Below are 57,671 nucleotides of genomic sequence, written 5' to 3'. Positions count from 1 at the left end.
CGATTTGTTCGCCGAGTGATCTGCAGACGCGCGTGTTGTGGTGGTCGGCGTGTCGACTGTCGGTGAGGGGGGACGTGACCCCTGCTTTTGTCGCATGCAGTGAATCTCCTTTATGTTTGACACAGCCTTTCCTTGGCTGAGTGATGCACGCACCCGGACAATGAGTGGCATCGTCCGGGCTTGTTGATCATTGGCTGAAAATGTTCAGAGAGTGACGGCCGCTTCGATCAGCAGGTCTTCGGGTTTGATTCGCGCTGCCGGATCGCCAACACGCCCCCAATACTTCCTCTTCGAGTTGTAAAGCACTGTGCCGCTTTCTCCAGACGTCGGAGCGATGTGGGTGACATAAACGACTGCCGCCAGTTCGTTCCGTTGCTGATGTGCAGTGATCTCGGCCAGAAGCGCCTCGACGCTGGCATGACTGCGGGCGTCTATGACGTAAAGCTGAAACACTTCAAACAGCAGGGAAACCTCATAAATGTTGCCGGATGAAGTTGCTACGCTGATGAACTCCACCGGCACGTCGTCTTCGATATCGGGCAATTCAATTGTGACGCTGGCGACTCGCAAGCGGTTGGCGTTCAACTGAATGTCGTTGCGTGACACGGTTTCTTTCAGCGTATGGCTGAAAAGATTCCAGGTAGACGCATTGCTTGTTTTTGCCGTTGCGCCGGGAGTGGAGAGGCGAATGATCGAGTTGCTCGCAAGGTGGATGTCGTAAGTGGCACCTTTTCCTTCGAGCAGATAAATGCCGGTATGAGGCCTGGCGTCGATCACAACGGTGCTGTTATACGCCGGAAGCGGAGTCTTCTCGCCGGGTTGTGGTCGGGTAAACAGATATCTGCCATTGCGCTTTATCAGGCAACTGCGGGTGCGACGTACCCTGCGGCCGGGATTTTTTACATCGTCTTCGTAGTCCAGGTCGGGCACTTGAAGTCGGTATGAAACTTCATCCTGCAGGATCAGGGCGATGTTTTGTGCAAGGTGTGCAGTGGTGACTTTCAGGCTGTTTCTCCCGCCGTAGCCCGTAGCGGCAGCGATTGGCTGGATCACCCCTTTGAATGCCACGACTTTTTCCGGCAGCCGGATTGAAAGATCGATGTCTTTATAAATCAGGTAGGTGTAACCCGAAACGCCTTTGCGCACTTCGACCTCATAGCTGACGACGACGTCGACAATTTCCGAATCCGTGAAATCCAGGTAAACGTTTCTGGAGGTTTCAGGTGTATTGCGCTTGGCCACAAACTCGACATTGCGCTCAGTGCGTGACACGAAATGCCGCTTCAACCCTTCTGCGGCAATGATGACGGTGCCGTCGTTGACGATTTGGGGGGGCAGGGCGGCCTGACCACTGACGGTTATTGCCATCTCGATGCGTTGATTCACCGTGTCGTCCGGTTGCGCTGGCAGCAGCGCCATCAGCTCATAACCGTCCTCCGTCATGAATCGCCACTGGCCGTTCCTCAGGTGGCGTTTGTTCTCGATCCATTGGTAGACATTTTCGATGGTCAGGACATGTTCGGGATCTCTGCCATCTTCGTCGCGCAAGGAGCGCACGATCAACGAGGTGCCGACGATCTCCCATTGCTGAATGACCTCCATTGGCCAACCGAACTCGATCAGGCTCGACTGCTCGCCATCCTCGACAATCGTCGTCCGTGCATTGGTGTTGGCAATGTAGTACCGATCTGTGCCGGCCCCGCCCTCAACCCGGCAGTCAGTTCCGTAGATGGCAATGGTGTCGTCACCGGCGCCGGTGCTGATGCGGTCGTAACCGTTGGCGACAATCCGGTTGGCCTCATCAGTCCCGATGACCCGGCTCGTCCCCTTGTGCAATGTCGAGACGTTTTCAAACGAGGTGAGGTGTGCGACTTCCATCGCATCAGCAGCGAGATCAATTCCTCGCAAAGCCACTCGGCCCGTTTGCAGATTGATGTCGTGGCCAATGTGACGAGTATCAGAACGCGGGCGAATGCCTTCAAAGGCCAGGGTGTCTGAGCCGCCGCCACCATCCAGCACATTGAGATGAGCCGGTGGGGTAGCAAGATTCAAAGCCTGTTCGTTGATCTCCTGATGAAACGCATCGTTCCTGTCACCCCCGGTCAGCGCTTTGTGTCCTTCGCGGTAGGTGAAGAGGTTGGTTTTGGCCTTGACGCCGACGACCCGGTCATTTCCATCCCCGAGGCGCCAGAGCACGCCTTTGTCATCGCCTGCACTGCCGCTGACCTTGCCTTTGAGATCAGCGGGCAAGCCATTACTGGCATCCACGATATCGTCACCGCCGACGATGACCGCCTGACTGTCGAGTTTGAACGGCTTCTCGCCGGTGCTTTCATTCCATTGATAGCGCCACAGTTCAACCGGCTTCAATTCGACGCTGAAAATGCCATTCACTACGTGCTCGATGGCGTTTTTGTAGGCGCCTTCAAGCAGGTCCTTAGCCGACAGTTCCAGCTGCTTCTCGTGATCAATAAAGCCTTTGGAAAGCTTGAAGCGATCCATGACTTGCGTGTCCAGGTCCTGGCGGGTGAAGGCGAACCAGCCAGAGCGCAAGCGTTCGTGGAAAGTCAGTTCAATGTAATCATCAATGTCATCCACCACCCTTGCGGCCTGGTAAATCACCGAGGCGGCGATGAGCAAACCGGCGGCGGCAAGGCCGAGCGGCCCGGCGGTACTGCCGAAGCCTGCCAGTGCAGCAATGCCCAGCACCAGGCTGATACCTGCGCCGGCGACGCTCAGGCCACCACTGACATAGTGATCCTGAGCTTCTTTACCTTGCGCTGCAGCGGCGGCGTTGAACGATTTGACCGCATCGATGATGTCGAACGGAAGGGTGATCACGCTGGCGAACAATCCGGCGCCCCGGCTCATGTATTTGCCTACCGAAGTCAGCGGGAAATACTTGAACGCGGTCGCGCCATTCGTGAGCATCGCCTCACCGGTCTTGGTCAGGCCTCGTTCGATGATCAATGAGCCAAATTCGGCAGCGATCGAACCTCCCTGGAAAATCGCTTCCAGCGCATCGCCTTGTCTGATCGCGTCGATCATTGCCCTGTAGCCGCTGTAGATACCGAATGCCTGCATGCCTACGCCTGCGCCGCTCATCAGATAGCTTTTGTTTTTACTGATCCAGCCAGGGGCGTTTTCGAAAGAGTCGGCACGGTGGATATCCAGTTTCTGCGCGGCCTTGCCCAACTGATTCATGCGATCCATCGCGCTGCCTGGAGCCTGCGGTGTATCGCTGATGAACAGAGGAGGGGCGTCTACCGAACGCATCAAGGCGATCTCGAAGAACAGCATGGCCGGGGTGTCGCTGTCCGGGGTATGCGCCGAACGCAGTCGGTCCTTGACTCTGGTCTCCTCGAAATTGAGCCCGTCGAGAAATGTTTGATCCGGTGTTTGCATGCCTGCGTTCGCAGGGCTGATGGGCTGGCCATGGACCGTCGCGCCCAATGCCTGAAGTTCGACGCGGCTGGTCAGTATTTCGCCGAAACGTAGCCGCCCGAAATGCTTGTCGAGGGATTTGAGCGTGCGTCGATAGGGGGCGTCAGCGTCGTCTGACGGCGTGACGTCGTGGAGCGTGCTCGCCAGCGGTGTATGAGGATTGGCCGAAACGTCGAGAGGCACGACCTGAACGGGGCTGACGTTGGCAATCTGCATAGGTGGGGAGATGATTTTTGACATGTCATTAATCCTTTAATGTAAAGCCCATGGGTCCGGTGTCCTTACCGGCGTATCACTGGCCTTGAGTTGGCGGTTTGTCCGTTTCGGGCCAAGTGATGTCGTAGGCGAATTCGTTGCCGTTGCCGGACAGTCTGAGCACGGGCTTGCCTGCGGCCTCGACCTGGTCGATCAGCAGGTCGTATTCGAATTTGTTGGCGTGCCCGGCATGGGTGGCGGCCTCGATCCGTTCAGCGCGATCTCCGGCCTGGTACCTGATGTCGTCGACTTTCACCCCTTTGGTCAGGGCGGTGTTCAATAGCCAGACGCGGTCGGCATTCAGCCCGCTTCGGGTGACCGAAATCAGCCCTTCGAAATCATCGGAGGGAAACCAGGTCGTGGAGGTATCGCGGGCCGCTGAGTTGAAGCGAATGTTTTCTTCATGGGGGACCACCTCAAGACGGCGGGTGTCGAGCGCATACAGAAACATGACTGTCTGGCGCGTACGTGTGGACTCGTAGTGACGATCGTGATCCCACGGGATCGGGCTTGTGGCTTCGGACCACTCGGAAGACGAGGTACTTGGCGTGTCACTGGCATCGCTGTCTGTGGCCTGGCCGTCAACGTCCCCTCCCGGGTGCTTGTTGGTCTGGCTGTTGAAGCGCAAGTACTCGGGGTCGGGTGCCCGGGCATACACCTGACCTTCATTCAGGCTGAAGGTGGCGCTCATCGGCTTGTGAGTCGTCGCGCCGGGTTCGTGGTGGTAGCGCGGGAGCATCGCCTCGTCATTGGCGAGTTCGAAAGGCGTACGATCATCACCGCGGAACAGGGCCGGCACGTCCGTGCGGTACAGGCAATTGTTCTGGTTGCGCTGATAACCGAGTTTATTCAGCAGTGCTTCGAGCACTTCAGGGGTCATGCTGGCTTTGGGGTTGTACCAGTCATGTTGAGCACCGCGTTTGAGATTGAGTTCTTCGCTCGCATCCCGACTCAGTTGCTCCAGACGCTGCGGGTTATCGAGGTTCTCTGTCAGGTGCTTGTGTTTCTGAGCCCATTGCGGGATGGCCAGTTCGCTGAGCAGGTCATCTCGCAAGCGCGTCAATTGACTCGGCAGCAAGTTGTAGGACTGCAGTAGGGTTTCGCGCTGCTGGAGATTCATGTCGGGATGTAGCCAGCGCAGGGAGTCGCCCAGCAAATCGGTGAGCGGATTGTTCGTGGCCACGGATTCGACCCACTGCGGCGGTTTGCCAAGTGCTTGGGCTTCAGTTCGAAATCGCACGATCTCCTGACCATGAATGCCGTATGTCTGCCAGATCTCGTGATCGGTCCAGTGCTTTAACAGGGCGTGTTGTGCGCCGAATCCGGCGGCGGGTGGATCGACTTGAACCCAGTTGCCGAATTGATCCCTGAAGGCAAATTGTATGTCGGCGCTGTGGCGATCGAGAGACGGTTTGAGTTCGTAATAGCCCTGAGGGTCCGGTGAGCGCGGTGTTGCCGCGTAATGGCTTTGGTTGAGATAGGCGGGGGCGGGGCGCGGTCGCTTGGCAACGGGAGCAAGACCGGAGTGCTCGGCGGTTGGCAGGGCGGGGCGCTTTGTCGATAGCGCGGGCTCTGAGGGGCGTTCTGTCAGGCGCCAGGTCGCCTGGCCTTCGTTTTTGTAAAGCCGCGGGCCGGACGGCACGCGTTCGAACAGCGACTTGCTTCGATAGTGGCCCGCTTCATCAAGGCCGACGTGGGTGGTATGCAGGCCACCTGCATATTCGACGTCGACAAACTGGCGATTGACGATCCAGCGGAAACCGTTGTCGTCAGCCGGTCGCATGCCTACCAGAAATTCATCGGAAAGCCAGTAGCTTTCCACCGAACCGTCATTCGCGAGATGGGCCGGATTTTGCGTCGGCATGGCATGAATGACCACGGAGGGGGGAGTGATGCTCTGCGAAGTTGAATGCGTGCCGGTGGGGCGAGCGGGATCCGATGGGTGCGCAAAACCCGGCAATCGGTAGGCTGGCGGAACGCCCGGAGCAACGTGCTGATGGTGTAGGGAGACCGGATCAGGTTGTTGCGAGGAAGACAGGGGCGGTTTGCGGGGAATCTTCGGACTCATGGAATGCTCGAAATAATATTAAAGAGTTTAAAAGCCTGATGTAAGTGGTGAAATTTTTGTAACAGCAATGCGGCCCGTCGAATTGAAGTTGAAGGGGGGAGTTTGACGGGTTTTAATGTTTGTGAATTTAATCTAGCGCATTTTCGGCGTGGCGAAAGTTATTGTTGTTCTAATTCTTGTTGGAAGTGTAACTTTTGTTATAGCGTCTTTTAAATGTATGAAGTTGTCGGTTGGTCAGGCGGGAAGTTTTACCGGCTGCGAGAAAGTTTGAATGGGAGAAGTGCGCCGCTCATGTCGGAAGTTTCTTAAAAGAGCAGCGCGAAGGAAATAAGCCTTGTGTATTGCCTCGTTCAATAGGCGTAACGCAACAGCGTATGAGGCAGATGCCTGAGGACGAAAAAGCCAAACAGCGCCAACATGGCCGGCAAGATCAACCACCAGATCTTGTACGGCATGGGATTGAGTGCGGTTTTGCGTTGACTCAGCCACAGGGCGGCAGCGCAGACACAGGCGGCGAGCATAGCGCCGGCCAATACGTCGGTTGGCCAGTGAGCCCCCAGATAGACCCGCGACAGTGCGATGGAAAGAGCCGGAATACAGGCGATCAGCAACCAGGTCAGGCGCATGCGTGGCGGCTGGCCACGGCCGGCGAGTACTGCCAAGGTCAGAAACAGCGCGAACGAACCTGAGGCATGGCCACTGGGCATGCTGTAGGTGGTCAATGGATCGGTCAGCACTTCCGGGCGCACCCGGGCAAAGAAATATTTGGTTCCGGTGTTGGCCAGTGCGGTCACCAGGAGCGTGCCGCCGACGAAGATCGCCTGGCGCCATTGCCGGCACAGCAGCAACAGACCGGTCAGCAGGGCGCTGAACAACAGCATGTTGCGGAACTCGCCGACCAGGGTCAGCGTGACCGCAATTTCATCCAGCATTGGTTGGCGATGTTCCTGCACCAGCGTCATTACGCCTTGATCGAGCGCGGTCAGGTACGGGTAGCCGATGAACAGGCCAATCAGAATCAACAGGCTCATGCTGCTGATCCAGATCGTCGCGCGGCGGTGCCGGCGCAGGCTGCTGTTGACGCTGAGGCCGACCATCACGGCGATGCTGCCGGCGACAATCCCGGCTTCCAGCCAGAACCCTTCTGGCAATGGCAGGCGGAAGGCCGCGCCGGTGGCCCAGCCCGGCAGCAAATAGGCCAGACTCCAGCCGGCAGCCGCCAGCAGGCTGACAGCGGCGAAACGCGGGAAGGGCATGTCGCACATGCCGGCGACCATTGGCAGCATTGGCCGCAACGGCCCGATGAAGCGGCCGACCAATAGACTGGCGATGCCGTAGCGCTGGAAATACGACTCGGCACCGGCCATCCATTCCGGATGATGCCGTAGCCCCGGCAGGCGTCGAATGTTCTGGTGGAAATGGCGGCCGAGGAAGTACGAAACGGCATCGCCGAGAATCCCGCCGAGGAAACCCAGCAACAGCGTCTCGCTCAGCGAAAGAGCGCCGCTGCCGGCCAGTACGGCGACGGCAAACAGCAGCACGGTGCCCGGCACGATCAAACCGGCAATCGCCAGGCACTCCACAAAGGCAACAATGAACACCGCCACAGCCAGCCATTGTGGATTCGCCGCCAGCCACCCGGTAACGCTATCGAGCCATGGGCCCATACAGAAAAACTCCAATCGTTGATTAACCCTGTGGGGGTTACAGCAAGAAATAATCCCGGCCTTCGACCTGACCGCGTCGCAGCGGGTTCCGCGTGCACCATTGCGCATGGTTTGCGTCGACAAAGCGGTACATCAGGTGTTCGTCGCGGCCGCGGGGAATGCCCAGGCGGGTGGTTTGAATGATGTGCGAAGGTGCCGGCCCGGTGTCTTCTACCAGAAGGACTTCATGATCGAAACGCTTGGCGTCCCACACTGGCACTTTCAGTCCCAACGCTTTGCACAAGAGGGTTTGCCCGGCGCAGAGTTTTTGCGAAGGACGCGCACGTCCCTGTGCGTCGGGATTGTTCAGCAGCATTTGCGCCAGACTCGCCGGCCCGCTGACTTCATCGACCCACGGATAGGCGGATTTGATCAGTACCGCATTGCCCGGCCCCTGCGCGCTGAAGTTCAGCGAATCACCGCCTCGGGCGTAATACATATAGATGTGGCCGCCATCCAGAAACAAAGCCTTACGTTTTTCTGTGTAGCCCAACGAGGCATGGCTGCCTTTTTCGGCACAGTAATAGGCTTCGGTTTCGATGATTCGCGCGCTCAGCCACAGATCGCCGACCCGGTGCCGGATGACTTTGCCGAGCAGGTCCTGCGCCAGCACTTGCGCATCTCGGTCGAAAAAGGCGTCGGGCAGCCCCAGCGGCAGGCGTTCGGCGCGGTTGCGAACGGTCAGATCGGACATGGCAGGCAATGATTATCCAGGCTCAGGAGGTCGTGATGATAACAACGCGTGGCTTAATTGGGCCTGAACACCGGCGAATCCGCGTTCATTTCGACCATCCGCCCGTCACCGCTGTTAGTCCCGGGACGCGACAGCTATAATCTGCCGCTTTCCTCTTTGCCAAGACCCCAGCAGACCATGACTGAGTCCGTTCTTGACTACATGACCCGATTGGGTCGCGCCGCCCGTGAAGCCTCCCGGGTCATCGGCCGTGCCAGCACCGCGCAGAAAAACCGCGCCTTGCAGGCTGCTGCCAATGCCCTGGATGCCGCGCGTGCCGAGCTTGCCGCCGCCAATGAGCAGGATCTGGCTGCCGGCCGCGCCAATGGTCTGGAACCGGCATTGCTGGAGCGTCTGGAACTGACCCCGGCGCGTATCGACGGCATGATCGTCGGTCTGCGTCAGGTCGCTGCACTGCCGGACCCGGTTGGTGCGATCCGCGACATGAGCTTCCGTCCGTCGGGGATTCAGGTCGGCAAAATGCGTGTGCCGCTGGGCGTGATCGGGATCATCTACGAATCCCGGCCAAACGTGACCATCGATGCCGCGAGCCTGTGCCTGAAGTCCGGCAACGCGACCATCCTGCGCGGCGGCTCCGAGGCGATTCATTCCAACCGGGCGATTGCCGCGTGCATTCAACGCGGTCTGGCCGAGGCCGAATTGCCCGCCGCCGTGGTGCAAGTGGTCGAAACCACTGACCGTGCCGCCGTTGGCGCGATGATCACCATGCCCGAGTACGTCGATGTGATCGTGCCGCGCGGTGGCCGTGGCCTGATCGAACGCATCAGTCGCGATGCCCGTGTGCCGGTGATCAAGCATCTGGACGGCATCTGCCACGTTTACGTCAGTGCCCATGCCGACTTGCCGAAAGCCCAACGCATTGCGTTCAATGCCAAGACTTATCGCTACGGTATTTGCGGTGCGATGGAGACGTTGCTGGTCGATCAAACTGTTGCCAAGGATTTCCTGCCGTCGATGGCCGCCCAGTTCCGCGAAAAAGGCGTCGAACTGCGTGGTTGCGAGCGTACGCGGGCGATCATCGATGCCGTTGCCGCCAGCGAGGACGACTGGAGCACCGAGTATCTGGCGCCGATTTTGTCGATTCGCGTGGTCGACGGTCTGGATCAGGCCATTGAACACATCAACCATTACGGCTCCCATCACACCGACTCGATTGTCAGCGAAAACCTCGCCGACACCCGTCGGTTTGTCGCGGAAGTCGACTCGGCGTCGGTGATGATCAACACCCCGACCTGTTTCGCCGATGGATTTGAATACGGATTGGGTGCCGAGATCGGCATTTCTACTGATAAGCTGCACGCCCGCGGCCCGGTGGGCCTCGAAGGACTGACTTGCGAGAAGTACGTCGTGGTCGGTGATGGCCAGTTGCGCGGCCAGGCGACGGTCTGACTTGACCGACCTCGACCTGACAGCGCCGGCACCCGGCAGCGAGTCCCGCCCTCGGCGCATTGGCGTTCTGGGCGGCACGTTCGATCCGGTGCACATCGGTCATCTGCGCGGTGGGCTGGAAGTCGCCGAAGCGCTGGCGCTCGACGAGTTGCGCCTGATGCCGAACGCGCGCCCGCCCCATCGCGGTACGCCGCAGGTGTCGGCGCAGGATCGGCTGGCGATGGTCGAGTGTGCGGTGGCCGGAATGCCGCCGCTGGTGGTGGACGCCCGCGAATTGCAGCGGGACAAACCGTCCTGGACCATTGATACCCTGGAGTCGATGCGGGCTGAAATGCCCGCCGAGACCCAGGTTTTTCTGCTTTTGGGCTGGGACGCATTTTGCGGCCTGCCCACTTGGCATCGCTGGGAGGAGTTGCTCCAGCATTGCCACATCCTGGTGCTACAGCGCCCGGACGCCGACAGCGAACCGCCGGATGCCTTGCGCAACCTGCTGGCAGCGCGTTCGGTGAGCGACCCGCTGGCCCTGAAAGGGCCGAGCGGACAGATTGCATTCGTCTGGCAGACACCGCTCGCGGTTTCCGCCACCCAGATCCGTCAACTGCTGGCCAGCGGTAAGTCGGTACGTTTCCTGGTGCCCGACGCGGTCCTGGCCTACATCGATGCGCACGGTCTGTACCGTGCGTCGAACTGAGCAAGGCGTGCTTCACTGATACGAATCCACGTATCGCCAAGCCGCCGAATATATGAGCAAAACGAGTTTTATATGACTGACAACGAAAAGAAAGTTAAGCGCAAAGGTACATTCAAGAGCGCTCCGCTGCCTGAGCCGATCAACACCAATGAGCCACTGACTGGCGATCAGCTGGTCAAGCTTGCCGAGGCGGCACTGGAAGACGTCAAGGCGCAAGATATCCAGATCATTGATGTCCGCGACAAGCAGAGCATCACTGACTACATGATCATCGCTACCGGTACGTCCAACCGCCAGATCAACGCGATGCTCGACAAGGTTCGCGAAGAAGTCAAAAAGCAGGGCGCCAAGCCGCTGGGCGAAGAAGGCAAGGGCGACAGCGACTGGGTGCTGTTGGACCTGGACCTGGTGATCGTGCACATGATGACCGCCTCGGCACGTCAGTTCTACGACCTGGAGCGCCTGTGGGCCGGTGCCGAGCAAAGCCGTGCGGCCGACGCCAAGCACCACAGCCCGGAAAACACCCACGAGCACTTCACCAAGCTCAACAAAGACCAGCTGTAAGGGATTGCTGTGCGACTGCGCCTGATCGCCGTCGGTTCACGCATGCCCAAGTGGGTGGAAGAAGGCTGGCATGAATATGCCAAGCGTCTTCCGTCCGAGTTGGCGCTGGAACTGGTGGAAATACCGCTCAATACCCGTGGCAAGAATGCCGACGTGGCCCGTTTCATCCGCCAGGAAGGCGAAGCCATGCTGGCCAAGGTCGGGCCGAACGAGCGGATTGTCACGCTGGAAGTCCATGGCAAACCCTGGAGCACCGAGCAGCTGGCGGTCGAACTTGATCGCTGGCGGCTGGATTCGCGCACGGTCAATTTCATGGTTGGTGGCCCGGAAGGGCTGGCGCCGGAAGTCTGTGCCCGGGCCGATCAGCGTTGGTCGTTGTCGCCGCTGACGTTGCCGCACCCACTGGTGCGGATCCTGATCGGCGAACAGTTGTATCGTGCCTGGACCGTGCTGTCCGGTCACCCTTACCACAAGTAATCCAGCCCTCATGTCTCAGCCGATCCGCATCAAGGACCACGAAAAGGACGCACGCCTGGTGCGTAGCCGCGTCGTGTTCGGGGCCATTGCGATCATGTTGCTGATCGGCGTGCTGATCGCGCGGCTGTATTACTTGCAGGTGATCCAGTACGAGTACCACTCGACGCTCTCGGAAAACAACCGCGTCCACGTGCAGCCGATTCCGCCGACCCGTGGGTTGATTTTCGACCGCAACGGCGTGGTGGTGGCGGACAACCGTCCGAGCTTCAGCCTGAGCATGACCCGCGAGCGCTCCGGCGACTGGCAGCAAGTGCTCGACGTTATCGTCGAAGTGCTGGAGCTGACGCCTGAAGACCGGGTTATCTTCGAAAAACGCATGCGTCAGGGGCGCCGGCCGTTCGAGCCGGTGCCGATCCTGTTCGAGCTGAGCGAAGAGCAGATTGCCCGGATCGCGGTGAATCAGTTCCGCCTGCCGGGCGTGGAAGTGGTTGCACAATTGGTTCGTCACTATCCGCAGGGCGCGCATTTCGCGCATTCGGTGGGATACATGGGGCGGATCAACGAGAAAGAGCTGAAGAGCCTCGATCCGGTCAATTACAGCGGCACCCATCACATCGGCAAAACCGGCATCGAGCGTTTCTACGAGCCGGAATTGCACGGTCAGGTCGGTTACGAAGAAGTCGAGACCAACGCCCGTGGCCGCGTACTGCGAGTGCTCAAGCGCACCGATCCGATTCCCGGCAAGGACATCGTCCTGAGCTTGGACATCAAGTTGCAGGAAGCGGCCGAGGCAGCGTTGGGCGGGCGTCGTGGCGCGGTGGTTGCGCTGGATCCGAAGACCGGTGAGGTGCTGGCGATGGTCAGTCAGCCGAGCTTTGACCCGAACCTGTTCGTCACCGGCATCAGCTTCAAGGCCTACGCCGAGTTGCGTGATTCCATCGACCGGCCATTGTTCAACCGCGTGCTGCGCGGTCTGTATCCGCCGGGTTCGACGATCAAGCCTGCGGTGGCGATTGCCGGTCTTGATTCCGGTGTGGTGACGGCGTCCAGTCGAGTGTTCGACCCGGGCTACTACATGCTGCCCAACTACGATCACAAATACCGTAACTGGAACCGCACGGGCGACGGCTTTGTCGACCTCGACACGGCGATCATGCGGTCCAACGACACCTACTTCTATGACCTGGCGCACAAGCTCGGCATTGATCGGCTCTCGGCCTACATGAACAAGTTCGGCATCGGCCAGAAGGTCTCGCTGGACATGTTCGAAGAATCCCCCGGCCTGATGCCGTCCCGTGAATGGAAGCGGGCGACGCGCAAGCAGGCGTGGTTCCCCGGCGAAACCCTGATCCTCGGAATCGGCCAGGGCTACATGCAATCGACTCCGCTGCAACTCGCCCAGGCGACTGCGCTGGTCGCCAACAAAGGCATCTGGAATCGCCCGCACCTGGCCAAATCCCTCGAAGGGGTGAAGCCGGTGGACGAGAATCCGATGCCGGACATTGTCCTGCGTGATCCGTCGGACTGGACCAAGGTCAATCACGGCATGCAGCAAGTGATGCACGGCGCTCGCGGTACCGCGCGCAAAGCGGCCATCGGCGCGCAATACCGTATCGCCGGCAAATCGGGTACGGCGCAGGTCGTCGCGATCAAGCAGGGCGAGAAGTACGACCGCTCCAAGGTTCAGGAGCGTCACCGCGACCACGCCTTGTTCGTCGGTTTCGCTCCGGCCGATGACCCGCGCATCGTCGTGTCGGTGATGGTCGAGAACGGTGAGTCCGGTTCCGGCGTTGCCGCACCCGTGGTGCGTCAGGTCATGGACGCCTGGCTGCTCGATCAGGACGGACGTTTGAAGGCCGAATACGCCAGCCCAATCAGTGCGGAGGCTACGGCCCGTGATGAATAACTTTGATCGCATGCTCTCCAGTGAGGATGTGATGCGTCGCCGCGCGACGCTGCTGCAAAGACTGCATATCGATGGCCCGTTGCTGATCCTGCTGCTGATCCTCGCCGCCGGCAGCCTGTTCGTGCTGTATTCGGCGAGCGGCAAGAGCTGGGACCTGCTGGCCAAACAGGCGACCTCGTTCGGCATCGGTCTGGTGTCGATGATCGTCATCGCCCAGTTCGAGCCGCGTTTCATGGCGCGCTGGGTGCCGCTTGGTTATGTGATCGGCGTGGTGCTGCTGTTGGTGGTGGACATCATGGGCCACAACGCCATGGGCGCCACACGCTGGATCAACATCCCCGGAGTGATCCGCTTCCAGCCCTCGGAGTTCATGAAAATCCTGATGCCGGCGACCATCGCCTGGTATCTGTCCAAACGCACGTTGCCGCCGCAACTCAAGCACGTCGGCATCAGTTTGATGCTGATCGGCGTGCCGTTCATCCTGATCGTCCGCCAGCCTGATCTCGGTACTTCGCTGCTGATTCTCGCGGGCGGTGCGTTCGTGCTGTTCATGGGCGGGCTGCGCTGGCGCTGGATTCTCAGCGTGCTGGCGGCGGCGATTCCAGTGTCGGTGGCGATGTGGTTTTTCATCATGCACGACTACCAGAAGCAGCGAATCCTGACCTTCCTCGACCCGGAAAGTGATCCGCTCGGCACGGGCTGGAACATCATTCAGTCGAAAGCCGCGATCGGTTCCGGCGGCGTGTTCGGCAAAGGCTGGCTACTCGGCACCCAGTCACACCTGGATTTTCTGCCGGAAAGCCACACCGACTTCATCATTGCCGTACTCGGCGAAGAGTTCGGCCTGGTGGGCATCTGTGCGCTGTTGCTGATCTATCTATTGCTGATCGGCCGAGGACTGGTGATCACCGCTCAGGCCCAGACGCTGTTCGGCAAATTGCTCGCCGGTGCGCTGACCATGACGTTTTTTGTTTACGTTTTCGTCAACATCGGTATGGTCAGTGGCCTGTTGCCGGTCGTAGGGGTGCCGTTGCCGTTCATTAGCTACGGAGGAACTTCGCTGGTGACGCTGCTGTCAGCGTTTGGGGTTTTGATGTCGATCCATACCCATCGCAAGTGGATCGCACAGGTTTGAATAAGGTGAAGAGTTCAATGCAAGTAATGCGTGGCTGGGCGACTCGATGCGCGCCGCTGGTTGGCCTGATGGGCCTGCTGGGCAGTGTGCAGGAAGCGCTGGCTGGCGAATACGAAGGCTCGCCTCAGGTGGCCGAGTTCGTCGGTGAAATGACCCGCGACTATGGTTTCGCCGGTGAGCAATTGATGGCGGTGTTCCGCGAGGCTCAGCGTAAACAGGCGATTCTCGACGCCATTTCCAGACCTGCCGAGCGCGTGAAGCAGTGGAAAGAATACCGCCCGATGTTCATCACCGACGCGCGTATCGCCCGTGGTGTGGATTTCTGGCGTCAGCACGAGGCCACTCTGGCCCGTGCCGAGCAGGAATACGGCGTACCGGCACAAGTCATCGTGTCGATCATCGGCGTTGAAACCTTTTTCGGACGTAATACCGGTAATTACCGGGTGATCGATGCCTTGTCGACGCTCGGTTTCGACTATCCTCCCCGTGCCGAATTTTTCCGCAAGGAACTGCGTGAGTTCCTGCTGCTGGCGCGTGAAGAACAGGTCGATCCATTGACCCTCAAAGGCTCGTACGCCGGGGCCATGGGCCTGCCGCAGTTCATGCCGAGCAGCTTTCGTGCGTATGCGGTGGATTTCGACGGTGACGGGCACATCAATATCTGGAACAACCCGGATGATGCGATTGGCAGCGTAGCGAGCTATTTCAAACGTCATGGCTGGGTTGCCGGTGAGCCGGTAGTCAGCCGTGCCGATGTGCGTGGCGAACAGGTTGATGAAGGCCTGACCACCGGCATCGAGCCGACGAAAACCGTTGGAGAGTTGCGGGTGCTGGGCTGGTCAAGTCATGATGCGCTGCGCGATGATATGCCGGTGACTGCATTTCGCCTCGAAGGCGACAACGGCCCTGAATACTGGATGGGCCTGAAGAATTTCTACGCGATCACGCGTTATAACCGCAGCGTGATGTACGCCATGGCCGTACATCAACTGTCTGAACAGCTGGTACAAGCACGGGGCGTCAAGTAATGCGGGCATTGCCTAACAATAAACCCCTGAAGCTGGTGGCATTCGCTGCGTTGGCGGTATTGGTCGCCAGTTGCACGACCAGCCGTTCCCCGACGCCGAAAACCTCCAATACCGCTGTGCGAGCGCAGCCGGGTCTGGATATCAACCGCGCGCACAAAGATGGCGCGCCGTGGTGGGACGTCGATGTTTCGCGCATTCCTGATGCCACACCAACCCTGCACACCGGTCCGTACAAGGCCAACCCGTACACCGTACTGGGCAAAACCTACTTCCCGTTGCAGGAATCCAAGACCTACGTCGCCTCCGGCACGGCGTCCTGGTATGGCACCAAGTTTCACGGCCAGAACACCGCCAATGGCGAGGTTTACGACCTGTACGGCATGAGTGCCGCGCACAAGACATTGCCACTGCCAAGTTACGTTCGGGTGACCAACCTGGACAACAACCGCACGGTGATCCTGCGCGTCAACGACCGTGGGCCGTTCTATTCCGATCGCATCATCGACTTGTCGTACGCCGCCGCGAAAAAACTCGGTTACGCCGAAACCGGTACTGCGCGCGTCAAGGTTGAAGGCATCGATCCGCAGCAATACTGGGCCGCCAAGGGCCGTCCGGCACCGTTGATGCTCAACGAGCCACAGGTCGCGCAGAACAGCGCTCCGGTGATCACGGCTTCGGCTGGCACCGTCGAGCAATGGACGCCACCGCCGCAGCAACATGCCTCCGACACCGTCCCCGTGCCGATGAGTGCAAAAAAAAACGCTTCTGCAACAGCAACTGGCCAGTATCTGCAGGTGGGCGCGTTCGCCAACCCGGACGCTGCAGAACTCCTGAGGTCGAAGCTCAGCGGGATGGTGAGCGCTCCGGTGTTCATCAGTTCGATCGTGCGCAATCAGCAGACCCTGCACAGGGTGCGACTGGGGCCGATCGGCTCGCCGGGTGAAATTGCCCAGGTGCAGAACAGCGTGCGCCTGGCCAACCTTGGTTCGCCAAGTGTGGTCACCGAGTAATACGTAGAACTTGATTGACGGTTCACTTGCAGTATTGGGGGGTGAACCAGGTTGTTGGCTCGTCGAAGAACAAAAGCCCGGCAAGGGTGACTGGAGTGAGCAACTGAACACGCGATGGCTCGTTAGAAAGTCATCTGATTAAATTTTGTCCGCAAGGACAGTTTCCATTAGCGATTTCGAGAGACGGATGAACATCACCACCTTTGCCAAACGCCTGTGTCTGCTAGTCCCGCTGCTCCTCTCGCCAGCCGCCTTCGCGGCCGAGATGATGCCGTCGCCACCGCAACTGGCCGCCAAAGCCTACGTCCTGATGGATGCCAGCAGCGGCAACGTGCTGGTCGAGAACAATGGCGACCAGCGTCTGCCACCGGCCAGCCTGACCAAGCTGATGACCGCGTACATCGCGACCCTGGAAATCCGTCGTGGCCAGATCGGTGAAAACGATCCGGTGACCGTCAGCGAAAACGCCTGGCGTACCGGCGGTTCGCGGATGTTCATCAAAGTCGGCTCGCAGGTCACTGTCAGCGACCTGCTGCACGGCATCATCATCCAGTCCGGCAACGACGCCAGCGTCGCGCTGTCCGAGCACATCGCCGGCAGCGAAGACGCGTTCGCCGACCTGATGAACAAGACTGTCGCTGATCTGGGCATGACCAATTCCCACTTCATGAACCCGACCGGTCTGCCAAACCCTGAGCACTACTCGTCGGCTCACGACATGGCGATCCTGGCCCGTGCGATCATCCACGAAGACCCGGCTCACTATGCGATCTACTCGCAGAAAGAGTTCTTCTGGAACGGCATCAAGCAGCCTAACCGCAACCTGCTGCTGTGGCGCGACAAGACCGTCGACGGTCTGAAAACCGGTCACACCGACGAAGCCGGCTACTGCATGGTGTCCTCGGCTGTACGTGACGGCCAGCGCCTGATCGCCGTGGTGTTCGGCACCAACAGCGAAGTGGCTCGCGCCGCTGAAACCCAGAAGCTGCTGACTTACGGCTTCCGCTTCTTCGAAACCCAGACCTTCTATCAGAAGGGCACCGAACTGGCTCAGGCCCCGGTGTGGAAAGGCACCACCAATCAAGTCAAGGCCGGCCTGGCTGAAGACCTGACCATGACCCTGCCAAAAGGCCAGCTGAAGAAGCTCGCTGCGAGCATGACCATGAACCCGCAACTGACCGCGCCAATCGCCAAGGGCGACGTGATCGGTAAAGTCGAAGTCAAACTGGAAGACAAGGTCGTGCACAGCGCCGACCTGATCGCTCTGGATGGCGTCGAGGAGGGTGGTATCTTCCGCCGCATGTGGGATAGCATCCGTCTATTCTTCTACGGCTTGTTCAACTGATTTGTGTTGACCTGCATGGCCCCGCCCCGATCCGGTGCGGGGCCATGTGCGTTACCACGGCTTGCGCTCTAGAGGCCGTTACGCCATGACCGATACCGAAGTAAAGGCGCCAAAGATCGAATTTCCCCAGGTTGATTATCCCGTTAAGGTGATCAGCGATACCGGCGTTGGCAACAAAGACAAGATCATCGACATCGTCAAGAAACACGCGACCATCAATGATGAACGCATCGACGAGCGTCAAAGCACCAACGGCAAATACACCACCATTCAGTTGCACATCGTCGCGACCGATCAGGATCAGCTGTACAACATCAACAGCGAACTGCGGGCGACCGGCTTCGTGCACATGGTGTTGTGATGCCGGGCACGCTGGGCTTTCGTGAGCTCGGCCAGATGGCTTACGAGCCGGTCTGGCATGCCATGCAACGTTTTACCAACGAACGCGGCAGCGATGCCGCCGACGAAATCTGGCTCGTCGAACACCCGCCGGTGTTCACTCAGGGCCAGGCCGGCAAGGCCGAACACCTGTTGCTACCGGGCGATATCCCGGTAGTGCAGGTCGATCGCGGCGGGCAGGTGACTTATCATGGTCCCGGCCAGTTGGTGGCCTACCTGCTGCTGGATGTACGCAAGCTGGGTTTCGGCGTGCGTGATCTGGTCAGCCGCATGGAGCTTTGCCTGATCGAACTGCTGGCCAGTTACGGGGTAACCGCAGCGGCCAAACCAGACGCTCCCGGCGTGTACGTCGATGGAGCGAAAATCGCTTCTCTGGGTTTGCGGATTCGCCACGGTTGTTCCTTTCATGGCCTGGCCCTGAACGTGGATATGAACCTGGAACCGTTTCGACGGATTAATCCCTGCGGCTACGCTGGGCTGGCGATGACCCAGCTGAGCGACCACGCAGGATCGATTGAATTTGCCGAGGTAAGTGCCCGGCTGCGTGCGCAGCTCGTCAAACACCTCGACTATGCTGAGCAGACGACCCTGACGGGCGGAATCGACTGATATGACTACTGATGCAGTGCAAACCATGATCCCGACGCTCGACGTGACCGAGCGCCCGGCCCCGCGTCCCAAGGTAGAAGCCGGCGTCAAGCTGCGCGGCGCCGAGAAGGTTGCACGCATTCCGGTAAAGATCATTCCGACCACCGAGCTGCCGAAGAAACCTGACTGGATTCGTGTGCGCATCCCGGTTTCCCCGGAAGTCGACCGGATCAAGAGCCTGCTGCGCAAACACAAGCTGCACAGTGTTTGCGAAGAAGCGTCCTGCCCGAACCTCGGCGAGTGCTTCTCCGGCGGCACCGCGACCTTCATGATCATGGGTGACATCTGCACCCGTCGCTGCCCGTTCTGCGACGTTGGCCACGGTCGTCCGAAGCCACTGGACGTCAACGAGCCGGAAAGCCTGGCCATCGCCATCGCTGACCTTAAGCTCAAGTACGTGGTGATCACCTCGGTTGACCGCGACGACCTGCGTGACGGCGGTGCCCAGCACTTTGCCGACTGCATCCGCGAAATCCGCAAACTGTCGCCGAACGTGCAGCTGGAAACCCTGGTTCCAGACTACCGTGGTCGCATGGACGTCGCCCTGGAAATCACCGCCGCCGAGCCGCCGGATGTGTTCAACCACAACCTGGAAACCGTGCCACGTCTGTACAAGGCCGCGCGTCCAGGTTCGGATTACCAGTGGTCGCTGACCCTGCTGCAACGCTTCAAGCAGATGATGCCGCACATTCCGACCAAATCCGGCCTGATGCTGGGTCTGGGCGAGACCGACGACGAAGTCATCGAAGTCATGAAACGCATGCGCGAACACGACATCGACATGCTGACCCTGGGCCAGTACCTGCAGCCGTCGCGCAGCCACTTGCCGGTGCAGCGTTTCGTGCACCCGGACACCTTCGCCTGGTTCGCCGAGGAAGGTTACAAGATGGGCTTCAAGAACGTTGCCTCGGGCCCGCTGGTGCGATCTTCGTACCATGCCGACGAGCAAGCGAAGTTGGTCAAGGCTGAGCTACTGGGTTCCTGATCCGGCGCTGAATGAAAAACTGCCCGCCGAGGTTTAACGCCCGGCGGGCATTTTTTTGCCCGTCTTACATTCGATGCTGATTCCTGCAACCTGCGGCGTGGCCGACCCTCTTCTGTTTGCCGCCGTTCCTGACTACTGTGTGTGCATGACTCACAGGGAGATCCAAGGATGACCGTTCGACCGACCCATACTCTTTGCCCACACAGAGCCGTGCCTGCACTGCCCTCGGAAGGGTTGATCGGCGTGATTGCGCCGGCGGGCCCCGGAGCTCTGGACACCGAGAAAGCGCTGCAATGGATGCGCGCCCGTGGTTATGGGCTGAAGGTGTTTCCCGGTGTTTATGAAAAGGACGGCTATCTGGCCGGCAGTGACGATATACGCCTGCGTGACCTGCACGCAGCGTTCGCTGATCCCGAGGTCGATGCGATCATTTGCCTGCGCGGCGGTTACGGCACGCCACGCTTGCTCGACCGCATCGACTATGACCTGCTGAGCCGCAACGCCAAGCCGTTCGTCGGCTACAGCGATATCACCGCGCTGCACCTGGCTATCAGTCGATACGCAGGATTTGTGACCTTTCACGGGCCACTGCTCAACGCCGACCTGTTGGGTGACAAAGAGCCGCCGACCGTTACTTCGTTCTTCGCCATGCTGCGTGGGCAATTGAAGGCGGGGAGTGTGTTCAGCCATCCGGTGGCGTATCCGTTGACCACTGTCGAGCCTGGTATCGCGCACGGCCGATTGCTCGGCGGTAATCTCGCGATGATCGCCGCAACGTTGGGCACGCCTTATGAAATCGATGTCGAGGGGGTAATTCTGCTGATCGAGGACATCAACGAGCCGCTGTATCGCATTGATCGCTTGCTGACCCAGATGCGCCTGGCCGGCAAGTTGGCGAAGTTGCGGGGGGTGTTGGTCGGGGACATTGCCGGCGTGGATGTCGCAGCGCTGAACCGCCTGCTCAAGCAGACGTTCGAGCCTTTACGAATTCCGGTGTTGTCGGGGTGGCGCAGCGGGCATTGCGATCCGAACCTGACGTTGCCAATGGGCGCGCTGGTGCGGCTGGATGCGGGGAAGCAGGAGTTGATGCTGGAGCAGGATGTCGTCACCCGATAGTGTGTGGGTGAAGCAAAAAGATCGCAGCCTTCGGCAGCTCCTACAGGGGATTGATATTTGCCCTGTAGGAGCTGCCGAAGGCTGCGATCTTTTGATTTTTACTTTATTGGTTGCGCAGGCTTTCCAGCAACTTGTGCGTCGGATACCCATCCGCCGGCCAGCCAAACGACTGCTGGGCACTGCGAATCGCTTTGCGCGTATTGGCGCCGATGATCCCGTCCGCTGTGCCGGCATCGTAATTGCGAGCGCTCAGCAATGTCTGCAATTCCATACGCTCGGTGCGGCTCAGCGGCAGGTCATCTTTCGGCCAACTGCCGTTGATCAAACCGCCACCGCTGAAACGCTCGGACAACAGGCTCACTGCCAGCGCGTACGACGAGGAGTTGTTGTACTTGAGGATCGCGCGGAAGTTGTCGAGGATCAGGAACGCCGGCCCACGATAACCAGCCGGCAGCAGCAGTGCGGCAGAAAGCTGTTCAGAACCTGCTGGCACCTGACCGCCATTCGGCAGAGTCACGCCCAACTGACGCCATTCGGCGACGCTCTTGCGAATCGCACCATCAGCCAGTGTGTAGTTGAAGCTGCTCGGCAACTGCACTTCAAACCCCCACGGCTGACCACGCTGCCAGCCGGAGCTTTGCAGGTAGTGCGCGGTCGATGCCAGTGCGTCAGCAGGGCTGCCCCAGATATCGCGGCGACCGTCACCGTCGAAGTCCACGGCATGAGTGTTGTAGGTGGTCGGAATGAACTGGGTCTGACCCATCGCGCCAGCCCAGGAACCGAGCATCTTCTCCGGCGTGATATCGCCTTGTTGCAGGATCTGCAGGGCGGCGATCAGCTGTGCATGAGCAAAGCCCGGGCGGCGGCCTTCGTAGGCGAGGGTGGCCAGCGAGTTGATCACCGACTTGCTGCCCTGAAACTGGCCGAAGTTGCTTTCCATGCCCCACACCGACACTAGCGCCTGGCGGTCGACGCCATATCGCTGTTCGATGCTTTGCAGAATATCGGCGTACTGACTGATCAGTGCCTGGCCTTTACGCACACGCAGTGGCGACAGGGCGCCGTCGAGGTATTCCCACACCGGGCGGGAGAACTCCGGCTGACTGCGATCGGCACGAATCACACTGGCGTCGAAGCTGACATTGGCAAACGCCTGATCAAACAGCTCGGCACGAATCCCGGCGGCCAGGGCATCTTTGCGAAAGCTCGCCTGCCATTCGGCAAAGGTCTGCGTTGGCTGCAGATCGAGAGGGTCGGCGGACGGCACTACCGGCGGGATGATCGCTGGGGCCGTGGCGACAGGAGCGGCTTGAAGAGGTTGCGCATCGGCTGCGGTCGGTTTTTCCGCACAAGCGACAAGCAGAATGAAGCTGGAGGCAGCGATCAGTTGGCGAACAGGCCAACGACGGGAAAGACTTAGGGGCATGCACAGTTCCAGGAAAACGAATCAGGTGCAGACCTTAACATGACCGGGGGGTACTGCGCTTTAAGCGGCCAGAAAGTAAGAAGCCTCCCAGCTGTCAGACTGGAAGGCTTCGCGGCGGTAGCTGCCTTTACCCTTGATTGGTCGTTCCTGGCGGCTGCGGAACAGGGGTTGGGCGACAATGGATTTGGCCTTGTTGGGGCCATGTTTCGATGGCTTTTTGCTCATGAGGGTTCTCTCGAGTGAGTGGGTTTTGCGGGGGAAATAATCTGCCGATGTTGGGCATCTGTCTATAGTGCAAATGCAGGCGTGCATTGTAGGAAACAAGATCAAAAGATTGCAGCGTGCCGCAGCTCCTACAGGGATTGGTGTAGGAGCTGCCGAAGGTTGCGATCTTTTGATCTTATTCGGCAGGCAGTGAAAGTCGCTGACCAGCCATCAATAGAGCCAGACGACTCAAGCTCATCCACGGCGACCCGGCAGCCTGGCCCTTGATCTGCGAGTCAATACGCTGAGCCTCAAGCAACAACTGCGCCCAGCGTTGTGCCGAGTAGCGTTGCAGGGCTTTGCTCATCAACGGTTTGCGCTTGTCCCAGACCGGCGGTTTCGCCTGACTGAAGCACTTGTCCAGCGGCGTGCCCTGGCTGTACTGCAACGAGATATTGGCCAGCAGACGCAACTCCCGCGCCAGTGCCCAGAGAATCACCGGTGGCTCGACACCCTCACCACGCAAGCCTTCCAGCATGCGCAAGGCATGGGCCGGCTCGCCGTTGAGCACGGCGTCGGTCAAACCGAACACGTCAAAACGTGCACTGTCCGCCACAGCGGCCTGCACGGTTTCGACTGTGATCTGGCCACCCTCGGCCATCAACCTGAGCTTTTCGATTTCCTGCGCGGCAGCGAGCAAGTTGCCCTCGACACGTGCAGCAATCAATTCGACCGCGTCCTGGCTGGCCGACAATCCGGCCTGAGACAAGCGCTGACGAATCCAGTTCGGCAGCTGATTGGCATCCACCGGCCAGATCTGAATGAACTGGGTCTGTTGGCCTTCAACCAGCGCCTTGCCCCACTTGGTCTTCTGCGCGCTGCCATCGAGTTTGGGCAAGCTGATCAGCAGCACAGTGTCTTCAGCCGGACGCGAGCAATATTCGATGAGTGCGGCAGCGCCCTTGTCACCAGGCTTGCCCGAAGGCAGGCGCAGTTCCAGCAGACGCTTTTCTGCGAACAACGACATGCTGGCGCCGGCCTGCAACAACGTGCCCCAATCGAAATTGGCGTCGGCGGCAAAGACCTGGCGTTCGTCGAAACCTTGCTGGCGCGCAGCACTGCGGATGGCGTCGGCGGCTTCCTGACACAACAGCGGGTCATCGCCGCTGATGATGTAGACGGGGCCGAGAGCACCTTGCAGGTGTTTACCGAGTTGGGCGGGAGCGAGCTTCATAAGAAAGGTCGAACGGGGCGCCTGAGCGCCCCGAACGTCTTACTGCTGCGGTATTTCGAGCGGCGACTGACGCGGGGTTTCCGCTTCAGCCTTTTGCGCCGCTTGCAGTGCATCGGCTTCTGCCTTGGCGCGATCATTGGCCGCTTGCTGCAGTTGTTGCAGTTGGCCCGGCGTCAGTTGCTGCAGACGCAGCATCATGCGCTGAACCAGTTCGCGGCGGGTTTCGCGGCGGGCGTCGTTGGCTTCCTGATCGGAGCCCACGAGGTTGTTACCGTCGTGAATGAACACTTTCTGCACTTCCAGCTTGTCGCTCAGCAGTTGCAGGTTCTTGTCGCCACGGATCTCGTAGTTCAGGACTGTATTGACCTGATATTCGCCCGTACGGCCGGCACCGGCGTAGCTGAGGATGCGCTGGCTTTCCTGCTCGTCAGCCAGGAACAGCTTGTACGGAGCGCCGCTGTAAACCTTGACGCCGCTCGACTCCAGCACCTGACGCAGTTGCGTGACCGTCTCGCCGTAGGCGTTGCGGGCGCTCAGATCAAGTTCCTTGATTGACAGCTCGTTGGTGCCGGTGCCGCGCAGCTGGAAACCGCAGGCGCTCAAGAGAACGGCGAGGCCCATCACCAGCAGATTGCGTTTGATCATTGTGTTGCTCCCCTTGAAACCACGTGGGCCGACGGTGCGGCCCGAAAGGTTTTACTTGGCGTCAGGCGAACCTGACGCCCGATCCAATTAGCTGGCGACGATATTGACCAGTTTCCCGGGCACTACGATCACTTTACGAATGGTCAGACCGTCGACGAAACGCAGTACGTTTTCGTTGGCGCGTGCTGCCGCTTCCACTTCTTCACGGGTTGCGCTGGCTGGCATGTCGATCTGGCCACGCAGCTTGCCGTTGACCTGGATAACCAGGGTCAGGCTGTCTTGCACCAAGGCGCTTTCGTCCACTGCTGGCCAACCGGCGTCGATCACTGCGTCGGCGTGACCCAGTTGATTCCACAGGTTGTGGCTGATGTGCGGCGTGATCGGTGCGAGCAACAGCGTCACGGCTTCCAGGCCTTCGTGAATCAGCGCGCGATCCTGCTCGGTGCCTTGTGCGCCTTTTTCCAGCACGTTCATCAGCGTCATCACCTGAGCGATGGCGGTGTTGAATTTGTGGTTCTGGCCGACGTCGTGGCTGGCCTGCTTGATGGCCAGATGGATCGCGCGGCGAACGGCTTTTTGTTCGTCGTTCAGGCTGGCGATGTCCAGTTTGCCCGGCAAGCCCTGTGTCACGTGGGCTTGCGCCAGACGCCAGACGCGCTTGAGGAAGCGGTGCGAGCCTTCAACGCCGGAATCGGACCACTCGGCGCTCATGTCTGGCGGCGACGCGAACATCATGAACAGGCGGCAGGTATCGGCGCCGAACTGATCGATCATCGACTGTGGGTCGACGCCGTTGTTTTTTGACTTGGCCATTTTCTCGGTGCCACCGATTTCCACCGGCAGACCGTCGGATTTCAGTTTGGCGCTGATGACCTTGGCTTTGCTGTCGCGCTCGAGTTCTACGTCCGCCGGGTTGAACCAGGTGTAAGCACCATTGGCTTCGCGACGGTAGTAGGTTTCGGCGATCACCATGCCTTGGGTCAGCAGGTTCTTGAACGGCTCGTTGGAGCTGACCAGACCTTCGTCACGCATCAGTTTGTGGAAGAAGCGCGCGTAGAGCAGGTGCAGAATCGCGTGTTCGATACCGCCGATGTACTGATCGACTGGCAGCCAGTGATCGGCTGCGGATTTTTCCACCAGGCCGCCTTCAAAGTGCGGCGAGGCGTAACGGGCGTAGTACCACGACGACTCGACGAAGGTGTCCATGGTGTCGGTTTCGCGCTTGGCAGGCTGGCCGCATTTCGGGCAACTGCACTCGTAAAACTCAGGCATGCGTGCCAGCGGCGAACCGGCGCCGTCCGGCACCACGTCTTCCGGCAGGACGACAGGCAGTTGATCTTCCGGCACCGGCACGTCACCGCAGGCATCGCAGTGGATGATCGGGATCGGGCAGCCCCAGTAGCGCTGACGGCTGATGCCCCAGTCGCGCAGGCGGAACTGAGTGCGCGAGGCGCCCAGTTCTTTCTTGATCAGGGCGACTTCCATGGCGTCGAACGCGCCGGCGAAGTCGAGGCCGTCGAACTCGCCGGAGTTGATCAGCGTGCCGTGCTCGCCGTAGGCGTCTTGCCACGGGGCCGGGTTGGTATCGCCGGAGCTGGTGCGCACCACGGATTTAACCGGCAGGTTGTACTTGTGGGCGAATTCGAAATCACGCTCGTCGTGCGCCGGTACGGCCATTACAGCGCCGTCGCCGTAGTGCATCAGCACGTAGTTGGCGACCCACACCGGGAGTTTTTCACCGGTCAGTGGGTGCTCGACGAACAGGCCGGTCGGCAGGCCTTTTTTCTCTTGAGTGGCGACGTCGGCTTCAGCCACGCTGCCGCCCTTGCATTCAGCGATGAACGCTTGCAGCTCGGAGTTGTTTTTCGCGGCCAGGGTGGCCAGTGGGTGCTCGGCAGCCACGGCGACATAGGTCGCGCCCATCAGGGTGTCCGGACGGGTAGTGAAGACTTTGAGGGTACCGGCTTCGCCGATCGAGTCGACGTTGTACGGGAACTGCACTTCCATGCCACGGGATTTGCCGATCCAGTTGCGCTGCATGGTCTTGACCTGTTCAGGCCAGCCAGTCAGTTCGTCGAGGCTCTCCAGCAGCTCATCCGCGTAAGCGGTGATCTTGAAGTAGTACATCGGGATTTCGCGCTTTTCGATCAGCGCGCCGGAACGCCAGCCGCGACCGTCGATTACCTGCTCGTTGGCCAGAACGGTCTGGTCGATCGGGTCCCAGTTCACGGTGCCGTTTTTACGGTAGATCACGCCTTTTTCGAACAGGCGAGTGAACAGCCATTGTTCCCAGCGGTAGTAATCCGGTTTGCAAGTGGTGACTTCGCGCGACCAGTCGACCGCCAGACCCAGGCTGCGCAGCTGGGTTTTCATGTAGGCGATGTTTTCGTAGGTCCACTTGGCCGGGGCGACGTTGTTCTTCATCGCGGCGTTTTCCGCCGGCATGCCGAACGCGTCCCAACCCATTGGTTGCAGAACGTTTTTGCCAAGCATGCGCTGGTAGCGGGAGATCACGTCGCCGATGGTGTAGTTGCGCACGTGCCCCATGTGCAGCTTGCCGCTGGGGTAAGGGAACATCGACAGGCAGTAGTAAGTTTCCTTGCCTGGCTGTTCACTGACTTCAAAGGACTTTTGCTCGTCCCAGAACGACTGGGCGGCGGCTTCGATTTCACGGGGCTGATATTGTTCGTGCATGGCTACTTTTGTACTGGATAGGGGTGGCCTAATCCTCTTCAACGCAGGTTCCGGGGTTGGCCCGGACGAGCTGGAAGTGGAATTACAGGAAGCGCCGTAGCATACATGACCGCGCTTGGCCTAGGGAAACCCTGATTACAGCAGTTTGGCCCGGTCAATCCTTGGCGAGGGCCGTTGGTCGCGGCGTGCAGCCGGTTTGTGCAGCGAAGCTAAGCTCTAACTGGGGAGTGAGTCTTATCTTCAATGAGGTGAGGGATGGTGGAGCAACGGCAAAAAAACGTGACGAAACCCGAGTTGTACGAAAGGTTGATCGATCGTCTGGGGATGGCCCTGGACGCTGTAAAAACCGCTGACCGGCTGCGCGACGAGCGCCCCCTGGAACTGGAATTGCGTGGCTTGAGCCCCGCCGAGTTCAAACTGGTCAAGGCCTATCTGGATCGCAGTGAACGTGAATCGCATGGATGCCTGTCACAAGCAGTGAAGCAGCTCGATGCAGCACATTCGGCCAAGGTCATCTGGCTCAAGGACAAGGCGCCCGGCAGAGACACCGTCAAAGTACGTGCTTTGCAGGCCAAGTAAGCGCATGGCAGGTCAAGAACCGGATCTTTTTCAACAGGATCCCACCTATTGGTTGTAACGCTTTATTAACACTCTTAGGCTTCGGGCATCTCTGGAGATGCTCGATGCCCTTTCGTTATTTCATCAAACAACTTTTATTGCCGCCCGGCATTCTTTTGCTGCTGTTGCTGGCTGCGTGGTGGTTACGCCGCTCACGGCCGCGACTGGCTGGCGTGTGTTTTGCCCTTGGTTTTGGCGGGTTGTGGCTCATGAGCCTGCCTGTCGTCGTGCAATGGGGCGCCAAAGCGCTGGAGCGCGAGCCGCCGCTGGCACGTGAAGAATGGGCGACGCTGGCGCAGCGCGCGGACGCGATTGTGGTGCTGGGCTCCGGGCGCGAGCGCGGCGATCTGGCCTGGGGTGAGGATCAGCCGACCGGCGTGGGGCTTGAGCGTCAACGTTACGCGGCGCGGCTGGCGAAAGCGTCCGGTTTGCCGATTCTGACCACGGGTGGCTTGCATTACGGTACACCGCCGACCGAGGCGAAACTGATGTCGGATTCATTGCGCGACGATTTTGGCGTGATGGTGCGTTGGCAGGAAGGCGAGAGTCGTACGACGTGGGAAAACGCCAAGTTCAGCGCTGACATTCTATTGCCGCAGGGGATCAAGCGCGTGGTTGTGGTGACGCAGGCTTGGCACATGCCGCGATCAGTCTGGAGTTTTGAACAGGCAGGATTTGAAGTGGTGCCGGCGCCGGTGGGCTTTTTGGGCACTGATAACGCAAGACCGTTTGGTGGCTGGCTTCCGGAGTTCAAGTCGATCTGGCAGAGCGGGCAACTGTTGAATGAAGCGGTGGGGCAGGTGGGGTATTCGTTGTTTTATCGCTGAAGATCAAAAGATCGCAGCCTGCGGCAGCTCCTACATTGGGATTTGCGTTTTCCCTATAGGAGCTGCCGCAGGCTGCGATCTTTTGCTTTAAAGGGTTTTCGACATCCGGCTGGCCATCAGTGCCCAGCCAAACAACAGCACGCACAGGATGATCAATGGCCACGAACGCCATTGCAGGTACGGCGTCAGGTTATGCATCGGCACCACTTCGCCGTACAGAATGCCCTGTTCAAACTGCGGAATCTGTTCGGTGATCTGACCGAACGGATTGATCAACCCGGTCACGCCGTTGTTGGTCGCGCGGATCATCCAGCGCCCGGCCTCAAGTGCGCGCATCTGCGCCATCTGCAGATGTTGCAGCGGGCCAATCGAGGTGCCGAACCAAGTGTCGTTACTGATCGTCAGCAGCAGATCACTGCGCGCCGACAGGCTGGCGGCAAACTCCGGATACACCACTTCGTAGCAGATAAACGGTGCGATCTGATAACCCTTGGCCTGCAACAGTGCCTGATCCGCCGGGCCACGGGCAAAGTCGGACATTGGCAGGTCGAAGAAGGCGATCAGCCCGCGCAATACATCCTGCAGTGGCACGTATTCGCCGAAGGGCACCAGTTTCTGTTTCAGATAAGTACCGTCGCCTTCGCCGACCACGGTAATACCGTTGAAGAAGCGTTTTTCATGACGAACGGTTTCGCGAATCGGTACGCCGGTGATCAGCGCCGATTTACGCTCGGCGGCGAAGGTGCCCATCATGTTCAGGTAGCCCTCGGCGGACTCCTTGAGCACGGGCACGGCGGTTTCCGGCCAGATCAGCAGGTCCACCGGTTTCGAACGGAAACTCAAATCGCGGTACAGGGCCAGCTGCGCGTTGAGCTCGGCCGGGTCCCATTTCATGCTTTGTGCGACGTTGCCTTGAATCGCGGCAACACTCAGCGGCGCGCCGGACGGACTTGTCCAGGCATGGCCCTTGAGCGCAATGCCGGCCACCCAAGGGCCAACCAGCAGCACCAGACCGGCAACGACAAAACCTTTGCGGCCGGTTTGCAACAGACGCGGCGCGTTGTAAATCAGCGCCGCAGTCAACGCCAGTACGAACGACACCAGCCACATGCCACCGACTGGCGCGAGTCCGGACAATGGGCCGTCGAGCTGGCTGTAACCTGAGTACAGCCACGGGAAACCGGTGAGGAACCAACCACGAAATGCTTCCTGGCCGACCCACAATGCAGCAAATGCCAAGGCATCGGCCACCGGCGCCTCGTTACGGCGCAACCAGCGCGCCCATAACCAGGCGGGCAGGGCGAAGAACCAGGCAATCGCCGCCGTAAACAGCAGCATCAGGAACCCGGCCAGCAGCACCGAAGCGCCGCCGAAATGATGAATGCTGTAATAGATCCAGCTGGTACCGGCGCCGAACAGGCCGAAACCGAAACACCAGCCTCGGCCCAGCGCCTGACGCGGGCTCAGCTCGCGCAAACCGGCATAGAACAAGCCGACCGCCAGCAAAGCCAGCGGCCAGATGTTGAAAGGTGCCAGAGCGAAGGTGGTGATTGCACCGGCCGCCACGGCCAGCAGGTTACCGGGCCAGCCGGGGCGGGTTGTCCAGCGCATTTCAGTCCTTAGGATTAACGAGCAATTGGCGTCAGTCGCAGCAAATGAATCCGACGGCTGTCGGCGTTCAGGATGCGGAAACGATAGGCGCCGATTTCAGTGATTTCGTTGCGTTTTGGCAAGTGCCCGAACGCGCTCATCACCAGACCGCCGACGGTGTCGAATTCGTCATCGGAGAACTCGCTGTCGAAGAACTCGTTGAAGTTCTCGATCGGGGTCAGGGCCTTGATCAGGAAGTCACCGCTGGGCAGCGGCTTGATATAGCTGTCTTCTTCGACGTCGTGCTCGTCTTCGATGTCGCCAACGATCTGTTCCAGCACGTCTTCAATCGTTACCAGGCCGGCCACACCACCGTATTCGTCGATGACGATGGCCATATGATTGTGGTTGGCGCGGAATTCTCGCAGCAACACGTTCAGACGCTTGGATTCCGGCACGAAGGTGGCCGGGCGCAGCAGATCCTTGATGTTGAAGCTGTCGCCGTTCTCCTTGAGGATCAGCGGCAGCAGATCCTTGGCCAGCAGCACGCCCATCACGTCGTCATGGCTTTCACCAATGACCGGATAGCGCGAGTGGGCCGAGTCGACCACGGCCGGGAGAAATTCACGCGGTGTCTGGGTCGCCTTGATGCTGATCATCTGCGAGCGCGGCACCATGATGTCGCGTACTTGCAGGTCAGCCACCTGAATGGCACCTTCGACGATGGCCAGCGCTTCGCTGTCCAGCAGTTTGTTCTGATGTGCATCACGCAGTAGCTCAAGCAGCTCCTGACGGTTCTTCGGCTCGTGGGCAAAAGCCTGGGTCAGTTTGCCCAGCCACGACTTCTGCCCGTTGCTCGATCGATCTTCGCTCATAGCGATTACTCTGAATCCTTTGTTGTAACGATAGGGGATGTTTCGGGTTCGTCGTCCGCGTACGGATCGGGATAGCCCAATTCGGCAAGCAACTCGCGTTCCAGTGCTTCCATTTCTTCGGCTTCCTCGTCATCTATATGGTCGTAACCGAGTAGATGCAAGCAGCCGTGAATGACCAGATGTGCCCAGTGGGCCTTTAGTTCCTTGCCTTGTTCGGCGGCTTCACGCTCGACCACGGCCACGCAGATCACCAGATCGCCGAGCAACGGGATATCGAGAAACTCGTCGGGTACTTCCGCCGGGAACGACAGGACGTTGGTCGCGTAATCCTTGTGACGCCAGGTGTGATTGAGCTCGCGACCTTCTTCCTCGTCGACCAGACGAATGGTCATTTCCGAGTCGGCGGTGCGCTGGCGCAGGGCCAGTTCGCACCATAGGCGGAAGTCGGCTTCACTCGGCGCGCTCGCTTCAGTCGCGATTTGCAGGTCTAGCTCAAGCATTTCGCGAAGTGTCCTTGGGGGCGTCATCACGGTTTTCGAAGCGCTCGTAGGCTTCGACGATCCGCTGGACCAAAGGATGGCGCACGACGTCTTTAGGCTGGAAGTGCGTGAAGCTGATGCCCGGAACGTCTTTGAGCACTTCAATCACGTGGTGCAGACCCGACTTGGTGCCTTTCGGCAGGTCGACCTGGGTGATGTCACCGGTGATGACTGCTGTAGAGCCGAAGCCGATTCGGGTCAGGAACATCTTCATCTGTTCGACGGTGGTGTTCTGGCTTTCGTCGAGAATGATGAAGCTGTTGTTCAGCGTGCGGCCGCGCATGTAGGCCAGTGGCGCCACTTCGATGACCTGACGTTCGATCAGCTTGGCCACGTATTCGAAGCCGAGCATCTCGTAGAGCGCGTCGTAGAGCGGGCGCAGGTACGGGTCGATCTTCTGCGACAGGTCGCCGGGCAGGAAGCCGAGTTTTTCACCCGCTTCAACCGCCGGACGCACCAGCAGGATGCGGCGGATCTGCTCGCGCTCCAGGGCATCGACAGCGCACGCCACGGCCAGATAGGTCTTGCCGGTACCGGCGGGGCCGATGCCGAAGTTGATGTCGTTACCGAGAATTTCCTTCACGTAGCGCAACTGATTCAAGCCGCGCGGGCGAATCATGCCTTTCTTGGTGCGCAGGGCGACGGAGGCTTCGGCGGGGGCGTGATTGTCCAACTCGACCACGGCTGATTCCTGCAGGAACAGGTGAACCGTATCTGGCGACAGCTCTGAACCTTTGGTTTCCCGGTACAGGCGACGAATCAGATTTTCCGCAGACGTGGTGTGTTTGGGGTCGCCGATCAGCTCGAACTGGTTTCCGCGGTTGCGGATCTCGATGGTCAGGCGCTGTTCGATCAAGCGCAAATGCTCGTCGAATTGCCCGCACAGATTGGCGAAGCGGCGAGCCTCAAAGGGCTCGAGGATAAAACGATGTGGTTCTATGGGAGCGTTCAAGGTCGTATTTAGCCGCCCTGGGGCAATTAAGATGAAATCAAGGATAACGCCAGAGGCCTGGGTGCGAAAGCTCTTAAATATTCTCGGCGTCGACACCGTCAAGATCGCAGCCTTCGGCAGCTCCTACAGGGGAATGTAATCCATGTAGGAGCTGCCGAAGGCTGCGATCTTTTGCATTTATTGGATCAGCGAGCCGCGCAGCGAGTGCGGCTGTGCCGCGTCGATGTGCACGTCGGCGAACTGACCGATCAGGGTTGGATTGTCGCAGCGGAAGTTGACGATACGATTATTCTCGGTACGCCCCTGCAACTCGCCCGGGTCTTTCTTCGAGTAATCGGTGACCAGAATGCGCTGGATCGAACCGACCATTTGTCGGCTGATCTCGAAGCCTTGCTGATTCAGGCGATGTTGCAGCGCGTTCAGGCGTTCCTTCTTCAGCTCTTCCGGGGTCTCGTCGGCCAGATCGGCCGCCGGCGTGCCCGGGCGCTGGCTATAAACGAAGGAATAAGAGAAGTCGAAACCGACGTCGGCAATCAGCTTCATGGTCTGTTCGAAATCTTTCTCGGTCTCGCCGGGGAAACCGACGATGAAGTCCGAGCTGATGCAGATTCCCGGCACAGCGGCGCGCAGTTTGCGCAGCTTGGATTTGTACTCAAGCGCGGTGTGGTTGCGCTTCATTGCCGCGAGAATCCGGTCGGAGCCCGATTGCACCGGCAAATGCAGGTGTTTCACCAGTTCCGGCACGTCAGCGTGGGCCTGAATCAGGCTGTCGGAGAATTCCAGCGGGTGCGAAGTGGTGTAGCGGATGCGGTCGATGCCGTCGATGGCGGCGACAACGCGAATCAGCTCAGCGAGATCCGCCAGGCGCCCGTCATGGGTGGTGCCGCGATAGCCGTTGACGTTCTGCCCGAGCAGCGTCACTTCACGCACACCGTTTTCGGCGAGGTGGATGACTTCGGCGATCACGTCATCGAACGGCCGGCTGACTTCTTCGCCGCGGGTATAAGGCACCACGCAGAACGTGCAGTACTTGCTGCAGCCTTCCATCACCGACACATAAGCGCTCGGGCCATCGATACGCGGCTCGGGCAAGTGGTCGAATTTTTCGATTTCCGGGAACGACACGTCGACTTGCGGCAGCTTGGTGATGCGCGCGGCGTCGATCATTTCCGGCAGGCGGTGCAGCGTCTGCGGGCCGAACACGACATCGACGTATGGGGCGCGATCACGAATCGCTGCGCCTTCCTGACTGGCCACGCAACCGCCAACGGCGATCACCATCTCCGGGTTGGCCAGTTTCAGTTCGCGCCAGCGGCCGAGCTGCGAGTACACGCGATCTTGCGCGCGCTCGCGGATCGAGCAGGTGTTGAGCAGAATCACGTCGGCGTCCTCCGCGCGAGCGGTGACTTCCAGGGCCTGATGTTCACCCAGCAGATCGACCATGCGCGAGCTGTCGTACTCGTTCATCTGGCAACCGTGGGTTTCGATGTAAAGCTTCTTGGCCATGGATTAGTGTCGTCACGTGATTCAAAGAACCCGGCATTATAGGGAACAAGCCCGCAGGTTCCTACCGCTGTGCGTCCGGAGGCTATGCTATAGTTTGCGCCCTCATTTTTATCCCCGATGTTATCCCCCCGCCATGACCAAACGCGAAGCTCCAATCTATAAGGTGATTTTCCTCAACCAGGGCCAGGTGTTCGAAATGTACGCCAAGCAGATCTATCAAAGTGATCTGTGGGGTTTTCTGGAAGTGGAAGAGTTCGTCTTTGGCGAGCGCACGCAAGTGGTCGTCGATCCGAGCGAAGAAAAGCTCAAGGCGCAGTTCGAAGGCGTGGTGCGCAGCTTTGTGCCGATGCATTCGATTGTGCGCATCGACGAGGTTGAGCGTCTGGGTACCCCGAAAATCAGCGAAGCACGTGGCGCGGTCGGCAACGTGATGCCGTTCCCGATGCCGATGCCTGAGAAGTAAAACCGGATCTGGATTTTTGATCGTTCCCACGCTCTGCGTGGGAATGCCGCCTTCGACGCTCTGCGTCGGTGACGCGGACCGTAACGGGATGAGTTCCCACGCAGAGCGTGGGAACTATCGGCGGTCAGGGAAGAGGCGAGAACGGCGTACGCCCATCGGCGCTCTGCAGTTCCATCAGGTATTTACGGAAAATTTGCCCAAGCACCTGGGTGGCAGTCTCAAGGTCTTCGCGGGACATTTTTTCGGAGACTTCGTCGGCCGTGTCCAGCGCATCTTCAGCGCCGTTGACCGCCGCCATCTTCAGCACGATATACGCCTGAATGTTGTTGGCCTGCACGCCTTCACCGTGGAAGAACATCGTGCCGAGTTTGAACTGTGCCTGAGCGTGGCCTTGCAGTGAGGCCTTTTCGAAGTAGCTCAGGGCTTGATTGAGGTCGCGCGGCGCATTCTTGCCGTCGTAGTAGAACTCACCCAACTCGTATTGCGCTTGCGCATCCCCTTCGTCCGCCGCTTTCTGGCAGGCGGCCAGTGCCTGCGTGACGTCTTGCGGCTGAGTATTGAGGGTGCAACGACCCATCGCCGGGATCAACAACGAGTTGCCGCCTGCTTGTGCATGCGCGAGCAGGGGCTGAAGGAGCAACAGGCAGCCCAAGGCAAGGGTGCGGCCGGTGCGGTTCATGGGAATCGACTTACCTCTGAAGGGCACGCGGACCCATCGAGGGATCCAATAAGCGCGCATTATGAAATAAGCAGGGCCAACCTTACAAAGTCTTTACTCGTTTTTCTGCTGCACGGGGAATATATCGCCCACTTTAGGGGAGATTTTTAGCAGGAGCATCGGAAAAACAGCGCGGATGTAGGTGAATGCTGACGCTGGCGATAGCCAACGTCAGCGGCAGTGCGATTATTTCAGTGCGGCGAAGGCGCGCTCGGCAGCGTCCAGCGTCAGTTGCAACTCGGCTTCACCGTGGGCGATCGAGGTGAAACCGGCTTCGAAGGCGCTCGGTGCCAGGTAAACGCCACCTTCCAGCATCAGGTGGAAGAAGCGACCGAACAGGGCAGCGTCGCTGGCCATCACGTCTTCAAAGGTGACGATGTCATCGGCGCCGCTGAAGTACAGACCGAACATGCCGCCGGCCTGAGTGGTCACGAACGGAATGCCCGCGGCATCGGCGCGTTGTTGCAGACCGTCGAGCAGACGCGTGGTGTAGTCGGTCAACTCGGCGTGAAAGCCTGGACGACTGATCAAACGCAGCGTGGTCAAACCGGCGGCCATGGCCAGCGGGTTACCCGACAGCGTACCGGCCTGATACACCGGACCCAACGGCGCGATGCGTTCCATGATTTCACGCTTGCCGCCGAAGCAGCCGACCGGCATGCCGCCGCCGATGATCTTGCCGAAAGTGGTCAAGTCAGGATTGACCCCGTAGTACGCCTGGGCACCGCCGAGGGCAACGCGGAAACCGGTCATCACTTCGTCGAAAATCAGCACTACGCCATGCTTGTCGCACAGTGAACGCAGACCTTCGAGGAAACCTGGCGCTGGCGGCACGCAGTTCATGTTGCCGGCCACCGGTTCAACGATGATGCACGCCACGTCCTTGCCAACTTCAGCGAGCATCTTTTCAACCGCGTCGATGTCGTTGAACGGCAGGGTCAGGGTGTGTTTGGCGAATGCTGCCGGTACGCCGGCGGAGCTCGGCACGCCTTGGGTCAGTGCGCCGGAACCGGCCTTGACCAGCAGGCTGTCGGAGTGACCGTGGTAGCAGCCTTCGAACTTGATGATGCTGTCGCGGCCGGTGTAACCACGGGCCAGACGGATCGCGCTCATGGTCGCTTCGGTGCCGGAGCTGACCATGCGCACCATGTCCATCGAGGGCACCAGCGAGCAGACCAGGTCGGCCATCTCGGTTTCCATCGCCGTCGGCGCGCCATACGACAAGCCGTGTTGCAGCTGATTGCGCACCGCGTCGAGCACGTCCGGGTGGCTGTGGCCGAGGATCATCGGACCCCACGAGCCGACGTAATCGACATAACGCTTGTCGTCTTCGTCGGTCACGTAAGCGCCTTCGGCGTGTTTGAAGAACAGCGGGGTGCCGCCAACGCTCTTGAACGCACGAACGGGCGAGTTCACGCCACCGGGAATGTGTTTCTGAGCGTTGGCAAACAAAGTTTCGGAACGAGACATGATCGGGCTCTCAAATCAGACTTTCAGTAATTCATTGAACGCGCGGGCGCGGCGGGTCACTTCGGCGGTGCTTTCGGCACCAAACAGACCGTGAACCACGGCCAGCAAGTCGACCCCATGGGCCACCAGCGGCGCGGCGTTGTCGAGGGTGATGCCGCCAATCGCGCAGACCGGCAGATGCAGCGTGCGCTTGGCTTCGTCCAGCAGATCGAGGCTGCAGGTCGGCGCGCCGGGCTTGGTGTTGGAGTTGAAGAAGCGGCCGAAGGCGACGTAACTCGCGCCTTCTTTTGCCGCTTGTTCGGCCAGCGCGATTTGCGCGTGGCAGGTCGAACCGATGATCGCTTTCGAACCGAGCAGGGCGCGGGTCGGCGACAGTGGACCGTCGGTCTGACCCAAGTGCACGCCGACGTTGAGGCGTGCGGCCAGTTCAGCGTCATCGTTGATGATCAGCTGCGTCTTATAGCGCTCGCACAAATCGCGCAGTGCCTCGGCCTCGCGCAAGCGGCGGGCCTCGTCGCTGCTCTTGTCGCGGTATTGCAGCAGGGTGACGCCGCCTTCCAGCGCCGCCTCCACGTAAGACAGAAACTTGCCCGCCAGCAGTTGGCTGTCGGTGATGGCATACAGGCCACGTAGTTTCATCGGGCAGACCTCACGACGTTACGAGCAGAAATCCAGCGGCAGGCGACGCGGGACGAACTGGCCTTTGCCCAGTTGTTCGGCATCGCGCAGGGTGCGCCAGGTGTAATCCAATGCACTGCGCACGGCGCTGGCGAGGTGTTCGCCCTGCGCCAGACGACCGGCCAATGCGCTGGCCAAGGTACAACCGGAACCGTGATAACTGCCCGGCAGACGCTGGCAGATAAAGGTTTCGCGCAGACCGTCGCGGCTGTACACGCGGTTATGGATTTCAGTTTCGTCGCCGTGGCCGCCGGTGATCAGCAGGTTTTTGACGAACGGCAGGAGTTTTTCTGCGCACTCGTCCGCGGTGCCTTCGGGCAGTTCGGCGAGGATGCGCGCTTCGGGAAGGTTGGGGGTGGCAATGATCGACAGCGGCAGCAGACGCTCGCGCATCGCATAACCGACTTCGTCCTTGCCCAGGCGACCGCCGCCACCGGCGCGCAGTACCGGGTCGCAGACCACCGGCAAGTGCGGGTGTGCCGAAAGCAGTTCGACAACAGTGTCGACCATTTCCAGCGAACCGAGCATGCCCAGTTTGACCGCCGCGACTTCGGAGTCGTTGAGCACGGCATTGGCTTGAGCCAGTACCCACTCACGGTCGAGGACGCGGAAGTCAGTGACGTTGACGGTGTCTTGCACGGTCAGGGCGGTGACGGCCGGAGCCGCATGGCAACCCTGCGCGAGCAGGGCTTCGATATCTGCCTGCAAGCCGGCGCCACCACTGGGGTCGTGGCCGGAGAGACAGAGGACAACGGGGCGGGAGCTGTAGATATTCATGGTGCGCGAGCTTACCACCAAAGCTGATTTTCGGGTGTGGGTGGAACAGCAAGATCAAAAGATCGCAGCCTGCGGCAGCTCCTACTAGGGAGCGCATTCAAGTGTAGGAGCTGCCGCGGTCTGCGATCTTTTTGTCTACCTGACCGATCCAACAGCTCTAGCTCGCCGCTTTGCTCTGGAACGCCCGTTCTAGAGCCTTTGTAGGAAAAATTTCAATGGTGCTCAATGGCCATCAACGGCTATGCTAGTCTGGATCCAAACCAATAACAGGTAATACCGGTTTTACGTCTACTCAAAGGGAATGGGGGGCTTCCTGACACAACCGGACGAGCCACGCTGGGGCTTCAATGCGCTATTTGCTGATGTTGCTGTTCTGCTTGCCCTTTATGGCGAGCGCCGTCGAATTCGACGAATTTACCCAGAGCCTCCCTCTGGGCCGATCACTGCAAGTGTTCGAAGACCCCAGTGGTCAGGCGAGCATTGCCGATGTTCGCGCGCAGGCTGCCGCCGGTAATTTCAAAGCTCACGATAAAGCCACGCTCAATGCCGGATACTCGCGCTCGGCGTTCTGGCTGAAGATCGACCTGCACTACCGTCCGAGCAATCCCGCCGCCCAACGCACCTGGCTGCTGGAGCTGGCGTATCCACCGCTCGACCATCTCGACCTCTACATGCCTGACGCCAGTGGCGACTACCGCCTCGTCCGGCAAACCGGCGACGCCCTGCCGTTCGCCAGTCGCGAGATCCGCCAGAACAACTATTTGTTCGACCTTTCATTCACGCCGAATCAACAGCAAACCGTGTACCTGCGACTCGCCAGCGAAGGCTCGATTCAGGCACCGGTGACGTTATGGTCGAGTACTGCGTACCTCGAAGACCAGCCGGTGCGCCTGTATGTGCTGGGCATCATTTATGGCGTGCTTTTGGGGATGCTGGTTTACAACCTGTTCATCTTCCTCAGCGTGCGCGACACCAGCTATCTCTATTACATCTTCTATATTGCCTCGTTCGGCCTCTATCAACTGTCGGTGAACGGTGCGGCAGTCGAGTACTTCTGGCCTGACAACCCATGGTGGGCCAACGCCGCGACGCCATTCTTCATCGGCTGTGCGGGGCTGTTCGGCAGTCAGTTCGCCCGCAGCTTCCTGCAGACCAAAAACCACAGCCGTTGGCTCGATCGCTTGCTGATTGCGCTGATCGCGTTCGGCGCGCTGGTGGTTGGTTTGTCGCTGATGACCAGTTACGCGTTGTCGCTGCGTCTGGCGACGATACTGGCGCTGACCTTTACGGTCGTGATTTTCGCCGCCGGGATTCTGGCCTGGTGGCGCGGCTTGCGGGTGGCACGTTACTTCATCATTGCCTGGTCGGCGTTCCTGCTTGGCGGCATCGTCAACACCCTGATGGTGCTCGGCCTGCTGCCGAACGTGTTCCTGACCATGTACGCCAGCCAGATCGGTTCGGCCATCGAAGTGGCGCTGCTGTCGCTGGCGCTGGCCGACCGTATCAACGCGATGCGTGAGCAACAGGCGCAGACGTTGTACGACGCCGGGCAGAAACTCGAAGTGCTCAACCAGCAACTGGCCCACAGCAACAAGCTCAAGGATGAATTCCTCGCGACCCTGACGCATGAACTGCGCACGCCGATGAACGGTGTGATCGGTTCGCTGGAACTGATGCAGACCGTCGATCTGGATCCGGAGCTTGAGCAATATCAGCAAACCGCCGCCGGTTCCGCGCGGGACATGATGCGCATGGTCAACGGCATCCTCACCCTCACCGAATTGCAGGCCGGCAAACTCAAGGCTGCGCCGGGCAGTTTCAGCCTGCGTGCGGTGGTCGAAGCATTGCGCGTGCAGTTCGACGGCAACGCGGCGAGCAAGTCGCTGGATTTCAAGGTTGAAGTACTGCCGACCTTGCCGGATCGCTTGTATGGCGACAGCGCCAAACTCGCGCAATGCCTGGAATGCCTGCTGGATAACGCGATCAAGTTCACCCGCGTTGGTGGTCTGGCACTGCGGGTTACCGGCAAACCGTCGACGGGCAATCGTTTGGCCCTGTCGTTTGCGGTGATCGACACCGGCATCGGTTTCACCGATCTGGGCGAGGCGACGATGTATCAGCGCTTCTTCCAGCTCGACGGCTCGATGACCCGCGAATATGGCGGATTGGGCGTCGGCCTGGCGATCTGCCGACAGTTGGTCGAGCTGCTCGACGGCAAGCTCACGCACCGCTCGGAACCCGGGCGTGGCAGCCGCTTCCAGCTGGATGTCGAGTTCGAACTACCGGTAATTGAACCGGCGTCGATCCCGGCGCCTTCGCGCCATTTTGTGCGCGCACCACAGGACTGCACGGTGTTGCTGGTGGACGACAACAGCGTCAACCAACTGGTGATGCGCGGCATGTTGCTCAAGCTCGGCTTCCGCGTGCGTACTGCCGATAACGGCGCGGCGGCGCTGGATTGCTTGCAGCGTGAGGCCTTCGATGCTGTGCTCATCGATTGCCAGCTACCTGCTCAGGAGGGCGCAGCGTTGTGCTGCCAGATTCATGCATTGCCGGGCTGCGCGAATCTGCCGGTGTTCATGCTGGCGCTGACCGTCGAGCGGGAACTTTGCACGCCTGGCGCGCCCATCGATTACTTGAACAAACCGGTGAAATTCGAAGAGTTGCAGTCCGCGCTGGAGCGCCGGGTGCTGTGTTGCTGACAGGGTAAAAGCGCCGCAAAATCGGCGGATATGACACTTTGATCGATCTTGGGGCGGTGCTTAACTGACCTTCTGGATGACCAAGGAGCCCCGTCATGAACCTGCATCAGTTCGCCGAAACCCACGAAGTCACCAACCAGCCGCCGTCGCTGGACGGCACCAATCTGTATCGCATCGACCTGCCATTGCAGGAGTGGTCGCGGCGCTTTGGTGCCGGGTGGGCGGAGTCGCGGATCGATGCCTACGGCGCGCTCGCCGGTGGCCCGCTGATGGAAGCCGGGTTCCTCGCCAACCAGAACAAACCGGTGTTTGCCAGCCATGATCGCTACGGCCATCGCATTGATCTGGTGGAATTTCATCCGGCTTATCACCAACTGATGCGCACCGCGATTGAACATGGTCTGACCTCGCTGCCATGGACTCATCCGCAGGACGGTGCTCACGTCGCCCGCGCGTCCATGAGCTATCTGCACAGCCAGGCAGAGGCGGGCAGCGGCTGCCCGTTGACCATGACCTTCGCCAGTGTGCCGGCCCTGCGTTTGCAGCCGAATATCGCTGAACAGTGGCTGCCGAAAGTCCTCGCCACCGAGTACGATCCGCGCAACGTCGGTATGGCGCACAAGGCCGGCGTGACCATCGGCATGGCGATGACTGAAAAACAGGGCGGCACCGACGTGCGCGCCAACACCACCAAGGCTTACCCGGTCGGCGCCAGTGGCCCGGGCGAGGCCTATGAACTGGTCGGGCACAAGTGGTTCTGCTCGGCGCCGATGTGCGATGCCTTCCTGACGCTGGCGCAGACCGACAAGGGTTTGACCTGCTTCCTGCTGCCACGCCATCGCCCGGATGACACGCGTAATCAGTTCTACATCCAGCGTCTGAAAAACAAACTCGGTAACCAGTCCAACGCCTCCAGCGAAGTGGAGTTCCGTGGCGCGCTGGCGTGGATGGTTGGCGAGGAAGGGCGCGGTGTGCCGACCATCATCGAAATGGTCGCCATGACCCGATTTGATTGCATGGTCGGTTCCAGCGCGCTGATGCGCCAGGCGCTGACCCAGGCCAGCCACCACTGCGCGCACCGCAAGGTCGGCGGCAAACTGCTCAGCGAACAGCCATTGATGCAGAACGTACTGGCAGATCTGGCCCTGGAAAGCGAAGCCGCGCTGGCCCTGAGTTTACGCATGGGCAAGGCGCTGGATCATCTGAATGATCGCCATGAAGCGCAATTCGCGCGGCTGGTGACAGCGGTGGGCAAGTATTGGATCTGCAAACGTGCGCCGGGGATGATCAATGAAGCGGCCGAGTGCATAGGCGGCGCCGGGTATGTCGAGGACAGTATCCTGCCGCGCCTGTACCGTGAGGCGCCGGTGAATTCGACGTGGGAAGGTTCGGGGAATGTGCAGTGCCTCGACGTGCTGCGCGCGTTGTCGAAAGAGCCGGGTGTGCTGGATGTGTTGTTCAGCGAACTCGGTGATGGACATGGTGACAAACGGCTGGCCGCGCATATTCAGCAATTGCAGGCGCAGTTCAAGGACACCAGTGATATTCAGTACCGGGCGCGGCAACTGACCGAAGACATCGCGCTCGGTTTGCAGGCCAAGCTATTGCTGGAAGCCGGCAACTCGGCGGTCAGCGATGCGTTCATTGCCAGCCGTCTGAGCAGTGGCGGTCGCGTGTACGGCGCCTTGCCGCGTGGGCTGGACGTTGAAGCTATCGTCGCCCGCTCGACCCCACAAGGTTTCTGACCGCAATCTCCCCAACACTACAAAACCCTGTGGGAGCTGGCTTGCCAGCGATGGCGGCCTGTCAGTCAACACTGATGTTGCATGTGCCGGCCTCATCGCTGGCAAGCCAGCTCCCACAGGGGTTCGCTTTGTCTGAAAGATTTGGGTACACCCACAACGCCACTGTTCCCGTGACGCCACGATGCAGGCAAGATGAAGCTCTGCAAGTCAGAACACAGGAAGCTGATCGTGACCGAAGCGTTTATTGTCGTTCAAACCGCCGAACAAGCCGTGGATCGTCTGGCCGAGTTGCACGAGCGGGCCACCACTGCGCTGAACTCGGCGCTCAAGCGTTACCTCAAGGATCGCGTCGAACCCGACGCTGCGCAGCGTGCTCTGTTTCGTTATCCCGAACTGCGTCTGACCTACCATTGCCAGGGCGAAGTCCCACAGACCACCCGCGCTTACGCCAAGGTGCAATTGCCGGGCACTTATAGCGTCACCGTCACCCACCCGGCGGCATTCCGCAAATACCTGCTCGAACAGCTTGTGCCGTTGATGCACGACTTCACCGTGACCGTGGAAGTCGGCGTCAGCCAGCAGAATATTCCGTATCCGTATGTGGTCGAGCAGGGCGATGAGCTGGCTGGCTCCGGCGTCACCGCTGCCGTGCTGGCGCGGGTGTTCCCGAGTACCGACCTGTCCGCGGCCACCGACGGCATCGCCGACGGTCTCTACGACTGGGAAAACACCGATCCGCTGCCACTGGCCTTGTTCGACGCCGCGCGCGTGGATTTCTCGCTGCGTCGTCTGGTGCACTACACCGGCAGCGACTGGCGCCATGTGCAGCCGTGGATTCTGCTGACCAACTATCACCGCTACGTCGACCAGTTCATCGTCCATGGTCTGGAGCAACTGCGCAGCGACCCACGTTTCGTGCGCATGGTCTTGCCGGGCAACGTGATCATCGAGAAGGGCATGGATCACGGCGAAGCGTCGGCGATTGCTGCCGGTGTGGTCTGGCACCGTTACCAGATGCCGGCCTATCACCTGATTGCCAGCGATGGCCACGGCGTGACCCTGGTCAACATCGGCGTCGGCCCGTCCAACGCCAAGAACATCACCGATCACCTGGCGGTGCTGCGTCCGCATTGCTGGCTGATGATCGGCCACTGCGGTGGCCTGCGTCAGTCGCAGACCATTGGCGACTATGTGCTGGCCCACGCTTATATGCGTCGCGACGGCATTCTTGACCGCGTGGTGCCGCCGAACATTCCGATCCCGGCACTGGCCGAAGTGCAAATGGCGCTGCAACAAGCAGCGGCGAATGTCACCGGCGAGAAGGGCGATGACCTGAAAAAACGCCTGCGCACCGGCACCGTGCTGACCTACGACGACCGTAACTGGGAATTGCGCTGGGCGCAGGAGCGGCCGTTGATCAATCTGTCCCGCGCCGTGGCGGTGGACATGGAAAGCGGCACGATTGCCGCGCAGGGTTATCGCTTGCGGGTGCCGTACGGCACGTTGCTGTGCGTTTCGGACAAACCGCTGCACAGTGAAATCAAGCTGCCGGGTTCGGCCAACGCCTTCTATGAGCGTGCGGTCAGCCAGCACTTGAAGATCGGCATCGAAGCGGTGGACCTGCTGCGCACTGAACTCAACTCGCTGCACTCGCGCAAACTGCGCAGCTTCGACGAACCGCCGTTCCGTTAACGGTTAGTCGTGGTCATTTGGCGGTCGGGGCACTAGCATTGTCAGCCTCGACCGTTAGATGTTCTTTTCGCCATGTCCCGTCCTCCACGTCCACCTTCCCGCCGCCCTGGCGCGAAGTTTCAGTCGTCTTCCCCGCGCCGTGTTGCCAAGGCACCACCGGCCGAGCCGAAATTGATCCTGTTCAACAAACCGTTCGATGTGCTGACGCAATTCAGCGACGGCGAAGGGCGGGCGACCCTCAAGGATTTCATTGATGTGCCCGGCATTTATCCGGCCGGTCGCCTGGATCGTGACAGCGAAGGGTTGTTGCTACTGACCAACGACGGGCAGTTGCAGGCGCGCATCGCCGATCCGAAACACAAACTGGCGAAGACTTATTGGGTGCAGGTCGAAGGCGTGCCGACGGCCGAGCAGTTGCAGCGTCTGCGGGATGGTGTTGAGTTGAATGACGGCATGACCTTGCCGGCCGAAGCGCAACAACTGGACGAGCCTGAGTTGTGGCCGCGCAATCCGCCGGTGCGCTTTCGCGCGACCATACCGACTTCATGGCTGGAGCTGGTGATTCGCGAAGGGCGCAACCGTCAGGTACGGCGCATGACCGCGGCAGTCGGGTTGCCGACATTGCGGCTGGTGCGGGTGAGAATTGGCGACTGGTCGATCGAAGGGCTTGATCAGGGCCAGTGGAAGGAAGTGCCGGCGCGCTTATAGAGCGCCGGATTCGATCAGGCCGATCACCACACTCTTGATGATGAACGCGGCCACGCCCAGGCCCAGCACGAAGAACAGAATGAACGAGCCAAAGCGCCCGGCCTTGGACTTCTTCGCCAAATCCCAGACGATGAAACCCATGAAAATGATCAGGATGCTGACCAGGCCGGTCATCATCCACTCTTCTAATAATGCTGGATCCATTGGGTTTCTCCGGCGCGCATGGGGCAAAAAGGGCGCGGCGAGTATACGCCAAGGTGTGTGGGGTGGCATTGATCTGGGTCTGATCCGAAGCCTTTGCCCTCACCCTAGCCCTCTCCCGTAGGGAGAGGGGACTGACCGAGGTGTCTGGCGTCATACATCGACCTGAAAGATCGAGTCGATTATGAATTCACAGCAGAACGCTCAGGTCGGCGTACTTCTTCAGCATCTCACGGTCGGCCCCCTCTCCCTCCGGGAGAGGGCTGGGGTGAGGGGCTTTTGATCAGTTGCGCAGGTGGGTCAGCGGCAGTTCTGTGCTGTTGAGCACCTGATTCAGTACGAAGCTTGAACGAACGCTGGTCACCCCTTCGATCCGGGTCAAATGCCCCAGCAACAGCTTCTGATAGTGATCCATATCCGGCACCACCACTTTCAACTGGTAATCGGCATCCACACCCGTCACCAGACTGCACTCCAACACCTGCGGCAACGTGCGAATCGCCGCCTCGAAGTTCTCAAAACGCTCCGGCGTATGCCGGTCCATGCCGATCAGCACATACGCCGTTAGGCTCAGCCCAAGCATCTTGCGATCGAGCAACGCCACCTGACGCGAAATATACCCGTCGTCTTCCAGTTGCTTGACCCGGCGCGAGCAAGGGGAGGGCGACAGACCGATGCGCTCGGCCAATTCCTGGTTGGAGATGCGGGCGTCGCGCTGCAATTCCGCCAAAATGCTCAGGTCGTAACGGTCGAGTTTGCTCATCAATCTGTCCTTGGTTGTAACTATTGCGGCGGATTATCTATCCAGGGTTAAAAATTGCGCAAGTGGTGTTTATTTCAGCAATCTTCGCAATCCTCTGCCGCCGCCTCAGGCCTATTCTTATCACCAGAATCACTGCTCGGTAACACAGTCCACGCGGCCCGCCCTATCCGGCCTGCCGCGGCCGCCACCCCCACCGGGGTTGTGCCGGCCCCCGAGCTGCACACTGTCCAGAAGACGGCGTGAGGTGAGCCGACGTCAAAAGCGTCGAGCCAGGACGAAGTTCTCTAGAAGGGAGGCCGACGGGTCTCCCTTTTTTCTTGCCTGCGATTTCATGCCGGGCGCTCAATAAATAAGTTGCGTGACTGATAACCTGTTGCAGAACCCGGTGTGTGTAATCCCGGTCTTAGCTACAAGTCCTCTTACATTTACAGGCCCCGCAGTGAGAAAAAGCATGAATTCGCGCATTTGGCGTCTGGCCAGTGTTGGTTTGCTGTGTGTGAGTGTCAGTGTGCAAACGCTCGCCGATGAGCCACAGAATCGCGGCCCGGATGGCGGAGGCCACGGTCAGGATCATCAGGGCAACAATCAGGGCCGTGGCGGCAACAATCAGCCGCGTCCGCAGAACAATCCATCGCAGAATCAGCCGCAACAGAATCAGCCGCGCCCGCAGAACAACGAAATCATTCGTGGCGACAACAGCCGCCAGTTCGAGCACAACGGCAACAACAATGGCCAGTGGCAGAACCGCGATCAGAATCGCCCGGCTTACAACCCCAACCCGGTACGTCAGCCGCCACCACCGCCGCAACTGCCGGCCAACAGCCTACCGATCCAGCCACGGCCCGACGCCGTACGCCAGACTCAAGAGCCGCGTCAGGGTTACTACCGCGACGAGCGTCCGCAGAACGGTTACCACAACCAGCAATGGCAGACCGGCAACCGGCCCAACGACAATCGCTGGCCGGGGCGCCCCGACGGGCATGGCAACGGTTGGGGTCCAGGCCCGCAATACCGGCCAGGACATGTGATCGACCGCTTCCCGGATCGCGATTACCGCGTGCCGTATCGTGGTCAGGATTACTTCTTTTCCGGCGGCTACTGGTATCGCCCGCAAGGCCCGCGCTACATCGTCGTGCAGCCGCCGCGCGGGATTCGCATCCAGTATTTGCCGGATTACGCCCGTGAGGTGTGGATCGGTGGTTCGCTGCTGTTCCTCGCCGCCGGTTCCTACTACGCGTATCAGGAAGCGACGCAGGATTACGTGGTGGTCGAGCCGCCGGTGCAGCAACAGCCGCAGCCGCAATCCCAAGGCTATGACGTCGAAGCGTATCCGGCCAACGGCCAGTCGCCGGAGCAGGTGCAGCAAGACGGTTATCAGTGCTACCAGTACGCGGTGCAGCAAAGCGGTTTCGATCCGCGCACCGCGACGTATCAACCGGCGCCCGAAGTGGTGCAGGCGTACCGTCAGGCGCAGGGCAATTGCCTGAGCAGTCGCGGTTATCAGGTCAGTTACTGAAGCCGGGTTTGCGCTCGCTCTGACTTGACCACTTCCTGCGGGTCGGCGTGCACCAGCACTTCGGCCCGCGGGTAGGCCTTGTGAATGGCATCGGCGGCTTGGTCGCTGATGCCGTGCGCCACTGACAGGGTCAGCTCCCCCGGCAACTCCAGGTGCAACTGCACGAACCAGTGGTTGCCGGAAATCCTCGTGCGCAAGTCATGCGCGCCCAATACGCCCGGCACACTGCACGCCAGTTCGAGCATGTGCTGACTGACATCTGTTGGCAGTTCTTCATCCATCAACACCGAAAAACTTTCCCGGGCGATCTGGATCGCACTCCACAGGATATAGGCGGCAATGCCAAGTCCGAACCATGCATCCAGTTGATGCCAGCCGAACCCGGCCAACATCAGCGCCACCAGAATACTGCCGTTGAGTAACAGATCGGATCGGTAATGCAGTGAGTCGGCACGCACGGCATTGGAACCGGTCTGCTTGATCACTCGATGCTGCAGCACCAGCAAGGCCACCGTCAGCAGCAATGAGAAAATGATCACGCCAATGCTGATCCACGGCGCGCCAAGCGGTTCCGGATGCTGGATGCGTTCGTAGGCCTGAAACGCAATCAACACCGCACTGCCGCCAATGAACAGCGCCTGCGCCATGCCCGCCAGCGATTCCGCCTTGCCGTGACCATAACGGTGATCGTCATCGGCCGGGCGCAGCGCGTAATGCACCGCCAGCAGATTGAGTAGCGAAGTGACGCCATCCAGCGCCGAGTCGGTGAGGCCGGCGAGCATGCTCACCGAACCGCTGAGCCACCAGGCGATGGCTTTAGCGATGATCAGCGTGCACGCCACCGCCACCGAGGCGCGGGTCGCCAGCCGTAGCAGGCGGGCGTGTTCGGGGCTGGATGTCATTTAACTTCCTTTTTAAGCGGCGGGTTGCAGGCCGAACATCGCCAGTTGTTGAGTGCTGCCCTTGTGTTGAATCAGGCGCGGGTCATCCAGTGGGAAATCTCGGCCCAACTCGCTTTCGAGAATAGCCTGCAACTTGTGATTATCGACTTGACCGTCCGGACCGATGGCTTGCTTGAGCTTGGCCGGATCGATCTGCGCGGTGTGGCCCGGTTCGAAGTAGATCGCGCCGGTGGCGAAGTCGACGGCAAACGCGATCAGCCCGGGAATGACGTAGAACAGCAGGCCCACGGCGTCGAGCACGGCAATCGCCGGATCGATCTTGCCGTCGATCTGACCGCGCCGGTCCGGGTAGAAAATCGAACCGCACGCGGTGATTTGCGTGAGCAGGGTGGCGACCAGTACACCGCCGATCAGGCGAAAAGGTAAGCGCATGGGGAAATCTCCTGATTGATCTAAGAACGAAGCGTCGTCGTGTGAAGTTAAGACCCTGACGAACGCCCGCCAGTTCGCCGTTATACTCGGGCCTCTGTTTTGGAGCCAGCATGAATTCTTTGCCAATCGATGACGTTTTACCCGCTCTGCGTGAAGCCTTGGCGACGCGCCACGAAGCCGTGCTCGAAGCACCGCCCGGCGCCGGTAAAACCACCCGTGTGCCCTTGGCCTTGCTCAATGAAGCGTGGCTGGCCGGGCAGACCATTCTGATGCTCGAGCCGCGCCGTCTCGCCGCGCGTGCGGCGGCGGAACGTCTGGCCAGTGAGCTGGGCGAGAAGGTCGGTGAAACCGTCGGTTATCGCATCCGTCTCGACAGCAAGGTCGGCCCCAATACGCGTATCGAAGTGGTCACCGAAGGCATTCTCACCCGGCGTCTGCAGGATGACCCGGCGCTGGAAGGCGTGGGCCTGCTGATCTTCGACGAATTCCACGAACGCAGCCTCGACGCCGATCTGGCGCTGGCCTTAAGTCTGAACGGTCGTGAGCTGTTCCGAGCTGAACAGCCGCTGAAGATTTTGCTGATGTCGGCCACGCTCGAAGGCGAGCGTCTGGCCGGGTTGCTGGACGACGCGCCGATCCTGCGCAGCGAAGGCCGCATGTATCCGGTGACGATGCGCTGGGGCCGTCCGTTTCAGCCCGGCGAATACATTGATCAACGCGTCACCCAAACCGTGCTTGAAGCGCTGCACGACGAAACCGGCAGCCTGTTGGTGTTTCTGCCGGGGCAGGCGGAAATCCGGCGCGTTCATCAACAATTGGTCGACTCGATTGGTGAGCGCAGCGATGTGTTGCTCTGCCCGTTGCACGGTGAACTCGACCTCAATGCGCAACGTGCGGCGATCGATCCGGCGCCGGCCGGGCAGCGCAAAGTGGTGCTGGCGACCAATATCGCCGAGACCAGTCTGACCATCAACGGTGTGCGCGTAGTCATCGACGCCGGGCTGGCGCGGGTGCCGCGTTTCGATCCCGGCAGCGGCATGACGCGTCTCGATACCCAGCGGATTTCCAAGGCCAGTGCCACTCAGCGCGCGGGCCGGGCGGGGCGACTGGAACCGGGTGTTTGTTATCGCTTGTGGTCGCAGGATCAGCACGAACAATTGGCAGCGTATGGCAGCGCGGAAATTCTTTCGGCGGATCTTGCCAGCCTCGCCCTGCAACTGGGGCGCTGGGGCGTGACGCCGGGCGAACTGGTCTGGCTGGATGTCCCGCCAGCGGCGGCTTATACGCAGGCGCAGGATTTGTTGCAAAGGCTTGGCGCGCTGGAAGGTGAGGCGCTGACCACTCATGGTCAGGCCATGGCTGAGTTGCCGGCGCATCCACGCATCGGCCATTTGCTGCTGCGGGGGCAAGCGTTGGGTCTGGCCAACATGGCGTGCGATGTCGCCGCGTTGCTCGGCGAGCGCGATATCTTGCGTGGCGCCGGGGCCGATCTGCACAGTCGGCTGGTACTGCTCTCGGGTGAAGAACGTGCGGCTCGAGGTGCGCAGGGTGGTGTGCAGCGCGCCAAGCAACTGGCGCGGCAATATCGCGGTTACTTGCGCGGCAAGGCCAGCGAGCCGGTCAGCGATCCCGATCATCCGCGTTGGCTCGGCGCCTTGCTGGCGCTGGCGTATCCGGATCGCGTCGCGCAACAGCGGCGTGCCGGTGGCGCCGAATATCGTCTGGCCAACGGTCGCGCGGCGTTGTTCGCCGAAGCCGACAGCCTGATGAAAGAGCCGTGGATCGTCATTGCCGACCTCGGCAGCCGTCAGGGCCAGCGCGAAGAGCGGATTTATCTGGCGGCAGATTTCGATCCGGCGCTGTTCGATTCAGTGCTCGCCGAACAGGTACGCAACGTCGATCAACTGGACTGGGACGAGCGCGAAGGCGTGTTGCGCGCCGAGCGTCAGCGCAAGGTCGGCGAGCTGATTCTCAGCCGTGAGCCGTTGACCGGTCTCGATGAAAATGCGCGCAGTCAGGCGCTGGTCAATCTGGTGCGGCGCAAGGGGCTGGAGCTGCTGCCGTGGACGCCGGAGCTGCGCCAGTGGCAGGCGCGCGTGGCGTTGTTGCGGCAGTTGGAATTGAACAATCAGGACGACAGTCAATGGCCGGATGTCAGCGATGCGACGTTGCTCGATACCCTCGAAGACTGGCTGATGCCGTATCTGGGCAAGGTCTCGCGACTCAGTCATTTTGCCAATCTCGATCTGTCGAGCATCGTCCGCAATCTGCTGCCATGGCCGCTGCCGCAAAAGCTCGATGAGCTGGCGCCGCATCATCTGAGTGTGCCGTCGGGGTCGTCGATTCGTCTGGACTACAGCGAGTTTCCACCGATTCTGGCTGTGCGTTTGCAGGAGTTGTTCGGGCTGGCGGACACGCCTCGGATTGCGGGCGGGCGGCAGGTGGTCAAGTTGCATCTGCTGTCGCCGGCGCGGCGGCCGGTGCAGGTGACGCAGGATTTGGCCAACTTCTGGCGCAGCACCTATGCCGAGGTGAAGAAGGATTTGAAGGGCCGCTATCCGAAGCACTATTGGCCGGATGATCCGCTGGTGGCCGAAGCGACCGCGCGAGCCAAACCGCGCGGGACCTGAAGAGCAAAAGATCGCAGCCTTCGGCAGCTCCTACCGAATTGAAGTCGGCCACAAAATGACGGTACGACACCGACATACTGTAGGAGCTGCCGCAGGCTGCGATCTTTGCTGTTAAAGGTGAGTCTTTGCGGTCAGTTGTTCGCGGCAATAATCGGCGAACAACTGCGCCGGTTTGGTCAGTTGCCCGCGCTTGAGCCATGCCGCGACCAAACCCGAACCGGTGACATCTTCGACGATGTCCACGCACACGACTTTCTTGCCGTCGTAGGTGCATTCCGAATGCGGTTTGGTCACCAGAATCGAGAAGCCGAAACCCTGGCCGACCATCCCGCGTACCATTTCAATCGACGGCGAGCTGAACTCGATGCGCGGCGTCAGCCCCAGTTCTTCAAACAGGCTGACGAAGTAAGTCCGGCTCGGCTGCACGTCGAGCAGGATCATCGGATCCAGACACAGATCGCGCAGCGACACTTGTTTGTATTGGGCAAAACGGTGGTCGGCGGGCAACAGCGCATACGGGCGTTGCGCCGGCATCAGCGGTTCGGTCTGGATGGTCGCGTCGAGTTCGTGTTCATAAAGAATCACCAGATCGAACGTGCCTGACGTCAGGCCTTGCACCAGCTCTTGCTGTTCACCGTCGCGAATGCGGATTTTCACGCCCGGATACAACGCCGAGAACCCGGCGATCAACTGCGGCAGGTACAACGGCGCGACCGTTTCGAAACAACCAATATCGATCTGCCCGGCGACTACGTCGTTGTCGGCGAGGGCGTTCTGTTCGAACTCCTTGGCCATGCGCAGCAACTCTTGGGCCTTGCGAAAAAACCGCGCACCGCTTGGCGTCAGTGACACACCTTGGGCGTGATGACGGATCAGCAGTTGCACACCGAAGCTGTCTTCCAGTCCTTTGATCGCGGTGGAAATCGCCGGCTGCGCGATGTACAGCTTGCGTGAAGCCTCGGCAACGCTGCCGCATTCGACGGTGGTGATGAAATACTTCAGCTGACGCAAATTGTAGGCGGCCACGGCAAACCTCAGGACGAGCGGACTCGACTTCAAAGCAATTTGTGCGCCGCCACGTCCATTGCACGACGATGTTTTTATCCTTCAACCATAGCCATCTGCACAGCGTTTGGGGGAAGTCATTGCCCAGTGTTTTTATTGCCTGCGAAGACATTTTTACTATTTTTAGCCCGTGCGGGCCTGAGCGACCATCGAGGCACAATAACGCCTCAGGAGCATCCGTCGTGTTCGAGCTTGCAGAGTGGCAGCGCCGCGCCGTTGCATTGAAGTTTCCCGATCAGGCCGTGATCGACGGCAAACATTGCGCTGCGCAATCGGGGCAGACCTTTGCCGCGATCAACCCGGCGACCGGGCAATGCCTGGCGAATGTCGCTGCGTGTGGCGAAGAGGATGTGGACGCGGCGGTGCGCAATGCGCGTCAGGTGTTCGAGGCTGGCACCTGGTCGCAACGATCTCCAGCCGAGCGCAAGCAAGTGCTGCTGCGCTTGGCTGATCTGCTGATGAGTCATCGCGAAGAGCTGGCCTTGCTTGACTCGCTGAACATGGGCAAACCGGTGATGGACGCTTACAACATCGACGTGCCGGGCGCCGCCGGGGTGTTTCGCTGGTACGCCGAAAGCATCGACAAACTTTACGATCAGGTCGCGCCAAGTGCGCCGAATGTGCTGGCGACCATCACCCGTGAAGCACTCGGTGTAGTCGCTGCTGTGGTGCCGTGGAATTTCCCATTGGACATGGCCGCGTGGAAACTCGCCCCGGCGCTGGCGGCGGGCAATTCGGTGATTTTAAAACCGGCCGAGCAATCGCCGTTTTCGGCCTTGCGTCTGGCTGAGCTGGCGCTGGAAGCGGGGCTGCCAGCGGGTGCGCTGAACGTGTTGCCGGGGCTTGGCGAACAGACCGGCAAGGCGTTGGGTTTGCACGCGGATGTCGATTGCCTGGTGTTCACCGGCTCGACGCAGGTGGGTAAATACTTCATGGAATATTCAGCTCGATCCAACCTCAAACAGGTGTGGCTGGAATGCGGTGGCAAGAGCGCCAATCTGGTGTTCGCCGATTGTCAGAATCTGGATCTGGCGGCGGAGAAAGCGGCGTTCGGGATCTTCTTCAATCAGGGCGAAGTCTGCTCGGCCAATTCGCGCTTGCTGGTGGAGCGTTCGATTCATGATGAGTTCGTGGAACGGCTGAAAGCACAGGCTGAACGGTGGTTGCCCGGTGATCCGCTGGATCCGCAGAGCAGCGCTGGCGCCATCGTTGATCACAGGCAGACGGCGGGCATCATGCACTTCATTCGCAACGCCGAGCAGTCGGGGGCGACCCGGGTTTGTGGCGGTGGGCAGCGGCGCTTCAATGGCTCTGACAACTTCATTGAACCGACGATTTTCACCGGTATAACCGCCGACATGCCGCTGTTTCGCGAAGAGGTATTCGGGCCAGTGCTGGCGGTGATGCCGTTCGATGATGAGGCCGAGGCTATTCGGCTGGCCAATGACAGTGTGTATGGACTGGCGGCGTCGTTGTGGACCGATGACCTCAACCGCGCGCATCGTGTGGCGCGGCAGTTGCGAGCGGGTACGGTGTCGGTCAACACTGTGGATGCGCTGGATGTGACGGTGCCTTTCGGCGGCGGCAAGCAATCGGGCTTTGGCCGCGATTTGTCGCTGCACTCGTTCGACAAATACACCCAGTTGAAAACCACCTGGTTCCAGTTGCGCTGAGACCGAGTTGCCCCCTTCGCGAGCTTGCTCGCGAATGCGGTGGGTCAGCAGCATGGATATTGACTGCTTCGGCACCATCGCTGGCAAGCCAGCTCCCACAGGTTTCAGCGTTGTTCACACAATCCAGGCACATCCACGATCCCTGTGGGAGCTGGCTTGCCAGCGATAGCATTCTCCCAGCCGCCGAAAATCCCCAATCTGCACCCACCTCGCGCATCCCCGCAATCCCCGCCCTTTAGCAGTGCGCACTACCCAGTTTTTTCATCATTTGCAGCCAACAATTTCCTGATTTTCCTCACCGCGCACATGGGCCACCATCGATCTTGCCCGCCAGCCGAATGTTGTCCGCCCAAACGTCCGCGAGAGACCCATGGCAGCAACTGCACAACGGCCGGCGACCGTACTGCCCATGACAAAACTAAATCAACAGCGTCGGGAGTGCTCCATGATCAAGTCCTTGTGTCTCCGTCTCACTCACCCTCTGGCAATCACTGCTCTTGCCGCCACGGTCGCGACCAGCGCCCAGGCCGGGACCCTGTCCATCGGCCACACCACGTGGGTCGGCTACGGCACCCTGTATCTGGCTCAGGACCTGGGCTACTTCAAGGAAAACGGTCTGAACGTCGAATTGCCGGTGGTCGAAGAGGCGTCGATGTACATGGCCGCGCAGGCGTCCGGGCAACTGTCCGGCTCGGCGTCGACCATCGATGAAGTGCTCAAATACCGCCCGCAGTTCTGCTTCAAAGCAGTCGCGGCGTTGGATGACAGCCATGGCGGCGATGGCGTGCTGGTCGGCAAGGATGTGAAAAGCCTGCAAGAGCTCAAGGGCAAATCCGTGGCCGTCAACGAAGGTTCGACCTCGCAGTTCTGGCTCTCCTATTTGCTGAAAAAGAACGGCATGAAGATGAGCGACATCACCGTGCAGAACATGACCGCTGATGATGCCGCCACCGCGTTCATCGCCGGTCGCGTGCCCGCTGCCGTCACGTGGGAGCCGCATCTGTCGATGGTGCGCGACAAGCAGCAGGGCAAAGTGCTGATCGACAGCAGCAGCACCCCCGGCGTGATCGTCGATGTGGTCGCGCTCAATTGCAGCGTTATCGAGAAGCAGCCGGAAGACGTCAAGGCTTTGGTCGCCGGGTTGTACAAAGCCGTGCAATACACCAAGGATCATCCGGAAGACGCTTACAAAATCATGGCCAAAGGTGTCGGCGGTTACCTGTCCGATCCGAAGGAACTGGCCGCCGCCGCGCAAGGCGTGCGTTTCTACGATCAAGCCATGAGCGAGAAGCTCTTGGGCTCACCGGGCAAACCGGGTGACAGCGCAGCGCTGATCAAACTGGCCAACGAAACCGCCAGCGAATTGCAGGGCAAACCTTACAACGTCAGCAACGACGAGCTGGTCGACAACCGTTTCGTCAGCCCGCTCTAGGAGGTGTGCAATGTTCAAGCGCAATTCGTGGCTGAGCCGCAGCCTCACGCCAAAAACCGCGTTGCCGGTGCAAGTGGTGTGGAGCGCCAGCGCTCTGGCCTGGGTGTTGTTGGTCGGCCTGTGGGCCGGGCTGTCTTACGGCGGCATCGTCCCAGGGATGTTTTTGCCGACGCCGGGCGCGGTGGTTGAAGCCGCCGTGCGCCTGGGCCGCGACGGCACACTCGGCACACATGTGTGGGCGAGTGTCGAAGTGGTGATGGTCGGCTTCATCGTGTCGTCGTTGGTGGCGGTGCCGTTGGGGTTGCTGATGGGCAGCTTTCGCATCGTTCAGGCGTTCCTTGAACCGCTGGTGAACTTCATTCGTTACCTGCCGGTGACCTCGTTTGTGCCGCTGTTCATCTTGTGGATCGGCATCGGTCTGGAGCAGCGCGTGTCGGTGATTATCTTCGGTGTGTTCTTTCAGCAGTTGGTGATGATCGCCGACGTCTCGAAAGGCATTTCCAAGGACCTGATCAACGCCTCCTACACCTTGGGTTCCAGTCGCCGCGATGCGGTGTTGCATGTGATCGCGCCGGCCTCGGTGCCGGGCGTGCTCGATACCCTACGGGTAACTATGGGCTGGGCCTGGACTTATCTGGTGGTGGCTGAACTGGTCGCCGCGTCCAGCGGTTTGGGTTACCTGAGCCTGAAGGCCATGCGCGGTTTTCAGGTTGACGTGATTTTCCTCGCCATCGCGATCATCGGCCTGCTCGGTCTGGTCACCGATCAACTGTTCCGTTTTCTCCGCCTGAGGGTTGCCGCATGGGCTCAGTGACTGCTGCCAATCATCGTTTTATCGAACCCGTTGCGACCCCGGCACAAGCCGCGCCGCGCTTGCAGGTGGACAAGGTCAGCCTGCGTTACAGGAAACCTGACGGCGGCACGTTTACCGCGCTGGAAGAAGTTTCGTTCGAGGTGCCGGATCAGCAGTTTGCCGTGCTGGTCGGGCCATCGGGTTGTGGCAAGTCGAGCCTGTTGTACCTGACCGCCGGTCTGGCTGAGCCGACCTCCGGTGAGATCTACGTCGGCGGCCAGCAAGTGCAAGGCCCCGGGGCGGATCGCGGCATGGTCTTTCAGAGTTACACGCTGTTCCCGTGGCTGACCGTGCGGCAGAACGTCGAGTTCGGCCTCAAACGCCGCGGCATGCCGGCGGCGCGGCGCAAGGAGATCGTCGATTATTACGTCAACGAAGTCGGCCTCGGCGGGTTCGCCGACAACTACGCCAAGCAACTGTCGGGCGGGATGATGCAGCGCGTGGCGATCGCCCGCGCACTGGCCAATGATCCGCAGATTCTACTGATGGACGAACCGTTCGGTGCGCTCGATAGCCAGACACGTCTGCAGATGCAGCAGTTGTTGCTGCGGGTGTGGGGCAACAGCAAGAAGACCGTGTTGTTCGTCACCCATGACATCGACGAAGCCATTCTGCTCGGCGATCGGGTCTATGTGATGGGCGCGAAACCGGGGCGGATCAAGCAGATTCTCGACGTGCCAATCGAACGTCCGCGCTCGCTCGACATGGTCATGGAGCGCTCGTTCATTGACATGAAGCGGCAGATCTTCGGGTTGCTGCATGATGACCTGGAAGAAGTGCATTGATCCAACGGTCATGTCACCTGGCCATTGTGGGGCAGCCGGCGATGTGATTTCACTGCTGGGCAAACACGGTTCTGACCCAGCCCTGCAGGGTGTATTGCTGGTAGATGTGTTCAGGCACATCGACATACGGATCAGTAATGAACCGTTCAGGAATCACCGGGTTGGCCTCATCAATGACCAGGATGTTCGCCGGGTTGTAAAAGTCATAGTCGACCACGCTCTTGTTGGTGGTGATGACTTTTTTTCGTGAAGCCATGGCTTCAAAGAAACGGAAGCTCAACCCGGCCTGGCCAGGCTTGGAAATGTCCAGAATGATGCGCGAGCGCTTTACCAGTTCGCCAACAGACGCCAGTGACATTCTCTGCTCGAAGAACGTGATACCCGGATGCGCGCCCGGGATCGGTTTGCACTGCACCAGAAACTTGTAATCGGTCAC

General features: G+C 60.0%; 50 protein-coding genes (1 of these 50 only partly in view). 26 read left to right on the top strand and 24 right to left on the bottom strand.

Annotated elements, in window-relative coordinates; genetic code table 11:
* Positions 1-204: 204 nt before the first annotated feature.
* The 4 genes from AC3IUF_RS26210 to AC3IUF_RS26195 form a co-directional block, all read right to left on the bottom strand.
* Positions 205-3,204: a calcium-binding protein gene (locus tag AC3IUF_RS26210; protein WP_489281711.1), complete on the bottom strand. Its 3,000-nt coding sequence runs from the start codon at positions 3,202-3,204 to the stop codon at positions 205-207.
* 532 nt (positions 3,205-3,736) lie between these two features.
* Complete coding sequence (locus tag AC3IUF_RS26205) at positions 3,737-5,767, bottom strand: hypothetical protein (RefSeq protein ID WP_489279705.1); 2,031 nt, start codon at positions 5,765-5,767, stop codon at positions 3,737-3,739.
* 350 nt (positions 5,768-6,117) lie between these two features.
* Positions 6,118-7,434 (bottom strand): bifunctional DedA family/phosphatase PAP2 family protein, encoded by a 1,317-nt coding sequence (locus AC3IUF_RS26200; protein WP_007909586.1) that lies wholly within the window; start codon positions 7,432-7,434, stop codon positions 6,118-6,120.
* A 37-nt stretch (positions 7,435-7,471) separates the two neighbouring features.
* A complete protein-coding gene (locus AC3IUF_RS26195) occupies positions 7,472-8,167 on the bottom strand; it encodes a DNA-3-methyladenine glycosylase (protein WP_007909587.1) in 696 nt (231 codons plus the stop codon).
* Between the two features lie 177 nt (positions 8,168-8,344).
* Between AC3IUF_RS26195 and AC3IUF_RS26190 the strand changes: the two genes are divergently transcribed.
* The 13 genes from AC3IUF_RS26190 (at position 8,345) to AC3IUF_RS26130 (ending at position 20,920) form a co-directional block, all read left to right on the top strand.
* A complete protein-coding gene (locus AC3IUF_RS26190) occupies positions 8,345-9,616 on the top strand; it encodes a glutamate-5-semialdehyde dehydrogenase (protein ID WP_095114093.1) in 1,272 nt (423 codons plus the stop codon).
* Positions 9,585-10,307: a nicotinate-nucleotide adenylyltransferase gene (gene nadD / locus AC3IUF_RS26185; RefSeq protein ID WP_007909589.1), complete on the top strand. Its 723-nt coding sequence runs from the start codon at positions 9,585-9,587 to the stop codon at positions 10,305-10,307. Before AC3IUF_RS26190 ends, nadD begins: the two co-directional genes overlap by 32 nt.
* A 72-nt stretch (positions 10,308-10,379) precedes the next feature.
* The gene (gene rsfS, locus AC3IUF_RS26180; RefSeq protein ID WP_007909591.1) at positions 10,380-10,871 is read left to right on the top strand and encodes a ribosome silencing factor; all 492 of its coding nucleotides are present in this window, start codon (positions 10,380-10,382) and stop codon (positions 10,869-10,871) included.
* A 9-nt stretch (positions 10,872-10,880) separates the two neighbouring features.
* On the top strand, positions 10,881-11,348 hold the full coding sequence (rlmH, locus tag AC3IUF_RS26175) for a 23S rRNA (pseudouridine(1915)-N(3))-methyltransferase RlmH (protein ID WP_003185785.1): 468 nt from the start codon (positions 10,881-10,883) through the stop codon (positions 11,346-11,348).
* 10 nt (positions 11,349-11,358) lie between these two features.
* Positions 11,359-13,254 (top strand): penicillin-binding protein 2, encoded by a 1,896-nt coding sequence (gene mrdA / locus AC3IUF_RS26170; protein ID WP_007909593.1) that lies wholly within the window; start codon positions 11,359-11,361, stop codon positions 13,252-13,254.
* 31 nt (positions 13,255-13,285) lie between these two features.
* Positions 13,286-14,389, top strand: a complete 1,104-nt coding sequence (rodA, locus tag AC3IUF_RS26165) for a rod shape-determining protein RodA (protein ID WP_042704880.1) — start codon at positions 13,286-13,288, stop codon at positions 14,387-14,389.
* Between the two features lie 17 nt (positions 14,390-14,406).
* Entirely contained in the window at positions 14,407-15,417 is a 1,011-nt protein-coding gene (mltB, locus tag AC3IUF_RS26160; protein ID WP_007909597.1) for a lytic murein transglycosylase B, read from the top strand.
* Positions 15,417-16,427, top strand: coding sequence for a septal ring lytic transglycosylase RlpA family protein (locus tag AC3IUF_RS26155; RefSeq protein WP_007909599.1), 1,011 nt, complete (start codon positions 15,417-15,419; stop codon positions 16,425-16,427). Before mltB ends, AC3IUF_RS26155 begins: the two co-directional genes overlap by 1 nt.
* Positions 16,428-16,614: 187 nt before the next feature.
* Positions 16,615-17,772, top strand: a complete 1,158-nt coding sequence (locus AC3IUF_RS26150) for a D-alanyl-D-alanine carboxypeptidase family protein (RefSeq protein WP_007909601.1) — start codon at positions 16,615-16,617, stop codon at positions 17,770-17,772.
* A gap of 85 nt (positions 17,773-17,857) precedes the next feature.
* A complete protein-coding gene (locus AC3IUF_RS26145) occupies positions 17,858-18,133 on the top strand; it encodes a DUF493 domain-containing protein (RefSeq protein ID WP_007909603.1) in 276 nt (91 codons plus the stop codon).
* Positions 18,133-18,780, top strand: a complete 648-nt coding sequence (lipB, locus tag AC3IUF_RS26140; protein ID WP_008087909.1) for a lipoyl(octanoyl) transferase LipB — start codon at positions 18,133-18,135, stop codon at positions 18,778-18,780. Before AC3IUF_RS26145 ends, lipB begins: the two co-directional genes overlap by 1 nt.
* Before the next feature lie 25 nt (positions 18,781-18,805).
* Complete coding sequence (gene lipA, locus AC3IUF_RS26135; protein ID WP_162130178.1) at positions 18,806-19,804, top strand: lipoyl synthase; 999 nt, start codon at positions 18,806-18,808, stop codon at positions 19,802-19,804.
* A 168-nt stretch (positions 19,805-19,972) separates the two neighbouring features.
* Positions 19,973-20,920: a S66 peptidase family protein gene (locus AC3IUF_RS26130; protein WP_007909609.1), complete on the top strand. Its 948-nt coding sequence runs from the start codon at positions 19,973-19,975 to the stop codon at positions 20,918-20,920.
* Between the two features lie 103 nt (positions 20,921-21,023).
* Here AC3IUF_RS26130 and AC3IUF_RS26125 read toward each other — a convergent pair whose 3' ends face one another.
* From AC3IUF_RS26125 to leuS, 5 genes are all read right to left on the bottom strand, one after another.
* On the bottom strand, positions 21,024-22,346 hold the full coding sequence (locus AC3IUF_RS26125; protein WP_007909611.1) for a lytic murein transglycosylase: 1,323 nt from the start codon (positions 22,344-22,346) through the stop codon (positions 21,024-21,026).
* Positions 22,347-22,406: 60 nt separating this feature from the next.
* Positions 22,407-22,571 carry an alternative ribosome rescue factor ArfA gene (gene arfA / locus AC3IUF_RS26120; protein WP_007909612.1) on the bottom strand — a complete coding sequence of 55 codons (165 nt, stop codon included), beginning with the start codon at positions 22,569-22,571 and terminating at the stop codon, positions 22,407-22,409.
* A 175-nt stretch (positions 22,572-22,746) separates the two neighbouring features.
* Complete coding sequence (holA, locus tag AC3IUF_RS26115; RefSeq protein ID WP_489279703.1) at positions 22,747-23,784, bottom strand: DNA polymerase III subunit delta; 1,038 nt, start codon at positions 23,782-23,784, stop codon at positions 22,747-22,749.
* Positions 23,785-23,823: 39 nt separating this feature from the next.
* Positions 23,824-24,429, bottom strand: a complete 606-nt coding sequence (locus tag AC3IUF_RS26110; protein WP_007909616.1) for an LPS-assembly lipoprotein LptE — start codon at positions 24,427-24,429, stop codon at positions 23,824-23,826.
* 87 nt (positions 24,430-24,516) lie between these two features.
* Positions 24,517-27,123 carry a leucine--tRNA ligase gene (gene leuS, locus AC3IUF_RS26105; RefSeq protein WP_489279701.1) on the bottom strand — a complete coding sequence of 869 codons (2,607 nt, stop codon included), beginning with the start codon at positions 27,121-27,123 and terminating at the stop codon, positions 24,517-24,519.
* A gap of 255 nt (positions 27,124-27,378) precedes the next feature.
* Here leuS and AC3IUF_RS26100 point away from each other — a divergent pair, with 255 nt between their 5' ends.
* Together AC3IUF_RS26100 and AC3IUF_RS26095 are read left to right on the top strand one after the other, a co-directional pair.
* Complete coding sequence (locus AC3IUF_RS26100; protein ID WP_007909621.1) at positions 27,379-27,702, top strand: hypothetical protein; 324 nt, start codon at positions 27,379-27,381, stop codon at positions 27,700-27,702.
* 104 nt (positions 27,703-27,806) lie between these two features.
* Positions 27,807-28,568 (top strand): YdcF family protein, encoded by a 762-nt coding sequence (locus AC3IUF_RS26095; RefSeq protein ID WP_095114029.1) that lies wholly within the window; start codon positions 27,807-27,809, stop codon positions 28,566-28,568.
* A gap of 87 nt (positions 28,569-28,655) precedes the next feature.
* Here the strand turns inward: AC3IUF_RS26095 and lnt are convergent, their stop codons facing one another.
* The 5 genes from lnt to miaB form a co-directional block, all read right to left on the bottom strand.
* Complete coding sequence (gene lnt / locus AC3IUF_RS26090) at positions 28,656-30,179, bottom strand: apolipoprotein N-acyltransferase (RefSeq protein WP_123375874.1); 1,524 nt, start codon at positions 30,177-30,179, stop codon at positions 28,656-28,658.
* A gap of 14 nt (positions 30,180-30,193) precedes the next feature.
* Complete coding sequence (locus AC3IUF_RS26085) at positions 30,194-31,033, bottom strand: CorC family transporter (protein WP_007909641.1); 840 nt, start codon at positions 31,031-31,033, stop codon at positions 30,194-30,196.
* Between the two features lie 5 nt (positions 31,034-31,038).
* A complete protein-coding gene (gene ybeY, locus AC3IUF_RS26080; protein WP_007909643.1) occupies positions 31,039-31,533 on the bottom strand; it encodes an rRNA maturation RNase YbeY in 495 nt (164 codons plus the stop codon).
* A complete protein-coding gene (locus AC3IUF_RS26075) occupies positions 31,526-32,524 on the bottom strand; it encodes a PhoH family protein (protein ID WP_042704951.1) in 999 nt (332 codons plus the stop codon). The genes ybeY and AC3IUF_RS26075 overlap by 8 nt, the downstream gene beginning before the upstream one ends.
* A gap of 177 nt (positions 32,525-32,701) precedes the next feature.
* Positions 32,702-34,030, bottom strand: coding sequence for a tRNA (N6-isopentenyl adenosine(37)-C2)-methylthiotransferase MiaB (miaB, locus tag AC3IUF_RS26070; RefSeq protein ID WP_007909647.1), 1,329 nt, complete (start codon positions 34,028-34,030; stop codon positions 32,702-32,704).
* Positions 34,031-34,163: 133 nt separating this feature from the next.
* On the opposite strand from miaB, the gene AC3IUF_RS26065 reads away from it, so the two are divergent.
* On the top strand, positions 34,164-34,493 hold the full coding sequence (locus AC3IUF_RS26065; RefSeq protein ID WP_003185742.1) for a DUF1820 family protein: 330 nt from the start codon (positions 34,164-34,166) through the stop codon (positions 34,491-34,493).
* 124 nt (positions 34,494-34,617) lie between these two features.
* Here the strand turns inward: AC3IUF_RS26065 and AC3IUF_RS26060 are convergent, their stop codons facing one another.
* The 4 genes from AC3IUF_RS26060 to AC3IUF_RS26045 form a co-directional block, all read right to left on the bottom strand.
* A complete protein-coding gene (locus tag AC3IUF_RS26060; protein WP_003228518.1) occupies positions 34,618-35,172 on the bottom strand; it encodes a tetratricopeptide repeat protein in 555 nt (184 codons plus the stop codon).
* A 225-nt stretch (positions 35,173-35,397) separates the two neighbouring features.
* Entirely contained in the window at positions 35,398-36,681 is a 1,284-nt protein-coding gene (hemL, locus tag AC3IUF_RS26055; RefSeq protein ID WP_007909648.1) for a glutamate-1-semialdehyde 2,1-aminomutase, read from the bottom strand.
* A 15-nt stretch (positions 36,682-36,696) separates the two neighbouring features.
* The gene (gene thiE, locus AC3IUF_RS26050; RefSeq protein ID WP_095114032.1) at positions 36,697-37,320 is read right to left on the bottom strand and encodes a thiamine phosphate synthase; all 624 of its coding nucleotides are present in this window, start codon (positions 37,318-37,320) and stop codon (positions 36,697-36,699) included.
* An 18-nt stretch (positions 37,321-37,338) separates the two neighbouring features.
* On the bottom strand, positions 37,339-38,136 hold the full coding sequence (locus tag AC3IUF_RS26045) for a hydroxymethylpyrimidine/phosphomethylpyrimidine kinase (protein ID WP_007909650.1): 798 nt from the start codon (positions 38,134-38,136) through the stop codon (positions 37,339-37,341).
* Positions 38,137-38,483: 347 nt separating this feature from the next.
* Between AC3IUF_RS26045 and AC3IUF_RS26040 the strand changes: the two genes are divergently transcribed.
* From AC3IUF_RS26040 to AC3IUF_RS26025, 4 genes are all read left to right on the top strand, one after another.
* Positions 38,484-40,838: a hybrid sensor histidine kinase/response regulator gene (locus AC3IUF_RS26040; RefSeq protein ID WP_489279698.1), complete on the top strand. Its 2,355-nt coding sequence runs from the start codon at positions 38,484-38,486 to the stop codon at positions 40,836-40,838.
* 95 nt (positions 40,839-40,933) lie between these two features.
* Positions 40,934-42,583 (top strand): acyl-CoA dehydrogenase family protein, encoded by a 1,650-nt coding sequence (locus tag AC3IUF_RS26035; protein ID WP_489279696.1) that lies wholly within the window; start codon positions 40,934-40,936, stop codon positions 42,581-42,583.
* A gap of 192 nt (positions 42,584-42,775) precedes the next feature.
* Positions 42,776-44,275, top strand: coding sequence for an AMP nucleosidase (amn, locus tag AC3IUF_RS26030; protein WP_161986511.1), 1,500 nt, complete (start codon positions 42,776-42,778; stop codon positions 44,273-44,275).
* Between the two features lie 72 nt (positions 44,276-44,347).
* Positions 44,348-44,983, top strand: a complete 636-nt coding sequence (locus AC3IUF_RS26025; RefSeq protein ID WP_489279694.1) for a pseudouridine synthase — start codon at positions 44,348-44,350, stop codon at positions 44,981-44,983.
* Here AC3IUF_RS26025 and AC3IUF_RS26020 read toward each other — a convergent pair.
* On the bottom strand, positions 44,978-45,187 hold the full coding sequence (locus AC3IUF_RS26020) for a DUF2788 domain-containing protein (RefSeq protein ID WP_007909655.1): 210 nt from the start codon (positions 45,185-45,187) through the stop codon (positions 44,978-44,980). The genes AC3IUF_RS26025 and AC3IUF_RS26020 overlap by 6 nt on opposite strands.
* Positions 45,188-45,467: 280 nt before the next feature.
* The gene (locus AC3IUF_RS26015) at positions 45,468-45,947 is read right to left on the bottom strand and encodes an Lrp/AsnC family transcriptional regulator (protein ID WP_008081091.1); all 480 of its coding nucleotides are present in this window, start codon (positions 45,945-45,947) and stop codon (positions 45,468-45,470) included.
* A gap of 451 nt (positions 45,948-46,398) precedes the next feature.
* Between AC3IUF_RS26015 and AC3IUF_RS26010 the strand changes: the two genes are divergently transcribed.
* Complete coding sequence (locus AC3IUF_RS26010; protein WP_489279693.1) at positions 46,399-47,463, top strand: DUF6515 family protein; 1,065 nt, start codon at positions 46,399-46,401, stop codon at positions 47,461-47,463.
* Here AC3IUF_RS26010 and AC3IUF_RS26005 read toward each other — a convergent pair.
* Together AC3IUF_RS26005 and AC3IUF_RS26000 are read right to left on the bottom strand one after the other, a co-directional pair.
* A complete protein-coding gene (locus AC3IUF_RS26005; RefSeq protein WP_489279692.1) occupies positions 47,457-48,365 on the bottom strand; it encodes a cation diffusion facilitator family transporter in 909 nt (302 codons plus the stop codon). The two genes, AC3IUF_RS26010 and AC3IUF_RS26005, sit on opposite strands and share 7 nt — an antisense overlap.
* A 12-nt stretch (positions 48,366-48,377) precedes the next feature.
* Positions 48,378-48,797, bottom strand: a complete 420-nt coding sequence (locus AC3IUF_RS26000) for a hypothetical protein (RefSeq protein ID WP_007909665.1) — start codon at positions 48,795-48,797, stop codon at positions 48,378-48,380.
* Between the two features lie 110 nt (positions 48,798-48,907).
* Here AC3IUF_RS26000 and hrpB point away from each other — a divergent pair, with 110 nt between their 5' ends.
* Positions 48,908-51,427 carry an ATP-dependent helicase HrpB gene (hrpB, locus tag AC3IUF_RS25995; RefSeq protein ID WP_489279690.1) on the top strand — a complete coding sequence of 840 codons (2,520 nt, stop codon included), beginning with the start codon at positions 48,908-48,910 and terminating at the stop codon, positions 51,425-51,427.
* 111 nt (positions 51,428-51,538) lie between these two features.
* Here the strand turns inward: hrpB and AC3IUF_RS25990 are convergent, their stop codons facing one another.
* A complete protein-coding gene (locus tag AC3IUF_RS25990) occupies positions 51,539-52,453 on the bottom strand; it encodes a LysR family transcriptional regulator (RefSeq protein ID WP_489279689.1) in 915 nt (304 codons plus the stop codon).
* A gap of 221 nt (positions 52,454-52,674) precedes the next feature.
* Here AC3IUF_RS25990 and AC3IUF_RS25985 point away from each other — a divergent pair, with 221 nt between their 5' ends.
* The 4 genes from AC3IUF_RS25985 (at position 52,675) to AC3IUF_RS25970 (ending at position 57,235) form a co-directional block, all read left to right on the top strand.
* A complete protein-coding gene (locus tag AC3IUF_RS25985; RefSeq protein ID WP_489279687.1) occupies positions 52,675-54,165 on the top strand; it encodes an aldehyde dehydrogenase in 1,491 nt (496 codons plus the stop codon).
* Between the two features lie 445 nt (positions 54,166-54,610).
* Positions 54,611-55,597, top strand: a complete 987-nt coding sequence (locus AC3IUF_RS25980) for an ABC transporter substrate-binding protein (protein ID WP_489279685.1) — start codon at positions 54,611-54,613, stop codon at positions 55,595-55,597.
* 10 nt (positions 55,598-55,607) lie between these two features.
* Complete coding sequence (locus AC3IUF_RS25975) at positions 55,608-56,411, top strand: ABC transporter permease (RefSeq protein ID WP_123375883.1); 804 nt, start codon at positions 55,608-55,610, stop codon at positions 56,409-56,411.
* Positions 56,399-57,235: an ABC transporter ATP-binding protein gene (locus AC3IUF_RS25970; protein WP_007909677.1), complete on the top strand. Its 837-nt coding sequence runs from the start codon at positions 56,399-56,401 to the stop codon at positions 57,233-57,235. Before AC3IUF_RS25975 ends, AC3IUF_RS25970 begins: the two co-directional genes overlap by 13 nt.
* 49 nt (positions 57,236-57,284) lie before the next feature.
* Here AC3IUF_RS25970 and AC3IUF_RS25965 read toward each other — a convergent pair whose 3' ends face one another.
* On the bottom strand, positions 57,285-57,671 hold the 3' end of the coding sequence (locus tag AC3IUF_RS25965; protein WP_489279684.1) for a WaaS/CpsH family glycosyltransferase. It continues 534 nt past the right edge of the window; 387 of the gene's 921 nt are visible here — the last part of the coding sequence; the start codon falls outside the window, past its right edge; its stop codon occupies positions 57,285-57,287.

It is taken from the genome of Pseudomonas sp. KH_040, assembly GCF_057839305.1.
Note: the sequence above shows the minus strand (reverse complement) of the source record. Positions and strands in the feature narration are given on the sequence as shown.

Coding starts and splice junctions, on each gene's coding strand:
- AC3IUF_RS26210 (WP_489281711.1), bottom strand. CDS start 3,204: ATGAATCAGTTGGGCAAGGCCGCGCAGAAACTGGATATCCACCGTGCC.
- AC3IUF_RS26205 (WP_489279705.1), bottom strand. CDS start 5,767: ATGAGTCCGAAGATTCCCCGCAAACCGCCCCTGTCTTCCTCGCAACAA.
- AC3IUF_RS26200 (WP_007909586.1), bottom strand. CDS start 7,434: ATGGGCCCATGGCTCGATAGCGTTACCGGGTGGCTGGCGGCGAATCCA.
- AC3IUF_RS26195 (WP_007909587.1), bottom strand. CDS start 8,167: ATGTCCGATCTGACCGTTCGCAACCGCGCCGAACGCCTGCCGCTGGGG.
- AC3IUF_RS26190 (WP_095114093.1), top strand. CDS start 8,345: ATGACTGAGTCCGTTCTTGACTACATGACCCGATTGGGTCGCGCCGCC.
- nadD (WP_007909589.1), top strand. CDS start 9,585: ATGGCCAGTTGCGCGGCCAGGCGACGGTCTGACTTGACCGACCTCGAC.
- rsfS (WP_007909591.1), top strand. CDS start 10,380: ATGACTGACAACGAAAAGAAAGTTAAGCGCAAAGGTACATTCAAGAGC.
- mrdA (WP_007909593.1), top strand. CDS start 11,359: ATGTCTCAGCCGATCCGCATCAAGGACCACGAAAAGGACGCACGCCTG.
- rodA (WP_042704880.1), top strand. CDS start 13,286: ATGCGTCGCCGCGCGACGCTGCTGCAAAGACTGCATATCGATGGCCCG.
- mltB (WP_007909597.1), top strand. CDS start 14,407: ATGCAAGTAATGCGTGGCTGGGCGACTCGATGCGCGCCGCTGGTTGGC.
- AC3IUF_RS26155 (WP_007909599.1), top strand. CDS start 15,417: ATGCGGGCATTGCCTAACAATAAACCCCTGAAGCTGGTGGCATTCGCT.
- AC3IUF_RS26150 (WP_007909601.1), top strand. CDS start 16,615: ATGAACATCACCACCTTTGCCAAACGCCTGTGTCTGCTAGTCCCGCTG.
- AC3IUF_RS26145 (WP_007909603.1), top strand. CDS start 17,858: ATGACCGATACCGAAGTAAAGGCGCCAAAGATCGAATTTCCCCAGGTT.
- lipB (WP_008087909.1), top strand. CDS start 18,133: ATGCCGGGCACGCTGGGCTTTCGTGAGCTCGGCCAGATGGCTTACGAG.
- lipA (WP_162130178.1), top strand. CDS start 18,806: ATGATCCCGACGCTCGACGTGACCGAGCGCCCGGCCCCGCGTCCCAAG.
- AC3IUF_RS26130 (WP_007909609.1), top strand. CDS start 19,973: ATGACCGTTCGACCGACCCATACTCTTTGCCCACACAGAGCCGTGCCT.
- AC3IUF_RS26125 (WP_007909611.1), bottom strand. CDS start 22,346: ATGCCCCTAAGTCTTTCCCGTCGTTGGCCTGTTCGCCAACTGATCGCT.
- arfA (WP_007909612.1), bottom strand. CDS start 22,571: ATGAGCAAAAAGCCATCGAAACATGGCCCCAACAAGGCCAAATCCATT.
- holA (WP_489279703.1), bottom strand. CDS start 23,784: ATGAAGCTCGCTCCCGCCCAACTCGGTAAACACCTGCAAGGTGCTCTC.
- AC3IUF_RS26110 (WP_007909616.1), bottom strand. CDS start 24,429: ATGATCAAACGCAATCTGCTGGTGATGGGCCTCGCCGTTCTCTTGAGC.
- leuS (WP_489279701.1), bottom strand. CDS start 27,123: ATGCACGAACAATATCAGCCCCGTGAAATCGAAGCCGCCGCCCAGTCG.
- AC3IUF_RS26100 (WP_007909621.1), top strand. CDS start 27,379: ATGGTGGAGCAACGGCAAAAAAACGTGACGAAACCCGAGTTGTACGAA.
- AC3IUF_RS26095 (WP_095114029.1), top strand. CDS start 27,807: ATGCCCTTTCGTTATTTCATCAAACAACTTTTATTGCCGCCCGGCATT.
- lnt (WP_123375874.1), bottom strand. CDS start 30,179: ATGCGCTGGACAACCCGCCCCGGCTGGCCCGGTAACCTGCTGGCCGTG.
- AC3IUF_RS26085 (WP_007909641.1), bottom strand. CDS start 31,033: ATGAGCGAAGATCGATCGAGCAACGGGCAGAAGTCGTGGCTGGGCAAA.
- ybeY (WP_007909643.1), bottom strand. CDS start 31,533: ATGCTTGAGCTAGACCTGCAAATCGCGACTGAAGCGAGCGCGCCGAGT.
- miaB (WP_007909647.1), bottom strand. CDS start 34,030: ATGGCCAAGAAGCTTTACATCGAAACCCACGGTTGCCAGATGAACGAG.
- AC3IUF_RS26065 (WP_003185742.1), top strand. CDS start 34,164: ATGACCAAACGCGAAGCTCCAATCTATAAGGTGATTTTCCTCAACCAG.
- AC3IUF_RS26060 (WP_003228518.1), bottom strand. CDS start 35,172: ATGAACCGCACCGGCCGCACCCTTGCCTTGGGCTGCCTGTTGCTCCTT.
- hemL (WP_007909648.1), bottom strand. CDS start 36,681: ATGTCTCGTTCCGAAACTTTGTTTGCCAACGCTCAGAAACACATTCCC.
- thiE (WP_095114032.1), bottom strand. CDS start 37,320: ATGAAACTACGTGGCCTGTATGCCATCACCGACAGCCAACTGCTGGCG.
- AC3IUF_RS26045 (WP_007909650.1), bottom strand. CDS start 38,136: ATGAATATCTACAGCTCCCGCCCCGTTGTCCTCTGTCTCTCCGGCCAC.
- AC3IUF_RS26040 (WP_489279698.1), top strand. CDS start 38,484: ATGCGCTATTTGCTGATGTTGCTGTTCTGCTTGCCCTTTATGGCGAGC.
- AC3IUF_RS26035 (WP_489279696.1), top strand. CDS start 40,934: ATGAACCTGCATCAGTTCGCCGAAACCCACGAAGTCACCAACCAGCCG.
- amn (WP_161986511.1), top strand. CDS start 42,776: ATGAAGCTCTGCAAGTCAGAACACAGGAAGCTGATCGTGACCGAAGCG.
- AC3IUF_RS26025 (WP_489279694.1), top strand. CDS start 44,348: ATGTCCCGTCCTCCACGTCCACCTTCCCGCCGCCCTGGCGCGAAGTTT.
- AC3IUF_RS26020 (WP_007909655.1), bottom strand. CDS start 45,187: ATGGATCCAGCATTATTAGAAGAGTGGATGATGACCGGCCTGGTCAGC.
- AC3IUF_RS26015 (WP_008081091.1), bottom strand. CDS start 45,947: ATGAGCAAACTCGACCGTTACGACCTGAGCATTTTGGCGGAATTGCAG.
- AC3IUF_RS26010 (WP_489279693.1), top strand. CDS start 46,399: ATGAATTCGCGCATTTGGCGTCTGGCCAGTGTTGGTTTGCTGTGTGTG.
- AC3IUF_RS26005 (WP_489279692.1), bottom strand. CDS start 48,365: ATGACATCCAGCCCCGAACACGCCCGCCTGCTACGGCTGGCGACCCGC.
- AC3IUF_RS26000 (WP_007909665.1), bottom strand. CDS start 48,797: ATGCGCTTACCTTTTCGCCTGATCGGCGGTGTACTGGTCGCCACCCTG.
- hrpB (WP_489279690.1), top strand. CDS start 48,908: ATGAATTCTTTGCCAATCGATGACGTTTTACCCGCTCTGCGTGAAGCC.
- AC3IUF_RS25980 (WP_489279685.1), top strand. CDS start 54,611: ATGATCAAGTCCTTGTGTCTCCGTCTCACTCACCCTCTGGCAATCACT.
- AC3IUF_RS25975 (WP_123375883.1), top strand. CDS start 55,608: ATGTTCAAGCGCAATTCGTGGCTGAGCCGCAGCCTCACGCCAAAAACC.
- AC3IUF_RS25970 (WP_007909677.1), top strand. CDS start 56,399: ATGGGCTCAGTGACTGCTGCCAATCATCGTTTTATCGAACCCGTTGCG.